This is a genomic window from Runella sp. CRIBMP (assembly GCF_009905605.1).
Classification (GTDB): Bacteria; Bacteroidota; Bacteroidia; order Cytophagales; family Spirosomataceae; genus Runella.
Genome location: NZ_JAAAKZ010000009.1, coordinates 1 through 57,671, shown reverse-complemented (window position 1 = coordinate 57,671; position 57,671 = coordinate 1). Strand labels below are relative to the sequence as shown.

46 protein-coding genes and 2 tRNA genes (1 of these 48 running past the window's edge) are annotated in these 57,671 nt (G+C 45.3%); 24 read left to right on the top strand and 24 right to left on the bottom strand.

The window, feature by feature from the left end; all coding sequences use genetic code 11:
* From GVN20_RS19675 to GVN20_RS19650, 6 genes are all read left to right on the top strand, one after another.
* Window positions 1–557, top strand: the final stretch of a protein-coding gene (locus tag GVN20_RS19675) for an MOP flippase family protein (RefSeq protein ID WP_166559989.1). Its footprint begins 880 nt before the window's first position; 557 of the gene's 1,437 nt are visible here — the last part of the coding sequence; its start codon lies beyond the left edge, outside the window; the stop codon is at window positions 555–557.
* 9 nt (window positions 558–566) lie between these two features.
* The gene (locus GVN20_RS19670; protein WP_166559988.1) at window positions 567–1,667 is read left to right on the top strand and encodes an acyltransferase; all 1,101 of its coding nucleotides are present in this window, start codon (window positions 567–569) and stop codon (window positions 1,665–1,667) included.
* A 46-nt stretch (window positions 1,668–1,713) separates the two neighbouring features.
* Window positions 1,714–2,619, top strand: coding sequence for a glycosyltransferase family A protein (locus GVN20_RS19665; RefSeq protein ID WP_310586834.1), 906 nt, complete (start codon window positions 1,714–1,716; stop codon window positions 2,617–2,619).
* Window positions 2,620–2,634: 15 nt separating this feature from the next.
* Window positions 2,635–3,636 carry a gliding motility-associated C-terminal domain-containing protein gene (locus GVN20_RS19660; protein WP_166559987.1) on the top strand — a complete coding sequence of 334 codons (1,002 nt, stop codon included), beginning with the start codon at window positions 2,635–2,637 and terminating at the stop codon, window positions 3,634–3,636.
* Window positions 3,637–3,670: 34 nt separating this feature from the next.
* Complete coding sequence (locus tag GVN20_RS19655; RefSeq protein WP_166559986.1) at window positions 3,671–4,462, top strand: glycosyltransferase; 792 nt, start codon at window positions 3,671–3,673, stop codon at window positions 4,460–4,462.
* 85 nt (window positions 4,463–4,547) lie between these two features.
* Window positions 4,548–5,333, top strand: a complete 786-nt coding sequence (locus GVN20_RS19650; protein WP_166559985.1) for a glycosyltransferase family 2 protein — start codon at window positions 4,548–4,550, stop codon at window positions 5,331–5,333.
* 114 nt (window positions 5,334–5,447) lie between these two features.
* Here GVN20_RS19650 and GVN20_RS19645 read toward each other — a convergent pair whose 3' ends face one another.
* Window positions 5,448–9,272, bottom strand: coding sequence for a carbohydrate-binding protein (locus GVN20_RS19645; RefSeq protein ID WP_166559984.1), 3,825 nt, complete (start codon window positions 9,270–9,272; stop codon window positions 5,448–5,450).
* Between the two features lie 269 nt (window positions 9,273–9,541).
* On the opposite strand from GVN20_RS19645, the gene GVN20_RS19640 reads away from it, so the two are divergent.
* The 5 genes from GVN20_RS19640 to GVN20_RS19620 all read left to right on the top strand — a co-directional run bounded on the left by GVN20_RS19640 (window position 9,542) and on the right by GVN20_RS19620 (window position 13,627).
* On the top strand, window positions 9,542–10,735 hold the full coding sequence (locus GVN20_RS19640) for a glycosyltransferase family 2 protein (RefSeq protein ID WP_166559983.1): 1,194 nt from the start codon (window positions 9,542–9,544) through the stop codon (window positions 10,733–10,735).
* A gap of 9 nt (window positions 10,736–10,744) precedes the next feature.
* The gene (locus tag GVN20_RS19635) at window positions 10,745–11,752 is read left to right on the top strand and encodes a DMT family transporter (RefSeq protein ID WP_166559982.1); all 1,008 of its coding nucleotides are present in this window, start codon (window positions 10,745–10,747) and stop codon (window positions 11,750–11,752) included.
* 86 nt (window positions 11,753–11,838) lie between these two features.
* Window positions 11,839–12,357, top strand: a complete 519-nt coding sequence (locus tag GVN20_RS19630) for a hypothetical protein (RefSeq protein ID WP_166559981.1) — start codon at window positions 11,839–11,841, stop codon at window positions 12,355–12,357.
* 54 nt (window positions 12,358–12,411) lie between these two features.
* Window positions 12,412–12,771, top strand: coding sequence for a hypothetical protein (locus tag GVN20_RS19625; protein WP_166559980.1), 360 nt, complete (start codon window positions 12,412–12,414; stop codon window positions 12,769–12,771).
* Between the two features lie 79 nt (window positions 12,772–12,850).
* Entirely contained in the window at window positions 12,851–13,627 is a 777-nt protein-coding gene (locus GVN20_RS19620) for a glycosyltransferase family 25 protein (RefSeq protein ID WP_166559979.1), read from the top strand.
* 101 nt (window positions 13,628–13,728) lie between these two features.
* Here GVN20_RS19620 and GVN20_RS19615 read toward each other — a convergent pair whose 3' ends face one another.
* The 4 genes from GVN20_RS19615 to GVN20_RS19600 form a co-directional block, all read right to left on the bottom strand.
* The gene (locus GVN20_RS19615; protein WP_166559978.1) at window positions 13,729–15,369 is read right to left on the bottom strand and encodes a M1 family metallopeptidase; all 1,641 of its coding nucleotides are present in this window, start codon (window positions 15,367–15,369) and stop codon (window positions 13,729–13,731) included.
* A gap of 260 nt (window positions 15,370–15,629) precedes the next feature.
* Window positions 15,630–18,986, bottom strand: coding sequence for a preprotein translocase subunit SecA (gene secA / locus GVN20_RS19610; protein ID WP_166559977.1), 3,357 nt, complete (start codon window positions 18,984–18,986; stop codon window positions 15,630–15,632).
* Window positions 18,987–19,008: 22 nt separating this feature from the next.
* Entirely contained in the window at window positions 19,009–19,128 is a 120-nt protein-coding gene (locus GVN20_RS30150) for a type II toxin-antitoxin system RelE/ParE family toxin (RefSeq protein WP_206023329.1), read from the bottom strand.
* A 128-nt stretch (window positions 19,129–19,256) separates the two neighbouring features.
* Window positions 19,257–19,412: a hypothetical protein gene (locus GVN20_RS19600; protein WP_166559976.1), complete on the bottom strand. Its 156-nt coding sequence runs from the start codon at window positions 19,410–19,412 to the stop codon at window positions 19,257–19,259.
* Between the two features lie 314 nt (window positions 19,413–19,726).
* Between GVN20_RS19600 and GVN20_RS19595 the strand changes: the two genes are divergently transcribed.
* Window positions 19,727–21,100 (top strand): S41 family peptidase, encoded by a 1,374-nt coding sequence (locus GVN20_RS19595; protein WP_166559975.1) that lies wholly within the window; start codon window positions 19,727–19,729, stop codon window positions 21,098–21,100.
* A gap of 77 nt (window positions 21,101–21,177) precedes the next feature.
* Window positions 21,178–21,903: a DUF1080 domain-containing protein gene (locus GVN20_RS19590; protein ID WP_166559974.1), complete on the top strand. Its 726-nt coding sequence runs from the start codon at window positions 21,178–21,180 to the stop codon at window positions 21,901–21,903.
* On the opposite strand, the gene GVN20_RS19585 is transcribed toward GVN20_RS19590, so the two are convergent.
* From GVN20_RS19585 to GVN20_RS19575, 3 genes are all read right to left on the bottom strand, one after another.
* Window positions 21,890–22,441, bottom strand: a complete 552-nt coding sequence (locus GVN20_RS19585; protein ID WP_166559973.1) for a DUF2911 domain-containing protein — start codon at window positions 22,439–22,441, stop codon at window positions 21,890–21,892. The genes GVN20_RS19590 and GVN20_RS19585 overlap by 14 nt on opposite strands.
* A gap of 176 nt (window positions 22,442–22,617) precedes the next feature.
* Window positions 22,618–23,973 (bottom strand): M20/M25/M40 family metallo-hydrolase, encoded by a 1,356-nt coding sequence (locus GVN20_RS19580; protein ID WP_166559972.1) that lies wholly within the window; start codon window positions 23,971–23,973, stop codon window positions 22,618–22,620.
* 33 nt (window positions 23,974–24,006) lie between these two features.
* Window positions 24,007–25,314, bottom strand: a complete 1,308-nt coding sequence (locus GVN20_RS19575) for a DUF3472 domain-containing protein (RefSeq protein ID WP_166559971.1) — start codon at window positions 25,312–25,314, stop codon at window positions 24,007–24,009.
* 232 nt (window positions 25,315–25,546) lie between these two features.
* On the opposite strand from GVN20_RS19575, the gene GVN20_RS19570 reads away from it, so the two are divergent.
* From GVN20_RS19570 to GVN20_RS19560, 3 genes are all read left to right on the top strand, one after another.
* Window positions 25,547–26,551 carry an NAD(P)/FAD-dependent oxidoreductase gene (locus tag GVN20_RS19570; RefSeq protein ID WP_166559970.1) on the top strand — a complete coding sequence of 335 codons (1,005 nt, stop codon included), beginning with the start codon at window positions 25,547–25,549 and terminating at the stop codon, window positions 26,549–26,551.
* Between the two features lie 22 nt (window positions 26,552–26,573).
* Window positions 26,574–26,894, top strand: coding sequence for a 2Fe-2S iron-sulfur cluster-binding protein (locus GVN20_RS19565; RefSeq protein ID WP_166559969.1), 321 nt, complete (start codon window positions 26,574–26,576; stop codon window positions 26,892–26,894).
* Between the two features lie 303 nt (window positions 26,895–27,197).
* A complete protein-coding gene (locus GVN20_RS19560) occupies window positions 27,198–27,509 on the top strand; it encodes a hypothetical protein (protein ID WP_206023324.1) in 312 nt (103 codons plus the stop codon).
* 98 nt (window positions 27,510–27,607) lie between these two features.
* Here the strand turns inward: GVN20_RS19560 and GVN20_RS19555 are convergent, their stop codons facing one another.
* The 5 genes from GVN20_RS19555 to GVN20_RS19535 all read right to left on the bottom strand — a co-directional run bounded on the left by GVN20_RS19555 (window position 27,608) and on the right by GVN20_RS19535 (window position 33,235).
* Window positions 27,608–28,846: a thioredoxin family protein gene (locus GVN20_RS19555; RefSeq protein ID WP_166559968.1), complete on the bottom strand. Its 1,239-nt coding sequence runs from the start codon at window positions 28,844–28,846 to the stop codon at window positions 27,608–27,610.
* Between the two features lie 222 nt (window positions 28,847–29,068).
* Complete coding sequence (locus GVN20_RS19550; protein WP_166559967.1) at window positions 29,069–31,264, bottom strand: penicillin-binding transpeptidase domain-containing protein; 2,196 nt, start codon at window positions 31,262–31,264, stop codon at window positions 29,069–29,071.
* A 35-nt stretch (window positions 31,265–31,299) separates the two neighbouring features.
* The gene (locus tag GVN20_RS19545) at window positions 31,300–31,686 is read right to left on the bottom strand and encodes an FtsL-like putative cell division protein (protein WP_166559966.1); all 387 of its coding nucleotides are present in this window, start codon (window positions 31,684–31,686) and stop codon (window positions 31,300–31,302) included.
* A gap of 46 nt (window positions 31,687–31,732) precedes the next feature.
* The gene (gene rsmH / locus GVN20_RS19540) at window positions 31,733–32,635 is read right to left on the bottom strand and encodes a 16S rRNA (cytosine(1402)-N(4))-methyltransferase RsmH (protein ID WP_166559965.1); all 903 of its coding nucleotides are present in this window, start codon (window positions 32,633–32,635) and stop codon (window positions 31,733–31,735) included.
* 432 nt (window positions 32,636–33,067) lie between these two features.
* The gene (locus tag GVN20_RS19535) at window positions 33,068–33,235 is read right to left on the bottom strand and encodes a hypothetical protein (RefSeq protein ID WP_166559964.1); all 168 of its coding nucleotides are present in this window, start codon (window positions 33,233–33,235) and stop codon (window positions 33,068–33,070) included.
* A 108-nt stretch (window positions 33,236–33,343) separates the two neighbouring features.
* Here GVN20_RS19535 and GVN20_RS19530 point away from each other — a divergent pair, with 108 nt between their 5' ends.
* Together GVN20_RS19530 and GVN20_RS19525 are read left to right on the top strand one after the other, a co-directional pair.
* Window positions 33,344–34,321 carry a YafY family protein gene (locus tag GVN20_RS19530; protein ID WP_166559963.1) on the top strand — a complete coding sequence of 326 codons (978 nt, stop codon included), beginning with the start codon at window positions 33,344–33,346 and terminating at the stop codon, window positions 34,319–34,321.
* Between the two features lie 174 nt (window positions 34,322–34,495).
* Window positions 34,496–35,107, top strand: coding sequence for a hypothetical protein (locus GVN20_RS19525; RefSeq protein WP_166559962.1), 612 nt, complete (start codon window positions 34,496–34,498; stop codon window positions 35,105–35,107).
* A 203-nt stretch (window positions 35,108–35,310) separates the two neighbouring features.
* Here the strand turns inward: GVN20_RS19525 and GVN20_RS19520 are convergent.
* A tRNA-Pro gene (locus GVN20_RS19520) sits at window positions 35,311–35,384 on the bottom strand.
* A 62-nt stretch (window positions 35,385–35,446) separates the two neighbouring features.
* A complete protein-coding gene (locus tag GVN20_RS19515; protein WP_310586833.1) occupies window positions 35,447–35,908 on the bottom strand; it encodes a winged helix-turn-helix domain-containing protein in 462 nt (153 codons plus the stop codon).
* 73 nt (window positions 35,909–35,981) lie between these two features.
* Between GVN20_RS19515 and GVN20_RS19510 the strand changes: the two genes are divergently transcribed.
* Window positions 35,982–36,053: transfer RNA gene (locus GVN20_RS19510), tRNA-Glu, on the top strand.
* Between the two features lie 218 nt (window positions 36,054–36,271).
* Here GVN20_RS19510 and GVN20_RS30145 read toward each other — a convergent pair.
* The 5 genes from GVN20_RS30145 to GVN20_RS19490 all read right to left on the bottom strand — a co-directional run bounded on the left by GVN20_RS30145 (window position 36,272) and on the right by GVN20_RS19490 (window position 41,208).
* The gene (locus GVN20_RS30145) at window positions 36,272–36,391 is read right to left on the bottom strand and encodes a hypothetical protein (protein ID WP_409033844.1); all 120 of its coding nucleotides are present in this window, start codon (window positions 36,389–36,391) and stop codon (window positions 36,272–36,274) included.
* A gap of 467 nt (window positions 36,392–36,858) precedes the next feature.
* Window positions 36,859–37,449: a tRNA-(ms[2]io[6]A)-hydroxylase gene (locus GVN20_RS19505; RefSeq protein WP_166559961.1), complete on the bottom strand. Its 591-nt coding sequence runs from the start codon at window positions 37,447–37,449 to the stop codon at window positions 36,859–36,861.
* A gap of 108 nt (window positions 37,450–37,557) precedes the next feature.
* Window positions 37,558–38,508, bottom strand: a complete 951-nt coding sequence (locus GVN20_RS19500; RefSeq protein ID WP_166559960.1) for a threonine/serine dehydratase — start codon at window positions 38,506–38,508, stop codon at window positions 37,558–37,560.
* A 183-nt stretch (window positions 38,509–38,691) separates the two neighbouring features.
* A complete protein-coding gene (locus GVN20_RS19495; RefSeq protein ID WP_166559959.1) occupies window positions 38,692–39,177 on the bottom strand; it encodes a hypothetical protein in 486 nt (161 codons plus the stop codon).
* A gap of 183 nt (window positions 39,178–39,360) precedes the next feature.
* Window positions 39,361–41,208, bottom strand: coding sequence for an ATP-binding protein (locus tag GVN20_RS19490; protein ID WP_166559958.1), 1,848 nt, complete (start codon window positions 41,206–41,208; stop codon window positions 39,361–39,363).
* A 344-nt stretch (window positions 41,209–41,552) separates the two neighbouring features.
* Between GVN20_RS19490 and GVN20_RS19485 the strand changes: the two genes are divergently transcribed.
* Window positions 41,553–41,966: a transposase family protein gene (locus GVN20_RS19485; RefSeq protein WP_166559957.1), complete on the top strand. Its 414-nt coding sequence runs from the start codon at window positions 41,553–41,555 to the stop codon at window positions 41,964–41,966.
* A 58-nt stretch (window positions 41,967–42,024) separates the two neighbouring features.
* Here the strand turns inward: GVN20_RS19485 and GVN20_RS19480 are convergent, their stop codons facing one another.
* Window positions 42,025–42,741 carry a LytTR family DNA-binding domain-containing protein gene (locus GVN20_RS19480; RefSeq protein WP_166559956.1) on the bottom strand — a complete coding sequence of 239 codons (717 nt, stop codon included), beginning with the start codon at window positions 42,739–42,741 and terminating at the stop codon, window positions 42,025–42,027.
* 439 nt (window positions 42,742–43,180) lie between these two features.
* Between GVN20_RS19480 and GVN20_RS19475 the strand changes: the two genes are divergently transcribed.
* The 3 genes from GVN20_RS19475 (at window position 43,181) to GVN20_RS19465 (ending at window position 46,240) form a co-directional block, all read left to right on the top strand.
* Complete coding sequence (locus GVN20_RS19475) at window positions 43,181–43,708, top strand: ATP-binding protein (RefSeq protein ID WP_166559955.1); 528 nt, start codon at window positions 43,181–43,183, stop codon at window positions 43,706–43,708.
* Between the two features lie 136 nt (window positions 43,709–43,844).
* A complete protein-coding gene (locus tag GVN20_RS19470; RefSeq protein WP_229599130.1) occupies window positions 43,845–44,708 on the top strand; it encodes an SMP-30/gluconolactonase/LRE family protein in 864 nt (287 codons plus the stop codon).
* Window positions 44,709–44,872: 164 nt separating this feature from the next.
* Window positions 44,873–46,240 (top strand): Gfo/Idh/MocA family protein, encoded by a 1,368-nt coding sequence (locus tag GVN20_RS19465; RefSeq protein WP_166559953.1) that lies wholly within the window; start codon window positions 44,873–44,875, stop codon window positions 46,238–46,240.
* 53 nt (window positions 46,241–46,293) lie between these two features.
* Here the strand turns inward: GVN20_RS19465 and GVN20_RS19460 are convergent, their stop codons facing one another.
* The 3 genes from GVN20_RS19460 to tsaD form a co-directional block, all read right to left on the bottom strand.
* The gene (locus GVN20_RS19460; RefSeq protein ID WP_166559952.1) at window positions 46,294–50,670 is read right to left on the bottom strand and encodes a PAS domain S-box protein; all 4,377 of its coding nucleotides are present in this window, start codon (window positions 50,668–50,670) and stop codon (window positions 46,294–46,296) included.
* Window positions 50,671–51,067: 397 nt separating this feature from the next.
* Window positions 51,068–51,331, bottom strand: a complete 264-nt coding sequence (locus tag GVN20_RS19455; RefSeq protein ID WP_166559951.1) for a hypothetical protein — start codon at window positions 51,329–51,331, stop codon at window positions 51,068–51,070.
* Window positions 51,332–52,058: 727 nt separating this feature from the next.
* A complete protein-coding gene (gene tsaD, locus GVN20_RS19450; protein ID WP_166559950.1) occupies window positions 52,059–53,060 on the bottom strand; it encodes a tRNA (adenosine(37)-N6)-threonylcarbamoyltransferase complex transferase subunit TsaD in 1,002 nt (333 codons plus the stop codon).
* Between the two features lie 95 nt (window positions 53,061–53,155).
* On the opposite strand from tsaD, the gene GVN20_RS19445 reads away from it, so the two are divergent.
* Window positions 53,156–57,671, top strand: a 4,516-nt coding sequence (locus GVN20_RS19445) for a translocation/assembly module TamB domain-containing protein (RefSeq protein ID WP_166559949.1), incomplete at its 3' end; no start/stop codon positions are given.

Below are 57,671 nucleotides of genomic sequence, written 5' to 3'. Positions count from 1 at the left end.
GTTACCTCAATTTGCCTTTGTTGGCGGGGTTGTTTATTACGGCCAACAGCGTTATTCCGCTGCTGTACGGCACTGGCTGGGAGCCGACCATTCCGTTGATTAAGATTTTTGTTTTCCAGAGTTTTTTTAGTTCGTTGGCGCACCCGTTGTATACCATTGCCTTTACCAAAGGCAAGCCAAACTTGCTTTTTTATCTTAATTTAGTCACGCTCATCATTAAGATTCCGCTACTTTATTTCTTTGGAAAATACTGGGAAGTCACGGGCATTGCCTTTGCGTTTTTGACGGCTACGTTCATCTATTTAGTACTGAATTTCGTAATTGCCCACTCATTAATCGGGCATTTTTTGAAAGAGTTTTTGACTAATCTCAGCAAACCACTGCTTTTTTGCTTGATGATGGTCGGTGGGGTGTTTTTGTATCAACAGTTTGTTGGCAGTGAGGGGCTGCTCCATACCCTTGTTCAGATTGCCATCGGTGGGGGCATTTTTGCGGTGCTGACGTTGAAGTTTAAACTTTCGTTGTCCGAAATTAAAAATTTCAGGAAGTCGATATAAGAAGATGTTATGAAACACCGATTCAGAATATTGGACATTTTCAGGGGAATTTTTGCCTCAATGGTCGTGTTTTTTCACTTGGCCGATTTTGCCGATACTCCCTTGCTCAACAACGATTTCGTCAGAAACTCGGACATGTTTGTTGATTTTTTCTTCGTGCTCAGCGGGTTTGTGATTGCTTACAATTACCAAACCTTTGCCAAAACCGAAGAAATAGGCACTTTTTTGCAAAAACGACTGTACCGAATCTATCCTTTGCATATACTGATGTTGCTGGCTTTTTTGTTTATCGAATTGGTCAAAGGCTATCTTTCGTCGTACGTGCAGGTCAATCAGCCCGTGGGTGCAAACAACAATGTGTATTCATTTTTTACGTCTTTGTTTTTACTCAATTCGGTTAAAATACTCGGAATTAAGGACGTAAGCTGGAATATTCCGAGCTGGTCCATCAGCGCCGAAATGATTTCGTACGTGGTCTACGGGGCGGTTGTGCTGCTGCTGCACAAATGGGGGATTGTCCGCCAAAAATTCGTCGTATTTTTGTTAATTGCGATTGTGGCTTTTGCCTCAATGGTTTTAATTAATCAAAGCTTCCGGCTCAATTACAGTTTTGACTACGGTTTTTTACGAGGCATCATCGGCTTCTTTATGGGGGCATTTTGTTACGGTGTATTTGACCGCTCTTATGGGTATTTCAAAAAACTGCCCAAGTTATTTTTCGATTTATCGGAAGTACTCGTTATAGGAACAATCATCGGCATGATTTACTACGGAGCCTACTTCAAAGAAATGGGAGGGGTGTATGAAGTGCTGTTTTTTACGTCCATTTTGATTTTTTCTTTCGAACGCGGACTGGTTTCTGATGCGCTAATAAAATCTATTTTTTTGGATAAAGTAGGCTTGTACAGTTACTCGATTTATATGACTCATGCCCTGCTAATCAGTCTGTTCAATGTTCTTTTTATCCGGATTTTAAAATTTCCTCCCTCTGCTTACGTATATTTAGTATTTGTAAATTATTACCTGATTTACAAAGTGTCGGAGTGGACCTATACGCACATAGAGATGAGGTTTAAAGCGAGAAAAAAAACGGTTACATCGACTGTTTAATGGCGTATAATAATGTTTGTCCTGATTATCCCTAACCAACGTTGTCGTGAATAACTCTTTACTTCCCTCTTGGGTTTCCAAACATTTGTTTATGTATCCGCCCAGCGATACTACGGCGGAGCGCATCGCGGATATTCGGGCGAGGCTGAGTAAGTTTCGGGTAGAAAATCCAGAAATATCCATCGTGATTCCCGCTTATAACGAAGAAGCAAATATCCTGAATCTGCTATCGTCATTGGGCGATCAACAAACAACGCGAAGCGTAGAACTGTTGGTCGTCAATAACAATTCGGCTGACCGTACACAAGAGTTGTTGGATAAATGTGGCGTACGTTCAATCTTTGAAAAACAACCGGGCGTGGCTTTTGCTCGCCAGTCGGGATTATTGGCCGCCAAGGGGCAAATCATCGCCAATGCCGACGCCGATTGCCTGTATCCGCCGGGTTGGGTGGAGGCCATTACGGCGCCACTCCAAAACCCCACCATCGCGTGTTCCTACGGATTGTACTCGTTTTTGCCTAGCCCCCAGTCGTCGCGCTTGGCGTTGTCGCTGTATGAAAAAGCGGCACACCTGCTCAATCGGGTGCGCAATCGACACCGGTCGTACATGAATGTGTACGGCTTCAATTTTGCGTTTCGACGGGCAGATGCGTTGGCAGTGGGCGGTTTTGAGACCGACTCGGGGCGGGAAGGCTCCGTGGCTGAACTAATTGCGGCGGGAGAAGCCCCCCCGCCGTCGGGCCGGTGTGAGGATGGATTAATGGCCTTGGCACTGCAAAATCAGGGGAAAGGCACGACTTTCAGGGTCACGGACCCCAACGCTAAAGCATGGACCAGTGACCGACGATTGGTGGCGGATGGAAGTTTGATGAAAGCATTTTCCAAACGTTTTTGGGGTGGGCTTCAAGAAATTGGTCATTTTTTATCCCCCACGCCAAAATCCTCCTCTTGAAACATTAGACCGGGCATGATGATGAATTTCTACAAAACGAATCGCAATGAAAACCGAACTGTGCGCTCATTTCTGTTGCTTTTCGTGGGGTGTTGGATGGCAGGGGTGTTTGGGAGGAATGCATTTGCCCAGAATTGTGCCGATGGAAATACCGTCAGTAATCAAACATTTGGTACGGGTCAGCGGGGAGCTTTGCCAAACGGCTACATCAACTATACTTACGTAACCGATGGCTGTCCCAACGACGGGAGCTATACGGTGGCGGGTACGGTGAGTGGAGCTTGTTTTACAAACAGTTGGCACGGGCTCAGTGAAGACCATACACCAGGAGATGCTGCGGGTAATATGCTGATTATCAATGCACCGTATCCGGGTGAAATATATCGGGAAACCATTGCTGGTTTATGTACCAAAGCGGCCTACGAATACTCGTTTTGGTTGGTCAATTTAAACCTCGAATTTCCGCCCGGAACCTGTGGTTTTGCCATACCCAATGACCCCGATATTACCATCCGTGTCGAAACGACCGACGGCCGATTGATTGATACTTTAAACACGGGGGTAACTTTACGAACTCCTACGCCCGTTTGGCGAAAGTTTGCCTTGACTTTCAACTTTCCTCCCACGTCTGAGGAGACGACGGACGTAGTGATTCGGCTGATTGACAACGGACAAGGAGGGTGTGGAAATGATTTTGCGCTGGACGACTTGATGCTTAAAAGGTGTACCGATTGTGAAAGCCCGAGTGTGTATGTGCCCGATATATTTACGCCTAATAACGACGGTCAAAATGATGTTTTGGATGTTTTTGTGAGCAACTTAGCAGCGTTTGAATTTGTGGTCTATGACCGGTGGGGAAGTGCGATTTTTGTCAGCCGTGACCCGACGGTCAAATGGGATGGGAAATTTAAAAATGCGGCTTGTCAGGAAGGGATATATACGTGGTCAATGACGTATACATTTACGACCTCAACCCAGAAATACACCAAAAACGGTCAGGTGGTGTTGGCTCATTAATTGAAATTAACCTTTTGCCAATCTTTTTAAACTTATGGTAACCTCTGCCAATCATTTTGCGGGTGTCACGTTGCTCATCACTCATTACAATCGGAGCAGTTCGTTGGAGCGTTTGTTAAAATCATTTCAAAACTTGGGTTGCGTGTTTGACGACATCGTGGTATCTGACGATGCCAGTAAACCCGAGCATTTTAAGGCGGTAGAGGCGATGAAAGAAAAATACGGATTTACGTTGGTATCGACACCCCAAAACAAAGGATTAGGTAACAACATCAATAAAGGACAAGCGGCGATAAAATCGCCCTACACCCTATACGTTCAGGAGGATTTTGTGCCAAAACCTGCCTTTGTGACGCATTTCAAAGATGCGTTGGCGTTTATGGAGCTAGATAATGAGCTGGATATTGTTCGTTTTTACGCCTATTTTGCTTATCCGTACCTCAAACCCCAAGGCAAAGGCTATTCGTTGATGGTGTTTAAACCGTGGATTTGGTACACCGACCACCTGAAATTTTACTATTATAGCGACCACCCACATTTGCGTCGAAGCACGTTTTTGGACAAGTTTGGCAAGTATGTCGAAGGCATTAAATCGGACCGAACCGAGTTTTTGATGTGTTTGTCGGTGCTAAAAAAGAAGGGTAAAGGCCTGTTTTTTAATGAATTTACCACGCTTTTTGACCAAAAAAACTCCAGCGATGAACCCAGTACCATTCAACGAAGTAGTTGGCGCGAGAGCAGCAATCCTGGTTTTATGGCCTTGCGGTGGTTTTATCTAAAATTCAGATTGTTAAAAAACACAGTTGAACTTATTACTTTCAAATAAAAAGTACCCTATTGGTCGTCAGAAGCTTACTAATAAAGTAGTCGAAAAGGCGACGAATGTGTATTTTTCTAAAAAGATAGACCCGATGGCTAAAGCGGAGAACCATTTCCCTGGCGTTACATTGCTCATTACGCATTACAATCGAAGCAGTTCGCTGGAACGTTTGCTGAAAGCATTTGATGCTATTTCTTGTTCATTTGAAGACATTGTGGTTTCAGATGATGCCAGCAAGCCAGAGCATCAAGAGGCCATGGCAGAGATGCGTAAACATTTTCCGTTTCGACTCATTACGACGCCTCAAAACAAAGGGTTGGCCAATAACCTCAACAAAGGACAAGAGGCCGTCACAACGCCTTATACGCTCTATGTGCAGGAGGATTTTATTCCTAAACCCGCCTTTGTCCCCAAGCTGAAAGCGGCACTTGGTTTTCTCAATGACGATGCGTCTTTGGACATGGTGCGTTTTTATGCCTATTATGAATATGCCCATTTGGAGCCGTTTAAAGAAGGATTTTCGCGCATGATCTACAAACCTTGGTCGGCTAAATACGATAAAATTTACTACTATAGCGATCACCCGCACCTGCGGCGTAGCACGTTTTTGAACAAATTTGGTCGTTATGTAGAAGGAATTAAGTCGGATAAAGCGGAGTATATGATGTGCCTCGCCTTCATTCAAAATAAAGGTAAAGGCCTGTTTTACGATGATTTCAAGGGGCTATTTGACCAAGTAAATTCCGACAATGAACCCAGCACGGTGCAGCGTAATAATTGGCGTCAACAAAATAATAATCCATTCATACACCTAGCGCGGACGCTGTATCGTCAAATCAAATACAACTACGATTTGCGCTTTACCCGCCCACATTAGGATAGTGCAGCAGGTTTAGAGAAACCTGCTGCACTATCCTATAAATAGCTTTTTTCACTAAAAACCCCCGCGAAGAGTTTCTTAGCGGGGGTTTTTAGTGGGATGTACTGAATATTAAGGCGCTTTTACGATTTTACGGAAGGCGCGTTGGTTGCCTTGCTGAATCTCGATGATGTAAGCACCTGGCAGTAAATTTGATACGTCCAACCTTTCGGAAAACGAAGGTGCTGTCTTAGTGAACGTTGCTTCTCGGTGGAGAATGCCCAGATTGGCGTTGAAAATGCGTACCTGTAATTTTTCGCGACTGGTACTTTCAAACGAAACCTGTACGTAATCGGTAGAGGGGTTAGGGTAGACGGTGACGATGTCGTGCAATTTAACGTTTTCAGCAACCAACTCTTTCGGTGCAAAGGTGGCGTTGGTTTTGTCGCCAATACGGGCTACTGGAGCCGATGTAGAGTCGGTGGTGCTACTGACGACTTGGTCGGAGGCTACGATAAAAATAGGCGTTTCGGTCACGGTGACGGTCAATTGCCCCTGTGTAGTGCTGACCAATTCTACGTTCATGGTATCGCGGCCGATGGTTGGCGTGTAGATTTTGGCCGAGGTGGCGTTTCCTAAATTTAAAGTTGCCGAGCCCGTACGACCTGTTTCGTCGGGAATAACCAGCGCGTAGGCCGATTTGCCGTTGAGTTCATAGCGGTCGATGATGGGGTCGTTTTGGAGGGTTTCTTTGTACGTATACTGCCCGAATTGACGGTTGGTTTGGTACAGAAAATCCGCCGCTGGTTTGCGCGTTTGGTTGTTGTTAAGTAGCCCAGAAGAGCCGAATTGGGTCGGATTATTGATATCGTAGTCGTAAGTTTGGTAAAAATAAACCCGTTCGATACCTTTTCGGGCGTAGAAAAGGGCATTTCTCAATATCCAGTCGGCTTGGGTCTGCAAGACCGACTTATTGCCGATGGCAATGGCTTTTAGTGGACTTCCTTGGTTGACGTCGTAGCCAGTTTCGCTCATCCATACGGGCATATCTTGCGATTCTTTTTGGGCCAATTGGATGAATTTTTCGGTCACTACTCCCGCTGTCGACACTTCTGGTGCCACGCCGCGCGTGCCTGTTCCGTCTTGCGTAGAAGACGCATTATCGGGATAAAAATGGTAGTTAACCACGTCCCAGCACAAATTGACGCTTCCGTCAGGACGGTACCCGCGAAATTCTTTACACCAGTCAATCATTCCTTTGATGTAGTCAACCCCGATAAACGGAGACGCCAATCCCGCAATGACAATTTTGATAGAAGGGTCAGCGTTTTTGACGCCCACGCCAGGACCCATCGTGTTTTTATGTCCATCGTAGAAAGCGGATAAATTGGCGGCGTATTCGCGGCCCGTTTGGTAGGCTTTACGGCCCTTCCACCACTTATCGCGCTCGTTGTCGCACTCGATGTATTTGATGAGGTTCAACCCGATTTTGACTTCGTTGATGCCGTCGCCGTTCCAGCGCTGGCGGGTATCCACACTCAGTAAGGCGGGGTTGACATTGGGGTTGTTTCCGTACCGGGCGGCATACTGAAATGCGACTTTTGCCTGTTCTATGTACGAAAGGGGGTCCGAAAAATTCTTGCCATATCGCAGCGGAACATTTTCGGGGTCTCTTTCTCCTTCGGGGTAGGTAGCGGTCATCCACGGCGGAATAGTTTTGATACAGGCCAATACCTCCATGCCTTCGGCTTTGAGGCGCGTATAAAGGCCGTCATAGTCCCAGCTGCCGCTGTGGGTAGGGTTGAAGGTGTAACCTCCTTCGTTGGGTTCTAGTTTTTCCCAGTCGATGTAGTGGCGTATTCCGCCAAAGGTCTTCATGGCCTTCAGTTTGGTTTCGCTGATACGGTTGTCCCAAGCTTCTTCAAAATCCCACTCAAAGGCATTGACGCCAATCATTTCCTTCAATTTAATGGATTTTTGGCGGTAAGGGCCGTTAGATGTTGTTGTGGGGGGCGTATAAGAACCATACAATTCTATTTCGGTAGGGTAACCCCACCAAGCGTTGATGACCAAATAACGCGCGTTGGTAATGGCCGAGTCTAAGTTGAATTGCGCATCGCCAGTGGTAGAGCGGCCCGAATAGGGACCTACCCAGCTGTTATATGCCTCTCCCGTAAACGTAGCAACAGGAATCCGCCGCCAATCGCTGGTGATAATCGAGAGCGTCATGGGTTTGTCAGGAAAAGAACCTTCTCCGTCAAAGAATTTGATACGGTCAATGGTCATTTGTTCGCCACCTAGAAGCGGATAGTAAGCGTCGTAGTTCTCCAATACTTTGCTGTAACCAGTATGCACGGTCACGTTGGTCACGTTGTCAAATAAGCCTTCCAAACCTTTAGGTGCATTATTGAGCTGATACCAGCGGGCAGCTTGAATCGGAATTTTAACCCCAGTATAGGTCGGCGGCGGTGGAGTGGCGGTAACAACGGTCAGCGTTTGGCCAACATTATTGGCAGGCAGATAGCTAGTATTGCCCACTTGCGAAGCCGTAAGGGTGGTTGTACCCGCCGTCAGAATGGTGGCTTTCCAGACACCATTGGCGTTGGAAACCGCAGCAACTGCTGGGTTGGAAGAAGTAAAAGTAATGGGTGTTTGGTTTTGGTTACTGGAGGCGACCAAATCAAAGGGGGCGTCACCGACCGTTTTTTGGGGGAGCGCTCCGAAACTAATAACCGACTGAATTTGGGTATTAGCCCCTTTTGTTACATTGAACCAATTAAAATTCCAACTGCCATTAACGGCATAAATTCGAATAATTTGCTTTCCTACTGGCAGCGCAACCGTCGTGCTGACGGTATCCCAGGTTTGCCAGCCTCCCGTAATGGGCAAAGTAAGGGCGCTCAAAACGCCGCCTGTTGTGTTTCGGAGTTCGAGTTTACCATCTCCGTAAGGTTTGGCGATGCGGAAAGTAAACTTATAAGTGGCGGCTTCATCGACGCTGAAATGATAGTCGAGCCAATCATTGTCATCAATCCAACCCATATTGAATCCCCCTCCTACGTCTTGGGTATTTTCGGGTTTTACGTCGCTGACAACGTCGTAGTCTTCAGCTTCGGTTTTTCCAAGAATCGGTCGGCTACCCGTAACCTCAAACCAGTTGAAATTCCAGTCGCCATGCTTGGCATAAATACGCAGCGTTTGTTGGCCTGCCGAGAGAGGAATAAAAACCTTAGCCGTGGCCCATCCTTGCCACCCGCCCGTGTAGGGCAACACAACCGAGCCAAGCACCGCGCCAGTGGCAGATTTTACTTCAATGGTACCGTCTCCGTATCCTTTGGCCACCCTAAAACCGAAGGTATAAATTCCTGAAGCGGCCACGTTGACTGTATAGTCCATCCAGTCTCCGTCGTTAATCCAGCCTATGTTTAAACCACCGCCCGTATCTTGGGTGTTTTCGGTATTGATGCCGCTCATGACATCATAGTTTTCGGCTTCGATTCTGCCCGGAATGGCGTTATATTTTTCTACTTCAAACCAGTTGAAGTTCCAGGAGCCGTATTTTGCGTAAATACGTAAGGTTTGTTGTCCTGCCGTGAGCGGAATAATGATGCTCGATGTGCCCCATCCTTGCCAGCCGCCCGTAAACGGCAAAACGACCGAACCCAGCACCGCACCGTTGGCGGTTCTTACTTCAAGGGTGCCATCACCAAATCCCTTGGCGGTTCTGAAACTAAATTTATACGTCCCGCTGACTGGAACATTGACATTATAATCCATCCAGTCGTTGTCTTCAATCCAGCCTACATTTAGGCCCCCGCCGGTATCTTGGGTATTTTCAGTTGCAATGCCGCTCATGGCGTCGTAGGCTTCAGCTTCAATTTTTCCAGGAATGACCTTTTGAGCGCAAACACTTACGGATAGTAACAGCAGGATTACATTTAAATAGAGTTTTTTCATAAAGCTTAGCAAACGTTGAAATTGTAATACTTAATATTTGCGTATTAGTTAAAAATAATTAAAGTAATATCAAAAGATTAGCGTCATTGTTGTACTTAAACAATTAGAAATATAACTTTTGGGAATGCTCATCCTGAAAGCGTGTTTTATTTTTACGTCTTTTTATTAGAGCGGTTAGTTTTTTTTGAAATACATTAAGTGTATTTTGCCATTACTATTCAACGATTGAAAAAAAACGCTTTATTTCCACCGAAAATACAATCTACCTAATGCAATTTTTTGGATATTTTCTCCTGATGCCCATAGTTATCTATTTGGCATTCAATGTCTTGTACTTATTACTGTCGGCGGTGGCGGGTCGTTTAGGTAAAGCCGATGATGTTCCTATTTCAACCAAACCCACGCAGATACGAAGAATCGCGGTGCTGATACCAGCCTACAAAGAAGATAAAGTGATTATTGATTCGGTAGAGGCCAACCTTCTACTTGATTATCCCAAAAGTTATTTTGATTTGTTCGTCATTGCCGATTCTTTCTTGCCCGAAACCCTCCAAAAACTGGCGACTTATCCCATCAAAGTTATTACGGTAGAGTTTGAACAATCGACGGTTCAAAAGTCAATTGCGTATGCGCTACACCAACTTCCCCGCAACACGTACGATATAGTGATGGTCTCCGACGCCGACAATCACATGCGCCCCGATTTTTTGCAACGCATCAATTTGGCATTTGACCAAGGCTGGAAGGTGGTACAGGGGCATCGAGTGGCCAAAAATACCAATACAGGTGTGGCGGTTTTTGATGCGATGAACGAAGAGGTCAACAACCATCTTTTTCGCGGTGGTCAGCGCGCATTGGGGATGTCGGCTTCGTTGATTGGGTCAGGGATGGCCTTCTTACCCGATGCAATGATACACGGAATGAGTCGCCTTCAAACCATTGGAGGGTACGATAAAGAACTGGAAATGAATCTGTTGTTAGATGGCTTTCATATCGCCTACCTGAAAGACGCGTACATTTATGACGAAAAAGTACAAAACCTAGCGGTCTTTGAGCGGCAGCGTTCTCGGTGGATTGCGGCCCAGATTCACTTTATTAAGTTTTACTTTACGACGGGATTCGCGCAGCTGTTTAAAGGAAATTTTCATGCCTTCAATGCCTACCTAAAAGGCTTGATTATGCCGCGTACGTTGTTGCTGGCGGTTTTAGGACTGGGCGTATTGATAGGTTTGGTATTCTTAAATATTCCGATTTTAGTCACGATGGGGAGCCTGTTGGGCGTTCTTGCCTTTACCCTTGCAATTTCAATTCCAGGGTATTTATGGAAAAAAATTTCTGCTAAAGATTTTCTTCTCCTTTTTCAATTGATTTTCCGGATGGTGCGCTCTTTGCTCAATATCAAGGCCGCCAGTAAAAGCTTTTTGCCAACTCCCCACGGTGAACCCGAAACAAAAACGCCTTAAAGAAAGGTTTTGATAGTTGAGGATATTAGTTTAAAGAGCCCTTATTTCAACGTTTCATTTGCGGGTAGCATTGAACTTTCGGGCGGTGTTTTTTTGTACTCTAAACAGTACATTTCAGAAAGCCTCTTTTATCGTTTGTTCATGCGTCTTACCTACTTCAAACTCATCGCTACCGTTTTTTTCTGGGGCACTAATTTCGCAGCGGGCAAAATCGCCGTTCAATCCTTAGGACCTTATTCAACGGCTTTTCTACGGTTTGTCATCGGAGCGATGTTATTGATGGCTTATCTGTACAAAACCAACGGTAAAGTTCCTTCTCTTACACCCAAACAATGGGGATTGGTGTTTATCTCGGCATTGATGGGGGTGTTTTTGTATAACTTGTTCTTTTTCAGTGGCATTCAATACATGCCCACGGTACGAGCCTCACTCGTAATTGCCTTTGCACCCATTACGATTACACTGGGGAGTTGGCTTTTTTTAGGGGAGCAGGTGTCTGTTATCAAATGGGCGGGCATTGCGTTGTCTATTTTTGGTGCCGCTGTTGTACTTGCTCGCGGTGATTTTTCATCCCTTCTTTCCAACACGACCTGGGGCCTGGGCGAATTGCTCATCATGGGCTGTGTGTTGAGTTGGACGGTTTATACGCTCATTGGACGAGTAGCGCTAAAAACCATTCCCGCACTGTCGCTCAGTTCTTTCTCGGCGTTGATTGGGGCGATTTTGTTGTTTATCCCTGCACTTCAACATGGGTTAATCGAACGTTTGGAGCAAGCACGTTGGCAGGCGTTGGCGGCGGTAGTATACATGGCAATGACTGCCACGGCATTGGGGTTTATTTGGTATTATGAAGCTGTCCAAAAAATAGGCGCTACCAAAGCCGCCGTTGTGGGAAACCTGACCCCCGTTTTTGCGGCCATTATTGCCGTTACGCTTTTGGGGGAAGAACTGACATTGACAACCATCATCGGAGGGGTGTTGGTATTGGCGGGAGTACTACTGACGACGATGAAGTAAACAGTAGGGATAATACGGGTGTAACAAAAAGAATGCATTTTCGTTTACTTTTTAATCATAATGGTCATTTAAAAAGAAACTGTGGTATGAGCATCAGACCTTTACTGCTAAATATATTGCTTACATGTATCGTTGGGATGACCTTCAATGCCTGTAAGAAAAACGAAGAGCCAATAACGGTGCCCGTCGTAAAAGCCTCGTTTGAGTTGATTCAAGAACGCATTTTTACGCCTACCTGTGCCACTTCGGGCTGCCACGCTTCGGAGCAGGAATCCAGCTTCAGCCAACATGGTTTGGTGCTTGCTACGGGTAAATCCTACGATTATTTATTCAATAAAGACCCTAAAAATCAGAATGCGGTGGAAGATAAGTTGAAGCGTGTATTGCCGTATTTTTCACTGCAAAGTTTACTTTTTCATAAACTTAATTGGGATGGCGGCGCGCACCACGGCGGCAAAAGCTACGGTACGCCCATGCCCCTAAATGGGAAAGCCCTCTATAAAGGCCAAATTGAGTTCATTCGGCGTTGGATTGAGGCGGGTGCACCTCGCACTGGCGCCGTGGCCGATACGGTACTATTGGCCGATAAAACACCAAGTTTTTAGGTTTATTTTGATTGACTCTAAATAAAGAGTATAAAATCGCGTATATTTGCCGTGATGATTAGTGAAGCAACCTACATAAACGAACTTTACACCAATTCAAAAGGAACGACCTATCAATGTGATCGTTCGGCCCGAATTATGGTAGATTTTGCAGGGTATAAAATGGCTTTCAGAATCAACGATTTTCTAAATTTTAAGCAGAAAGTCGACAATGTGGATTTACACGCGATGATTTTTAATCTTTCGGACGAATATGACTTTGAAGTCATTGAGGCTCCCCAAGCAAATCTTTCGCTGAAACTGACCCTTTGTGATTTGGTCCACTTGCGTGAATTGTTGGAAGGGACTAAATTTATGCTTGAATTAAACAGCCTGCTCTACGAGCGTATTTACAACGTGCCCGCCTACGTTTAATCCATCACCATTTCTGACTGTTTGAAAAGTTTGCCGCCCACGGGCGCAGACTCATTATTTCACACATTATTGGTCAGGAATGAAATCAGTCTACGAATTTTTGAACGGTTATTTTGACCGTATCTTTGTGGTTAGCCTAAATCGCGCCACTGACCGACAGGCGGCCATCAAGCAGCACCTTGAAGGGCTAAACTATGAGTTCTTTTGGGCGGTAGATAAAAAGGATTTTACCCTCTTAGACGCCATCAAGTCGGGGGTGTATGATGAAGCCAAAGCGGTGAAATTCAATCGTCATAGGCACAGCAAATTATCGTTGGGGGAAATCGCCTGCGCTTGGTCGCACCGAAATCTTTACGAAAAAATTGTACAAGAGGGCCACGAACGTGTGCTGATTTTTGAAGACGATGTGGTGCCTAAACTTCAGATGCTAGAATTGCTGCTTACTACAATGAATCAACTGCCCGAACATTGGGAGTTGGTGTATCTGGGTTTTTTGAAAAATGAAGAAATAACGCCTAAACATTGGCGTAAAAAGCAGTTTTATAAATTGTTGGCTACCTTCCGAGCTTACAAGTGGCTCACCCGCCACCACGTCAATAATTTATATCCCAAACCTTACTCGGCCAATTTACGCATTGCTGGTTTGCACGATTGTACGCACGCGTATGCCGTATCAAAATCGGCAGCTGAAAAACTGCTGAAAGCACAAACCCCCCTTTATTCAAGAGCCGATGAGCTGATGACGCACGAGGTAATCAGAGGTAATCTTACCGCCTTTATTTGCCGCCCCACCTTTTTTGATCAGGAAGATTTTGCGAGGGGCCACGCTAATGCAGATTCCTACATTTGGTCGTAGAAAAATGTAAATTAGGAAGAATCTGGTCCAGAAAAAAGGGAAATCAAACCCATTCACTATTCGGCGACGTAAGGTACGGCTTCCCCTTTTTTCTCAACGCTTTACGGAGCAGAAGTGAGTTTTTTTACTTCTATGTAGAACCCTCGGTCTACGTCGAGCGCGGATGATTTTTTAACTTTTATAGACTTCCATTCAGTAGTCGGTTTCAAGGTTTTCCATTCGCCGTTTTCAGCTTTATACTTGATTGGCATGTCAAAACCTTCCACTACGTTGTTCCAACGGTAAGAAAGTTTCTTTTTCTCGATGCGGTACTCAAGTACTGGAATCCGAATATCGCGCAGGTATTGGTCAAACACTTTGCTCAGGTTGATACCCGCTTCGTTGCTGATGTAGTCCTCAATTTGTTGAGTTGTAACGGTCTGGTGATAAAACGTTTTGTTCATTCCGCGCAGGATGCCGCGCCATTTCTCGTCGTTGTTGATGATTTGACGAATCGTGTGTAGCATATTGCCGCCTTTGTAGTACATATCGCCTGATCCACTGCGGTTTACGTTGTAGGTGCCGATAATAGGCTTATCGTTGCGAATCAATTTACGGCAGCCAATCACGTAGTCGCTACCTGCCTCTTTGCCGTAGTAATATTCGGTATACAGATTTTCGGAATAGTTGGTAAAACTCTCGTGAATCCACATATCCGCTTGGTCTTTGTAGGTAATGTTGTTGGCGTACCATTCATGTCCAGATTCATGAATGATGATAAAATCCCATTTTAGCCCCCAGCCCGTGGCGGATAAATCTCGGCCCAAATAGCCATTTTTGTATCCGTTGCCGTAAGTGACCGAGCTTTGATGCTCCATGCCCAAGTAAGGGACCTCAACGAGCTTGTAGCTGTCTTCGTAAAAAGGATAGGGACCAAACCAATGTTCAAAAGCGCGCAGCATAGGTTTTGTCTGCTGAAATTGGGTTTTGGCTTTGTCAAGGTTTTCGGCGAGTGCATAAAACGATAAATCCAGCGTACCTTTTTCGCCATTCAGTGTATCCGTCCACGCCACGTAGTTGCCAATGTTGACATTAACGCAGTAGTTATTGATGGGGTTCTGAACGTACCAGTCAAAGGTACGCGTGCCGTCAGGATTTTCGGTAATGCTGCGCAAGCGTCCGTTTGAAACATCCATGAGGGGCTTAGGCACTGTCACGCTGATGCGCATACTGTCAGGTTCATCGTACATGTGGTCTTTGCATGGCCACCAGACGCTGGCGCCCAGCCCTTGGCAAGAAGTAGCCACAAAAGGCAGTCCATCTTTGTCTTTTTTCCACGAAAACCCGCCATCCCACGGCGCACGCTTGGCTACGTGTGGTCGGCCGCTGTATTCAATGACCAAAGATTCTTGTTTTTGGGCCTCCTGTTTTTTGACTAAATCAATGAAAAATGCGTTGCCGTCGCGGCGATAAGAGAGCGTTTGCCCATCTTGCGTTACGCGACTGATGTTCATCGGACGTTGTAAGTCAATTTGGAGGGTTTGGTAAGGTTGGAGTACTTTATAGCGCACCGTTACACTGCCATTGAGTGTACTGTCTTGGGGTTGAACGCGGACGTTGAGGTGATAAAACTGCAAATCCCACCAAGCGCGTTCTTTGGTAATACTGCCACGGAGCGTATCATCATGGGTAAAAATATAGGTTTGAGCGGAGGCGGCAAGCTGAAGTAAAAAAACAAGTGCAAAGGTGTAGAGGACTTTCATAGGAAACGGTAGATTAAAAGCCTTTTTGAGTGTTAGGTGTTGATGATTGTTTTTGGTCGGACAATAATACCGTTTTCAGGGCATAAAAAAAATCCGAACGGGAAGCCCAATCGGATTTTAAATCTTTACTCAACGTTATGAAAAACTCTATTGTTAAGACGTCGAGTGATGTATTTGGTTACATTTTTTTTTATTTTTTTTTGAAAATTTTTGCGTGTGCTATTTCAAAAGAATATCATTAAAATGTAACTGAAAGATTATTAGGCGATTACGACGCAGTCGCCGCGTTCTACCTCATGTTCTATTTTCTTGTATTTCACATCTTTTACCACGCGACCATCACGGTATTGCACCGTTACTTTTTGGTTACGGTCGGCAATTTTGATGGTACGCACAGGTGCTTGCTTTTCTGCCTGACGGGCAGCGTAGGCATTGGGCCCGCCACCAGTGGTTTCTTCTTCGATTTCGTCGTCGTGGCGGTTGGTCTGTAATTGTGGCTCAGCACGGCGCGTTTGGCGAGGAGCCTGCTGCGGTGCTTCTTCTTGCGGTATGTGCGCTTTCATTAAGAAACTGATGGTTTCAAAATTCACTTTGGTCATCAGTCGTTTGAACAACTCTACGGATTCGAATTTATAAATCAATAAGGGGTCTTTCTGCTCGTAGGCGGCATTTTGTACCGATTGCTTCAAATCGTCCATGTCGCGTAGGTGCTCTTTCCACTCTTGGTCAATGAGCGAAAGTACCACAAATTTCTCCATTTCGTGGATAATCTCGCGGCCGTTGGTCTCGATGGCTTTTTGGAGGTTTACGCCGATTTGGGTTCCTTTGATGCCATCCGTAAACGGAATCACAATCTCATTGATGGTGGCGCCACGCTCGGCTGATATTTGCTTCAAAACGGGCAATACTTGCTCAGCAATAGCTTTGTTTTTAGCCAAGTAGTGCTTTTCTGCCGCGTCATAAAGGCGCTGAGTACGTTGCTCTGGCTTGAGTTTAGCGTATTCTTCGCGGGTAAATGGAGGCTCAATTCCAAAATTAGTAATGGCTGCCAGCTCAAGTTCTTCGTAATTGTCTTCAGTATTGGCCAAGGCTTCGCTGGCTACGTCGTACATGGTGTCGGCAATATCGATGGCCAAACGGTCGCCAAATAGGGCATTGCGGCGGCGTTTATAAATATTTTCGCGTTGCATGTTCATGACGTCGTCATATTCCAATAAACGTTTACGCGTTCCGAAGTTGTTTTCTTCGACTTTCTTCTGCGCCCGTTCGATGGATTTTGACACCATAGAGTGCTGAATCACTTCTCCTTCTTCCAGACCCATGCGGTCCATCACGCCCGCAATTCGGTCAGAACCGAACATACGCATGAGGCCGTCTTCCAACGACACAAAGAACTGTGACGACCCTGGGTCACCCTGACGACCGGCACGTCCGCGCAACTGACGGTCAACGCGGCGGCTTTCGTGGCGCTCGGTACCGATGATGGCCAATCCACCCGCTGCTTTCGACTCGGCGGTCAGCTTGATGTCGGTACCCCGACCTGCCATGTTGGTGGCTATGGTCACGGTGCCGGGCTTTCCTGCTTCCGACACAATCTCGGCTTCGCGTTGGTGCTGCTTGGCGTTCAGAACTTGGTGTGGAATTTTGCGGAGGGTAAGCATTCGGCTCAACAACTCCGAGTTTTCTACCGAAGTTGTACCCACCAGTACTGGGCGCCCTTTGCCAACGAGTTCGACGATTTCGTCTACTACGGCGTTGTATTTTTCGCGTACCGAACGGTACACTTTGTCTTCTTCATCTTTCCGAACGGCGGGGATGTTGGTCGGAATACTGACCACGTCCAATTTATAAATGGTCCAGAATTCTCCCGCTTCGGTTTCGGCCGTACCCGTCATACCGCAAAGTTTGTGGTACATACGGAAGTAGTTTTGCAACGTTACGGTGGCGTAGGTTTGGGTAGCGTCTTCTACTTTTACGTTTTCTTTGGCTTCCACGGCTTGGTGCAAACCGTCTGACCAACGGCGGCCCTCCATGATACGGCCCGTTTGCTCATCCACGATTTTGACCTTTCCGTCCATAATCACGTAATCCACATCTTTCTCAAAAAGCGAGTAGGCTTTCAACAACTGCTGAATCGTGTGGACCCTCTGCGTTTTGATTGAATAGTCACGAATGACTTCCTCTTTACGAATCAGTTTCTGCTGATCGTTAAGTTCAGGGTCTTTATCAATGATATTCAACTCAATAGATAAGTCTGGCATCACAAAGAATGCGGGGTCTTCGCTTTCACCAGTAATGTAGTCTAATCCTTTTTCCGTTAACTCAATGCTGTTGTTTCTTTCTTCAATCGTGAAATACAACGGTGCATCGGCCTGTGGCATCAGTTTTTGGTTTTCGGCCAAATAGATTTTTTCGGTTTCCTGCATCAGGGTTTTCATCCCCGTTTCACTCATAAATTTGATGAGTGGTTTATATTTTGGAAAACCACGATGGGCGCGGAACAATGCCAAACCACCTTCTTTCTTGTCGCCAGCCGCAATTTTCTTTTTGGCTTCGTTGAGCAAATCTGTTACGAGGCGTTTTTGGGCTTCCACTATGCGCGCTACGCGGGGTTTGAGTTCGGCAAAATCCTGCTCATCGCCGCGCGGTACTGGGCCACTGATGATGAGTGGCGTACGGGCGTCGTCGACCAACACGGAGTCAACCTCATCGACCATCGCAAAATGGTGCTTGCGCTGTACCAATTCCTCGGGGCTGTGGGCCATGTTGTCGCGGAGATAGTCAAAGCCAAACTCGTTGTTAGTTCCGTAGGTAATATCGGCCAAGTATGCCTGACGACGCGCAAAGGTATTGGGCTGGTGGCGGTCGATGCAATCGACGCGCAACCCGTGAAACTCAAACAAAGGTCCATTCCACTCGCTGTCGCGACGGGCCAGATAGTCGTTGACAGTTACAATATGTACTCCCTGCCCCGCTAGGGCATTCAGGAAGGCAGGCAAGGTAGCAACGAGCGTTTTACCTTCTCCCGTGGCCATCTCAGCGATTTTCCCTTGGTGTAGCACCGTTCCCCCGATGATTTGAACATCATAGTGAACCATGTTCCATTTGATAGGGTGCCCAGCCACATCCCAAGTAGTATTCCAAATGGCTTTATCGCCGTTAATGGTGATGTGGTTTTTCTTAACGGCCAATTCATGGTCAATAAACGACGCCGTCACTTCGATGGATTCGTTCTCGGTAAAGCGGCGGGCCGTTTCTTTCACAATGGCGAAAGCCGTGGGCAGAATGTGCAGCAAAACTTTTTCCAATTCTTTGTCGCGCTCTAAACCCAGTGCGTCGATTTGCTTAAAAATTTCTTCTTTGGCATCCACATCCATATCGACATCGTCGGTGATGCGTTGGCGCAAAGCGGCGATTTGGTCATCTATGGTTTTAAGCTGGCCCGCAATGTATGTTTTGAGTTCTTGGGTCGCATTTCGCAGTTCATCGTGGCTGAGGTTACGCAGTTTGGCAAATTCAGTATTTACTTTTTCTACGTAAGGGGAGAGTTCTTTCAAATCGCGGTCGGCCTTCGTTCCGAACAATCCCGTAAAACTTTTAGTGAGGAATTTTATCATTTCAAAATACTGTGTTTCTTGTTTAATAAATTTCTTTTCGATCACCTACATCCAAAATATCGACAATTCTGACTTTGTCTTTTATATGGTAGATAATGCGATAATTGCCTTGTCTGATTCGATATGCTGCTCTGCCTTCCAATTTCTTAAAGCCGACAGGACGTGGACTAACGGCTAAATCAAGAATACCTTTTTTATTCTCGAATAATCAGGCTCGTTATATCTTTTCAATTTGTTTTGCAACTCGTTTACTGATAAGTACCTGATACATTAAGATTTCTTTTTGCGTTTTGCTTCAATTTGCTCGAAAACAGACTCTGCCGGCAGAAAACTGTCTTCTCCCTTTGCAATGCGTCGCATGGCTTTATCGTAGGCCGAAATATCTTCAATGTCTTCTTCGCTGAAGTTCTCAGTTTTGACTCTCATTTTCTTGAGTAATTGCATTATTAAACGATACTCTTCTTCGTTAGCTGGTTTCACCAATATCGCGCCCATGCCCTTGTTTTTTTCGCAAAGTTAGCTTTTTGTCAATAGTTTAATAACAATATTCGCGCTACAATATTTTATTAGGACAAAATGGCAGTGAAACAAAAATGCGCTGACAGGTTGCCAATGCACAGCCAGAGTATGTTTTTTGATATATAAAGATAGAAAACGTCGCTGTACTGTGCTTTCAGTAGGGATTGGCAATACAGAACTTATTATGTACGCATACACCAAAAAACAGCGAAATTTTCATTATGAAACAAGGCGTAGGGATAAGTATTGTTCTTTTTTTCAGTATTCATTGTCTGGGCTTTGCCCAATCTGACTGTACCTGTCTTTCTTCTTTAGATTCTCTGAGTCATAAAATTAGTCTCAATTATGCAGGGTATGAAGATAAAGTCAACGAGAAAACGAGGAATCATTACGAGCGTATGGTTCAGGAGCTACGTGCATTGGCCTCTAAATCTCCCAGTCGGCGTGCGTGTTTTGAACTGTTGGCGCGTTATGTCAATTTTTTTGAGGATAAACATTTGCAAATCGGTGATTACAACCCAGATGATTTTACGCGTATATATGAACCCTTTACTGAGAAAGACGCCCGGCAACTGCTCAGGAATGCTTCCGCTGAAAGCCCCGAAGGCATTTGGATTGAGCCTTCTGGAGAAAAAAAAGTGGCAATCTTAAAAGACGGAAAACGCTCAGGGGCCTTTAAAGCATTGGTGATTGAAAGCAGTGATCCCAACTTCAAACCCGGGCAGTTGTATTATCGACTACAAAACAGAGGGGGTTTTTATGAGGTCGAATCGTTTGGGAGTGCCCTACTCAGCGCCAAAAGCCGCGGGAAACATTACAAAAACCTATTTTATAACTACGGTCCCTGGATGCGGCAGTATCCTCATCAGCCCAACTTGGCCGAGCAACGGGAATTTGAGGCATGGAAAAATAACGGCAAGGGCCTGATGTGCTACAAAATGACCGACAGTGTGGTTTTTCTCAAAATCCCAACCTTTGGTATGCAGGGGAATCAGCTGGAAAATTTTATAAACAAATATGACTCGCTTATTCGTGCTACCCCTTATTTAATTGTAGATGTACGCCACAACGGAGGCGGGAACATTGGAATGGAACTACTGTTGCCTTACTTGTGTTCGGAGCCGTTTGTAGTCAAAGGGGGCTTGATGAAGTCGTCCGAAGATAACAACCGGGCGTTTGAGTCTGATTATGCAGGTGACACAGTACTGGTCAGAAGACTTCGTCAGAATTTGGGCAAACTCGTTTCTCAACCCGACCTTTCATTACAGTATGAACCGCTGCCCAATCCAAAAAAGGTGGTTATACTTCAAAATGATCAGTGCGGTAGCGCGACCGAATATTCTCTTCAAATTGTCAAAAATTTTAAGAAAGTAACGACAATGGGTGGATTTACGATGGGAATGATGGACTACGGAGATTTACGAGGCCCAGCTGATCTGCCCTGTCGGGACTTTAAATGTGTGATTCCCATGGTAAAATCTCCTTGGACTGACACGGAGCCAATTGATCGAACGGGCATTAAGCCAGAAGTACGAATTCTGTTGCCGGAATACGAATGGCCAGCTCGGGCAGTGGAATATTTGCAGGGGAATTAATCGGTTTACACTGAAAAAGAAAGTAGTTGAAACCCCTAAAATCCTTCTATAAGCCAAACCACAAAACGCCTTCTACCATGTTAAAACAAACCGTTTCTATTCTATTTTTAATACTTTCTGCCGCTTTTGCCAACGCCCAATCTCCCAACACGCTTTCGGCACAGGAGAAAAGAGAAGGCTGGCAACTGCTTTTCAACGGCAAAGACGTCAGCGGGTGGCATTCTTACGGGGCCAAGGGCATTGGCTCGGCATGGATTGTGGAGCAGGGCGCGTTAAAACTGAACGTTCCCCAACGCGCGGGCAACAAAGCACCCAACGGCGGCGATATTGTAAGCGAAGTGCCAATCACGGGAGATTTTGAATTTAAGGCCGATTGGAAAGTAAGTCCGTTGGCCAACAGTGGTATTTTCTTTTTTGTCAAAGAAGCCGCTCAATACAAAAATATGCACGATACGGGGCTGGAATTGCAGGTACTTGACGATAAAATTTACGAAGGAGCAGCGGAGAATAAACACCGAGCAGGCGATTTTTTTGGTGTTGCCAACGCCCGCATCCGAGAAATAAACCCCGTGGGCGAATGGAATTCGGTGGTGTTTAGCGTTCGCAAAAAGAAATTGACCGTAACGCTCAACGGTTTTGTGGTGCAAGAACACGATTTGACAAGCGCCGATTGGAAGCAGCGCGTGGCAGGAAGCGGATTAAAAAACGCCCCGATTGCTCAGGGCGTCTTTACTGGATTGTTGGGCTTGCAGGATTGGGGCAGCACGGTTTGGTACCGCAATCTCAAACTCAGAAAGTTATAGGCACTTCCACGATGGTATTGTCCCAGCCCATGCGCATGATGGCGTCGGTGCCTTTGGGGAATTGGATGGAAAAATGCTCAATCGGAGCCTCTGTAGATTTCTTTGCCGGCACCGTAAAGCGTGCCACATCGTTGGCCTCCTTGTATTTAAACGCCCCCCAGTAATCGAGGTCAGAATTCAGGATGATGGTCCACTCGTTTTCTCCGGGGATAGTGAAGAGCGAATACGTACCCGCTTTTACTTTTTTGCCTTGAATGGTGGCGTCTTGATAAAACTTAATCTCGGTGTTTTCGTTGGCACCCGTCCGCCATACTTTACCGTAAGGGATTAATTTGCCAAATACTTCACGGCCATTTTTGGCGGGGCGACTGTAAGTGACACGCACGAGGGCTTTTTCTCCATCTTTGCGGTCGTGGGCAAAATGGTCAGGGAAATAAGCATAATCCAAAGCACTTTTGTCAACGGCTCTGAAACCCTGTGCGTAGGCTCCCAATGCGAGTAAACTTAACAGGCAATAAATGAGGCTGGTCTTTTTCATTGTATTTGTGAGAATTAAGTGGTTTTAGGTTTGTGTATACGTGTGAGAGTGATGTGTGTGGGGTTACTCATAACCTCGAATAAAAAGGTTCTCAAACCTTTGATTTACTGAATGACAATTTATGATGCCTTGCCAGAAGCGGTCGCCGTTTTGAGAAACGGCAACCGCTTCCAATGCTACCGCATACTTGGGCGGGGCAACACAGGCAGGCTTTCGTGACCTTCTTCGCCCACAGCTTGCACCGCAAAAAAGTAATTGTCTTTGGAATAGGGCAAGGTTAGGCCGTTTTTGTCCGTAAAAAACTTCTTTTGCCAAAACGGCATGTGCGTTTCGCGCATGAGCACGTAGTAGCCTTTCACTTTGCCAGCTTTGGGTGTTTGCCAAAAAAGAGAGGTAGTATTGGTGAGATTGCGGGCTTCGAGCGTCACGTTTTGGGGCATGGCGGGTGCTTTGGATAAGTTGGCCAGCGACGCTAAATTGAGGCAAGTGTTTTTGCGCAAGTACTCAAAATCCATGTTTTTGGCGTAGTCACCGTATTCTACGCCTTTTTCAGTGCGCAAATCCTGGTGTTGGTTGTTGAAATTCTCGTTCATTTCGGTGATGCGTACCGCCGCAAAATCACGATTGACAAACGGCGTATGGTCGCCGCCGCGCAGGTAACGATCGTTGCGGTAGATAAGCCGCACTTCCAGATTGTCGACGTACCGTTCGCCCACTTCTTTTACGTAACGGGCCAATGTACGGGCCTTTCCGTCGTTTTCGGCCCCGTATTGCCGAACGCCCGCCGCGCGTTTGTCGGTCTCAAAGCCCGATAGACCTTCGCTAAAAATTCGGATTTTGGTGTTGTCAATCAAGCGGGTGTCGGGGCTGTGGTTGGAGCCCATAATGTCGTTGTTGAGCAATGCTTCTAGGTTCCATTTTTCGTTTACGGCGCGCTCGGCCAAATGGTTAGCCCCCAATAGACCTTGCTCTTCTCCGCTTACGGCCACAAAAATAATGGTGGCTGGAAATGAGTATTTGCTCATCACACGCGCCAATTCAATCACGGCTGCCGTGCCGCTGCCGTCGTCGTTGGCCCCGGGGGCGTCAGATTCGCGATTGCTGACGTTGCTTACGCGGCTGTCAATGTGCCCGCTGACCATGAAAATACGGTCGTCGTTGGGGTCGGTACCTTTGAGGGTGGCCATTACGTTGCCGATTTCCTGCGGTTGATCCACACGCCGTCCGTCGGGTTGGAGCATCCATGTATCAATGGTGGCCGTCATGCGCCCGCCCGATTGTTTGGCAAATTCATTGAAACGACTCAGTACCCATTTTCGGGCCGCGCCAATCCCGCGTTTGGGGTCGGTGACGGTACTCATGGTGTGGCGAGTGCCAAAGCTAACGAGCTTGTCGATGTGACTGCGCAGGCTGTCGGGCGAGACCTCCGCCAGCATGGCCGAAATTATTGGGTCGCGCTGAATGACCTGTTGAGCAAAACCATTCAATGCAAAAAGGGTGCAGAATAGGATGAAGGTAGTCGTTCTTTTCATACGGTTTGATTAGAAGGTTGATGATAAAGTAACTTACGGCAATGCCGAAAAGTTAATCGTCGGAATTCGATTTGCGGCATCTCTCCTAAATGTGCCGTCGAGCGGGACAAAATCGTTGAAAAAACCGCAGTTGCGCAGGTAAAAGCTGCCATTGGAAAGACCGCCCGCGTAGTCTTTCCGGTAGTTTTTGCGGGCGGTGTTATCGCCAGTAAATTTGGCTTCGGTGAGTTCTTTCCATTGTCCTGCCGTGGTACGGACCCATTGATTGCTGTACAGTCCCATTCGGCTAGTGTTACCCGTTTCAGGTATGAAATTTTCCAGAAATGAGTGCAATGATTTTAAATACGTAGACGTTTTGGGGCGTTTGAAACTTGCAATCAATCGCCATATATTTTCTTCTGGTGCAAAAAAGTAAGCTGTATAAATAGTGTAATTGTCGGCCGTAGGCTTGCCTTGGAGCAAAAATTTGTAGGTGTTTCCCGCCTTCCAGTTGTATTTCAGGTAGCTCTGTCCGCCTGCGCCTTCGTTGCCAAATTCGCCCGTGTAGACATCGGCCCCTTTTTTGAGCATCACTATTTTTTGTTCGTCGGGAATGGCGTTGGGGTTGTCGGTTTCGAAGGGGCTCCACACCGAAAACAAAATCCGCCGCTCGGTGGGAGAATTGACCTGAATGCCAAAATATCCTTCCTTAAAACCATTGGCCATAAAATAAGAACCCATGACGTCCTGGCCTTGGGGAATGGTAAGTTCGTTGTAAAACCATTCAATGTCTTCATTAGCAGGCAGGGGGTAATTCAAGTGGACGGATGGGCCACGGCGTCCCCAATAAAAATATTCGCCCACGTTGTTTTTCACAAAAACGGTTTCGGCATTGACAGCGCTACCGCTCACACTGATGCTTTGTGCCGCACCAAACGTGGCCCCTGTTTTAGAAATTCCTTGTAAATCAATGCTTAAATAGCCTGGTTCTTTGATTGCCCATTCGCCAACAAAATATTCGTGCGTTCCTTCTGAAGCAATCATAACGGGTAGCGTTTTGCCAGCTACCGTAACGGCGGCTCTGCTTTCTCCGTTGGCCGTAATCATGACGGAGACCTTCAACTTTCCTGCCTGATTTACCCTCAAAAATGTTCGACAAACTGTGGAGGGATTATTCCATAGCTCAAACCCATTTTTAGTTATCTTCTCCGATTTAGTGGCGCTGATGAGCCACGCATTTCCACCGATGGGGATAGTTTGTTTATTGGCTTCGTGTCCGTTGGGAATGGTTTGCGAAGTAACCCGGCAACTGATGAAGAAGACTGCAATGATAAAACAAATGATTTTAGAGGAAGAAGTCATCAGGGAAGGAGTTGGTTTTAGTTCTTGCAAAGAAAGGCTGTTTGTCGATAAAACTAATGGGCTTAAATTTCCCATTACGTATCATTATAACCATTGGTTATAAAAGATAGGTTTTTATGATTGGCGCATGAATCAAGTATAATTTACTTTTGGGCACAAATCAAGAAACAAAGCACAAAAAGCGATTAGATAATTTCTTATTGGTTAAACGCACAAATAATTACCAAAGGTTATGATTACAACAGATATATGCATCATTGGCGCGGGTCCCGTTGGCTTGTTCAGTGTGTTTGAAGCAGGTTTATTGAAAATGCGGTGTCATCTGATTGATGCCTTGCCGCAAATAGGCGGACAGCTGTCAGAAATTTATCCCCAAAAGCCCATTTATGACATTCCTGGATATCCCACCATCAAGGCGCAGGAGTTGGTGGATAATCTAATGCTGCAAATTGCCCCCTTCAACCCTAGTTTCACCTTGGGAGAACGGGTAGAAACCATTGATAAACAAGAAGATGGCTCAATGATTGTCAAGACGTCGGATGCAACCGAAGTGCATTGTCAGGTGGTGGTCATTGCGGGCGGATTGGGGTGCTTTGAGCCCCGCAAACCAGAGATTGCTGGTTTGGAGCATTTTGAAGGGAAAGGCGTAGCTTACATGGTGAAAAATCCCGAAAAATTCAGAAACAAAGAAATTGTCATTGCGGGCGGTGGCGACTCAGCGTTGGACTGGACGGCGTATCTGGCCGACATTGCCAAGACCACCACTCTGATTCATCGCAGCGATACGTTCAGAGGAGCGCCCGACTCAGCCGAAAAAGTGTTTGCGTTGGCCGAGCAGGGTAAGATTAACCTCATTTTACAATCAAATGTAGTGAGTTTGAACGGCAATGGGCACCTGAAAGAAGTGGTGGTGACGGGCAAAGACAAAAATAGCTATACGGTACCTTCCGACTATTTTATTCCGCTGTTTGGCTTGAGTCCCAAACTTGGGCCGATTGCCGAGTGGGGTCTGAACATCAATAAATCAGCGATTGAAGTAAACACTTTGGACTATTCCACCAATGTAGAGCGTATCTATGCAATTGGCGACATCAACACTTATCCTGGCAAACTCAAACTCATTTTGACGGGCTTTCATGAAGCGGCTATGATGTGCCAAAGCGCCTTCAAATTTGTGTATCCCAACCAACACCTCAGTTTTAAATATACGACGGTCAACGGAGTGAACGCTTTTTAACTACCTTACAGATACCACAAAAATGATACAATTCACCATAGAAGATAGAAGAGGAGAGCGTCAAACGCTCGAAATTCCCGAAGGCATCGGCTTAAATTTAATGGAAGTCTTAAAGGCCTCTGAGTACAACATCTTGGCTACTTGCGGTGGCATGGCGCTGTGCGCTACCTGTCACGTCGAAATTTTGGACGGTGGCGATAGCCTGACTCCCGTCAGCGACGCCGAACTGGATATTTTGGACACCCTGCCATCGGCCACTTCTTGCAGCCGTTTGGCGTGTCAGTTACGCGTGGATGAAACCATGCTAGGCACTACTTTCAAGATTCGCGGCGAAGAGCATTAATACTTAACAATATCTATCGTCTTATCTCCTTCATAGCCAAGCTGTGAAGGAGTATTTTTTTATGCCTATTTTTTAAAATATATTCTAAAATTAATCAATGTAAGTATTTCATTATCAGCTTGTATTGTGGGTTATGTAAAATACTTTTTAAAATTGTTCATAATGCCTGCTACGTTGGTTGTTTTAATCGTATATACGTCTTAACATGTTTTTAACAAGCAGTGTGTGGTGACGTCAAAACCTGCCTGTGTTAAAGAGCCTGTTTTTGTAAATCTTTCCACTCATTATAAACGCTATCCAACAATGAAGGCATTACTAAAAAACCTCGTACCAGTTCTTTTGATGACGATTGGAATGACAATTAACGGCTACTCGGCCAGCTCTGGCTCAGGAAGAACTTCGACGTCAACAATGACTCCCGCGCAAGCGGAGGCAATGATGAAACGCTTGGAGGAAATTAAAGCAATGGAACCCGACAATTTGACCCGCAGCGAGCGCAAAGCCGTGCGGAAAGAAGTAAAGGAAATCAAAAAAGCAATGGCAAGCTACAACGGTGTTTATCTTTCTGTGGGTGCCATTATTATCATCGTTTTATTACTGATTTTGATTCTTTAATCAAAACCTGCTACGGTGTTATTCACCAGTTTAAGCTTCCAAACAAAAGCGTCGCCATGATTTGATGGCGACGCTTTTGTTTGGAAGAATGGGCAAGTTTAGTTGCACTTTGCCAACTGGTCGGCGTAAGGTTTTGTATCAATCTTGGCGGCCTTCGCAATCGTCAGAGCTTCCTGAGCAGCCTTTTTGCCTTCGGCTTTTTTTCCAGTTTTGAGATAGGCTTTTGACAAATCATTGTACAAGTCGGCCAGCTTATCTTTGGTATGATTGGCGTTGGAGGTTTTAAATAATTTAGCCCCGTCGTTTACCCACAAAATCAAAGAAGGTACGTAAGAGTTTTCGGTGGCTTTTTCGTTGAAAAGACGAACAATGTAGGAGTAATCCAGAAAGTCCATCGTCGCAATTTTACGATACTCGTTGAAACGGGCAGTGGCGGCTGGGGTATTTTTTTCGCGAAAATGCGCTTCCAGTTCCTTCAACAGGGTGCGTGGAGCAACGACTTTGGCGGGGTTGCCGAGTTTAATCATAGCTTCCCGCATGGCCACCACTTCCGCCGCCTTGAGGCTGTTGGTACGCGGCCCATAAAGTGTGTTGTAAATGATGGCTTCGGCGGCGTCTTTGACCGCTTTTGGATTTTCGGCATTATTGTATTTCTGATATTTGGGCAGGTTGGCAAAAAAATGTTTGGCCAGCGGGTTCTGGAAGTCGTTGATTAACCGTGAAATAATGTAAAAACCGTTGGCGCTTTCCATGTCGGCGGGTTTGGTGAGCAACTTGGCAAAATCGTTACCGATTTGACTCTGGCGCGTTATGTCTTTGGTGGCTTTGGCATATTTGCCGTAATTGACCAAAAACTCCAGTCCGCGTTCGCCTTTAGCGTAGCGGGCGGCGTAGTTGCTCGTGCGCAGCGTAGGGGTAAGGGCTTCGTTGCCGTGTTTAATGACTTCGGTAATAAATTCGGCGCGGTTGGGACGCTCAGCAGGGGCCGCTTGGTGAATCAATTGGCCGTTTGCATCAAAAAAGAAAAGCAGCGGAAATTCGGGATAAGTAATGCCTTTTTGCAGTTGTAATTCCTTAGAAATGGGCGAATTGGCTTCTATCTTACTGCTCACAAAGGCAGGGTTGAAAAACTCACCAACTTTTTTTTCTTGTAATACGGGGGCCAATGCCGCGCAGTGAGGGCAACCGTTGAGGTAGACTTCCACCATCAACAGCTTGTTTTGTTGACGGGCCAAGTTGACCAATTGTTGAAAATTACCTTCTTCAAATTTGATACCCTGACTCAAAACTGGAAAAAACAAAAGGGAAAAAACAAAGGAAAACAACGTAGATTTCATGAGAATAGAATAAATAATAAAATGTGTTTTGGCTGACATGCACAGGTATAAAACATCGGGCATTGCCAATGAGCCAGAAAATTAACGGATTTATATCAAATAACGTACCTTCGATACCGATTCACAGACTAAGAATAGCCATCTCACACGTACTTTACTTGTTGCGTTTGCCAATCTTCGGAATGGCTCATGTTTGTTTTACTTGGGAAAAAGAGGCTATAACTATCGCAACGTCAAAATATAAGTACCCCCTTCATATTCGTATTCTGCCACTTTCCCTTTTCCCTTGTATGCCACTTTAAAACCGTGATTTTCGAGCAAATAAAGGGCATCGCGGAGCGACATTCCTTTCAAATTGGGCAATTTATTAGGGTCGGCATCGCGGCTTTCCCATTTTACACCGTCCTTGTCTTTTTTGGCTTCTACCCATCCGTTGACATTCACCGGCGACTCAATGTCCATTTCTTCGGCCACCACCCGCAGGTCATCAGCATGACCCGCCCGCAGCTGACGCGACATTTCGGAATTCTTATTTTGTTGTTTCGGAATCGGTGGGTGCATGTTGATGTCATACCCCACAATCCGGTCTACCACTTCCTTAAATACGGGGGCGGCCACGCTGCCCGCGTAAAGTTGCTCCATGCTGAATCCCCTCGGGCTATCAACCACCACCAACACCGAATAACGAGGAGCATCGGCGGGAAAATAGCCGATAAACGATGTATTGTACAACCCTGGCACGTAGCGGCCATTTACGAGTTTTTGAGCCGTACCCGTTTTTCCCGCAATTTTGTAAAACGGATTTTTGATATTCGTGGCCGTTCCGTGCTCCACCACTCCTTCCAACATTTTTCGAGCATTGCGCAAAGAGTTTTCGGACGCAATGCGCTCTTCACTGCGGAATGGCACCATTTCTTGCACAATTTGATCAGCCTGTTTTATCTGCTTGACTAGCATCGGGCGCACCCAGTAGCCATCATTGGCAACGGCATTGTAAAATGAAAGCATCTGCAAAGGCGTCAACTCTGACTCATAACCGTAGCTCATGTACGTCAGCGAGGTCTTGCTCCAGCGTTTATCGGATGGAATCCTAACGCGGGGGGCTGGCTCTCCTTTCATCTGAATGCCCGTAGGCTCACGCAGGTGAAAGCGCTTCAGATAACCCACATATTTATCAGGTTTTGTGTAAAAATAATCTTTCATCACCAAGTGAACACCCACGTTTGAGGATTTTTCAAACACCTGCTGCGCCGTGATACTGCCGTGTCCTACGCGTTTCGTATCCCGAATGATAGCCGACTTGTAGGTCGCAATTCCATTGCCAGTATGGTACATGCGTTTGGGCGACATCCCTTCTTCCAAAGCCGCCAACATAGAGGCCAATTTAAAGGTAGAACCGGGGTTTCCCAACCCTGCGAGGGCGTGATTATAGGTTTCGCGGTAGCTTGAATCGGTATCTCGAGAGAGGTTGGCAATGGCCCGAATCTCACCCGTTTGGACCTCCATCACAATCACACAACCATAAGCTGCATTATAACTACGGAGCGTATTGCGAAGTGCCGTTTCGGCAATGTCCTGAAAATTAACGTCGATGGTAGTGTGTAAGTCGTAACCGTTGGTTGGTTGCAGTCCATCTTCGTCTTCGTTAGGCATAAATGTCTGATCATCAAGGACTCGGTACAGCCCTACCCCCGGGGTCCCTGCCAATCGCTTTTCAAAACTAGCTTCCAGTCCTACCAATCCACGCCGGGTCTTTTTGTCAAGATAGCCAATGGTACGCTCCGCCAATGAACCGAAAGGATTATAACGCTCGTAGGTAATCATCAATTTTCCACCCCGACTGCGCCCTGTAGAGGAAAAACGGCGGAAAAATGGCCAGCCTCTCCAAGTGGCCTTTTCGGTTGTGCCGTCCTTTTTTTTGACAATTCCTTTAAATTCTTGCCCCAAAATAATGCTGTACTCACGGTAAGTAACTTTACGTTTAAGCAGTCGAATATTACGGTTTCCACGCCGCTCGTTCCGCTCAAATTCGTGTCGGGCAAAGAGTAATTCTTTTACATAACTCTCGGCCGTCCGTTGCCCAAAAGTCTTGGCCAAAAGCGTTCCCAACGAGTCGACCCGGGTGTAGAAATACACGCTGTCGGCCACTGTAGGGTCGATAGAAACCTCAAAATAGGGCAACGATGTCGCCATCAGACTACCATCATTGGAGTAAATATTGCCGCGCATCGCGGGAATGGTATCCACGCGAACGGTTTTGGACATGTATTCAATCCAAGGTTTTCCCTTGTAAAGATCGTAGTGTTGAATATAAAAAATGCGGTAAATAACCAGCGCCCCAAGGATAATAAGCCCAATGGCTACTACCCAAGAACGCTGCAAAATATCGTCACGAATATTTCCAGTTTTGCCTCTCATAGTTAGGGTTAATTAACGATACAAATGCCAATGGCTTACTTTTTCACTTCAATACGCTGGGGCGTTTTTCGGCTTTCCGACAAGCCCATTTTGGCCACTTTAGGAGCCAATTCTGATTGTTTACCCATTTTCATATAATTGGCTTTCAGAATGGTGTAGGCGGCCCGATAGTTATTGACTTCTTCGGTTGCTTTTCGAAGTTGCCGCATTTGTCGTTCGGCATTGATGCGAAAAAAAATCACAATAAGCCCTAACAAAAGTAAATAGAGGGTTCCGTCGAGGTATCTAACGGGAAATTCGCGTCCGCCAATCCACTTTTCAACTTGGAACCATTGCCCAAGCCAACTCAACACTCGGCTCTTGCTGCGAACGGCGCGCGCGGTACGCTTTTGGTTTTGGGCTTTTAAGACATTGATGGCCATAGGTCAAATGTTTTGCTGATGACTGTTATAACTACTACTTGATGACTTACAATTTTTCTGCGATACGCAGTTTTGCGCTGCGTGCGCGGGAGTTTTGGGCAATCTCTTCGGCTGATGCTTCGATAGGTTTACGCGTGACCGACTGCAAGGGTTTGAGGTCGTTGCCAAATAAATCTTTTTCTACTTCTCCGTAAAACTTGCCTTTGCCGATAAAATTTTTCACCAAGCGGTCTTCTAGCGAATGATACGACATCACCACCAACCGTCCTTTGACCTTGAGAACTTCTGCCGATTGCGTCAAAAAATCCTGCAAAGCGCCCATTTCGTCATTTACTTCAATGCGCAACGCCTGAAATACTTGCGCAAAATATTTGTTTTCTTTTCCTCTCGGCACGCAGCGTTGGAGACTTGCTTTCAAATCATTCACGGTTTCGAGCGGTCCGTTGGCACGGGCTGCCACTACCGCCAACGCCGCCGTTTTGGCATTTTGTAACTCACCATACATGCCAAAAATACGGTGTAATTCTTCGGCCGAATAGCCATTAACAATATCCCGGGCCGAGACGCCACCACGTGGGTTCATTCGCATGTCTAAATTGGCTTCAAAGCGCGTCGAAAAGCCGCGCTCCGGCGTGTCAAACTGATGCGACGAAACCCCCAAATCACCCAAAATTCCATCCACTTGCTTAACGCCGTACAAGCGCAGGTATTTTTGAAGAAGACGAAAATTAGCATCCACAAACGTAAGACGCTTATCTTCAATCGCTTCGGCATTGGCCCGGGCGTCGGGATCTTGGTCAAAAGCAAACAGGCGGCCTTTGTCGCCGAGCTGCGCCAAAATGGCCTTAGAATGCCCTCCACCGCCAAACGTAACATCTACATAAACGCCATCGGGGCGAATTGCCAAACCTTCCAGACACTCTGCCAGTAATACAGGATTATGATACATTTTTTAATATTTAGTAGGGGCAAGCCTTACGTTTGCCCACAATAAGACTTGCGTTTGCCCAAAACATAGGCATATCCCCGACGCGAGTCAGTGAACAAACGCAAAATTAACGAACTTGATGAGATACGGGGCAGAGTTCGTCAAATTAACTGACGAACGAATTGGTAAAAAATAGTCACAGGGGGTAATGACAGTAATTTCTCGTATGGCAAAGATAGAAATTTGCCGAAAACAGGCACGAATTCCATACTTTCTTTTTTTGGGAAAAGAATCGGAGGGGTTCCGCCACCATCAGTTTTAATTAAACAGAATGTATGGTATAGAGTGTGTGCCATAACCTGCGTTTTATAGCCCAAAACCTTCTCCGCACATCCAGTAGGAGCAGTAAGACAAAAACCAATCTCCTGTTAATTTAGAAAATCACCCCCCCCTTCACCAATGACGTTTTACCCGTCCCGGCCGCCCCCTCAGAATGAATGCATCAGCAGTGCAATCCGTTGATACAAAGTCGTCTAAATGATACAAAGCTTCGGCTTGTTGACGAGTTGCTTCGAACGGAAATAAATCGAAAATAGTGGCGACGGTAGGTGTTGTTGTCATAATGATGCAAGGCCTTTGGTTGGTTAGGCAGTTACAAAAATGTCAGGTTAATGTAAGGTACAAAACCTCATATATATCTTTGTTTCTTTTGAAAATAATGTTGTTAAAATGGGGCAAAAACAAAGTGCAGATACGAAACTCAAAGCGATTCTCGCAATTCATAAATACCTCCGTACTGGCAACGCTTATAGCGGAGAGGAATTAGCGACCATTTGTAAGACCGACAAAAGAACAATTGTGGATTATGTACCCTTTATGCGAAAACATCTCAAAGCAGAGATTTTGTCGAGTCGCTATTATGGCTACAAATACAACCCCGAAAAGCACTACTCTATTCTGGCAGGCCTAGATGATACTGAATTGGATACACTCAATGAACTTCTGGCCGTAATTCGACAATTACAACATACAAAAGAGTTGAGGGGATTAGAAAGAATTTTATTGGCCTTGGAACGTCAGGTAGGAATAGTGAAAGGGAATCCAAATTCCCTGATTGAGTATGAAGAGGCCGAATTAGCGGGTCGGGAATATTTGGACAAACTTTATCAATTGATTCACCGTAAAGTCTTTATAAAGTTTTTATACAAGGGGTTTGAAATGTCCACCGCAACATGGATAGTAGCCTTTCCATTACAGTTACGAGAATTTAATAATCGCTGGTACTTAGTGGGGTGGGCCCATAGTAAGGATGAAACAAATATTATTCAGGCCTTCCCCATTGACCGTTTTCAATTGCCTCCTGCCGAAACGACTGAATCTTTTACTTGTCCAAAGGAAATGGACTTACGAGAACATTTCAAGAATATAATTGGAATAACTAATACCGGAAAACTTATAACTGTGAAGTTAAAATTTCATAGTCCAATACGTCTACAATATGCCATAACGAAAAAAATACATCCTTCACAGAGGTCTGAAATAGACCCTAATGACGGCAAAACAATTCTAATACTAGAAGTCGCTTGGAATAAAGAACTATTAACAAAAATCCTCGGATTTGGATCTGATGTAGAAGTTTTAGAACCTTTCGATCTGAGACAAAAAATTATTACAAAGTTGGAACAGGCATTGCAAAGGTACAGATAGGCTTGTTGTTGAGGTACACAGTAGTATTTTCACAAATAGAGAGTAGATTGATTACCACCTACTAATAATTTCCACTTCAACGTTCTTTCAAGCATAATTTTCAGCATTTATTATACACCGAAACCCTGCAATAAACGCCCTAAAATACCGTTTAATCCCCCAAAAAAGGGACTCATGAAAAAAACTGTGTTGTGTTTTGGCATTATAACCGCCATTGCTCTTTTGGGAATATGCCTTAGTTTATTTGTCCTTAATGACCCACTCTCCAGGCTATTTCGTACAAACACCGAAAGTGCGTTAAATCAGTACCTGAAAAAGATGAGTGTTCGAGCAGAAAATCGCACCCTTACCCGTGGCGATAAAATCATTATCAAAACCTTGACCCACTGTGGTATTGTGGCCGCTTACCCTATATACCCTGAAGCAGCGCGAATAATTTACCATTTACTACACGGCAAAGGAACACCCTATCAGATTCCTTCTTCCTATTTTGAAGATTCACCTTATTTGCAAAACGAAATTTCGAAACGAGGGATTGGGAATTTTGGACCCATTGGACTGCGACAGCATCAAGATTGGCGGCTTTCGTTGGCCTTCAATCCCTATTATTTACGAATCACCAAAGACAGTGTAGAAGTTTATCATCCCAACATGGCCTGCCTGACTAGCCATAAAATCGTCACTACCGTTCCATTGGGGCGTCTCAACGTAAGAGTGCATGATAACCTTTTAACCCCATTTCAAACCCCTTATTATTGTTTTGCCAAATGGAGACGCAAGGATTAGTTCTGACATCGCATCGAAAATTTAAACGCCTCCCTTTTATTAAATACCACCTTTGGAGACAAAAATTCGTGCTAAGTTGATATAAATACACAATACTTCTATTCGACGCACTCTTGTTTACACCCTCAAATTGTTTAAACCATGTTTAAACCAAAGAAAAAAGCACTTACAACTTTTAGTCGTAAGTGCTTGATTTTCAGATGTCGGGATAGCGGGATTTGAACCCACGACCCCTTGCCCCCCAGACAAGTACACTACCTGGCTGTGCTATATCCCGATTCGTGGGTGCAAAAGTAGAAAATTTTCTTTAAGTGTCAAGACAAACCTTAATAGAAAAATTCAATCAGTATTAAGTTGCTTTGTTTCTTCTTCCAAAAAAAACTGAAACCGCTGTCTCAATCGATGATAAAAAGCAATCAGTTCACGGGCTTCTTTCGTAATAACAGCCCCTCCCCCTTTTTCGCCTCCGGTCTGGGTCAGTACAAGAGGGCGGCTTGATTGAGCATTAAGAGAGTTGACCATCTCCCACGCTTTTTTGTAAGACATTCCCATTTGCTTTGCCGCTCGATTAATTGAACCCATTTCATCAATGTATTCCAAAAGCTCTACTCTACCAGGTCCTAAGAACCGCTCTTCGGCACTTTCTATCCACAAACTTCCCTTTACGCTAAAATTAAGGTCTTTCAATAAATGTTTTATCGACGCTTCCATACATATCAAAACTATTTCAAAAATATTTTCCATCCAAAAGTACTGATTATCAGCACTAGAAAATATTTCTTTGAAAAAATATTCATTCAACTGTTGACACTATCAAAAATAAACGTACCTTTGCACCACGTTTCACCCACGCAGCGAATATATGGAACCAGTCGGCCCATTCGTCTAGCGGTTAGGACACGACCCTTTCACGGTTGAAACAGGGGTTCGATTCCCCTATGGGTCACACAATCGCTCTGCGGAAACGCTAAATGCCTCAAAACCAAGTGTTTTGGGGCATTTTACTTTTAAGCCTCCCCGAAACGTACTGTGATTTTATTGATCAGTGAATAAATATACAAATTTTGTGATTTGAAGCCCCCAACTCTTTTTTACGAATAACTCTTTGAGAATCTGATTGTCCATCGCTAAGTCCGCTAATATTTTTTTCAACCGACTATTCTCTTATTCCAGCTCTTTCAAGTGTTTTACATCAGAAGATTCCATGCCTCCATACCTGCTTTTCAAATTATAGAATATAGCCTCAGAAATCTCATTCTGACGATAAATCTCCTTGGAGGGGATACCGTTCTCCTATTGTTTAAAGCTAGAGACTACCTGTATTTCGGTAAACTTCGTTTTTTTTTCATAGCAGTTCAACATTAATTAAAATTATATAATATCTAATTTTAAACTGTCTGCATTACAGGGATACTTACGAATACGCGGTATCTACAACGGTACTTTAACGCTAGAAATACAACAATTGATTGAGGATAAACCCTCAACGAAGAAAAACCAAACCCCTGCGTGCGCATATTTCGCCGAGTGTCCGCTACCAATCTCCCACTGTCCGTATACGGACAAAAAAAGATTTCCACTTTGCTGACAATCAACAACTTAACGCATTGGCACTAAGTTTGAAGTTATTTATTTATCTCCTATATACAGCCATAGAGAAATGAAATAGTAGTTTAGGTTAAGAAAACAGAAAGCACCCGAGTCCTACTTGGGTGCTTTTTTATGGGGGTACCATTTTCTAAAATCCATGCTCAGTGCATTCGGTCGCCGCGTAGGTCGAGGGTTTTCATGATGTGGGCTTCGGCGGCGAGGAGTTCTTTCCAACGAGCACGTACTTTTTCGGCGGGTAGGTATTCTTCGGCGAGTTCGATAAAATTGCGATAGTGCCCCGCTTCCGAGACCATCAGCTCGTGGTAAAATGTCCGCAAGCTTTCGTCGGCAATGTGCAGAGAAAGAAGTTTAAATCGCTCGCAGCTACGGGCTTCAATCAGCGCACACACCAGCAGGCGGTCGAGAAACACTTCGTCACGGTCACCTTTTTTCTTTACGATTTCTTGCAATCGGTTTACGTATTCGTCTTTGCGGGCGCGTCCGAGTTTATACCCGCGTTTATGAAGTTCTTTGAGCACCATTCGAAAATGCGCCCATTCTTCGGCCACCACGGGCGTCATCACTTCAACAAGTTTTTCTTTTTCTGGAAAATGCACAATCATCGAAATACAGGCCGACGCGGCTTTTTGCTCACAGTATGCATGGTCTACCAGAATTTGTTCCAGCTGCATTTCCGCAATATTGACCCAACGCGGGTCGGTGGGAAGTTCGAGTCCGAGCGTGGTTATCATTTAACAGTTAACAGTTATCATTCAACATTTATCAGTGTATGGTCTCTGTGGCTCTTTGCTTCTCTGTGGTTTATTTATTAACCTCGGAGAGAAGCAGAGACACAGAGGTTAATTGCTACCAAAGGGCAATTTACCTAAGTCGACATTACCACCGGTGAGGATGATGCCTACTTTTTTACCTTCAAAACGTTCTTTGTGGCGGAGCAAGGCCGCAAATGGTACCGCACAAGAAGGTTCAATAATGATTTTCATACGTTCCCAAATCAGGCGCATGGCAGCGATGATTTCGGGGTCACTTACGAGTAGAATATCCCTTACATGCAGCCGGATGATTTCGAGGGTTTTATCGCCCAAATTCGTCAGCAGGCCGTCGGCAATGGTATCAATGTAAGGCGCTTTTTCGATATTTCCAGTCTTAAAAGAAAGTACGGCATCGGCCGCGCCTTCTGGCTCGCCCGCAATAATTTCGGTTTTGGGTGCCAGATAATGCGCTGCCAGCGCGGTTCCGCTCAGCAGTCCTCCACCACCTACGGGTGCCATAATCACATCAAAAGGGCCGTGGTCCTCGATAAGTTCTTTGGTGGCAGTGGCTTGGCCAGCAATAACCCGATAATCATTGAACGGGTGAATCATGGTAGCCCCGTGCTCGGCAATGACCCGCTCTACGGTGCTTTCGCGGGCTTCAAGCGTAGGCTCACACTCAATCACTTCGGCCCCATAGCCGCGTACGGCATCTTTTTTCACCTGAGGCGCCGTGCGAGGCATCACAATGTAGGCTTTGGTTCCGACCAACCCCGCCGCGTAGGCAATGGCCTGGGCATGGTTGCCCGAAGAGTGGGTGGTGACTCCATTCTTAAGTTCTTCGGGCGTCAGCGACAGAACGGCATTGACCCCGCCCCGGGCCTTAAATGCCCCAATTTTTTGAAAATTTTCGCATTTAAAATATAAATCAGCCCCACTGACACGGTTCAAAGTTTGGCAGGTCAGCGTGGGCGTATGGTGAATGTAGGGCCGAATGCGGTCGTGAGCCGCCGTGATAATGGATAGAGTTGGAATCATTTTGCTGAGTTTTGGAAGCGAATATGGTACAAAATGTCGAATTTCGACAAAACAACTCATTTTTTTTCCATCTTTACCCCTGAGCAAATGTACGTAAGCCGCGCCCCCAGAAGCGCCTGAACTGAAATCCAGTTTGGGCACCTCGCAGGGCACGGCTTCCTACACTCCAATTACAAACGGGCGCTAGACCGCTTTCCAGGTCATCACTATTTTTACGGGTTCTCCATCCTCTTCTTCTTCAATCTCCACTTTCAGGAGTTTTGAGGAAGCCTCTACTACTTTCCACTCCGAGATGTCATTTTTATCGTCACCGTCTACGATGCGGAGCATTTTGGTTTGTTCATTGTAAGTCCATGCACTTGGATTTCCTCCTGCAGGGTCATCGTCGTCGCAGCGCTTGGCGCCGTTTTCTCCTCCAAGTCGGCCTCCTTTTTCAAAAATAATGATGTTGTCTTTATCACAATCACGCAATAAAAACATCAAATCAGGGTCGAGTTTACCATCACCGTCAAAGTCCACGGCGGGATCCATGATGAAGGAAGAAAGCATAAGGCGTTTGCCAACAAAAGGCAATCCATTGGCTCCAGGCTCCACTTCGATGTCATTTTTTTTGCACCCAGACACAGTCATGAGTAGGATGGCCATTGCAGCCACCACAAAAGAGTTCATTCGTTTCACAGCGTTTTGTTTTTTTATTTTTAAAATGGTTGTAACTGTATATCAGCAAAGCCTAAACACGCCCCGTTGACGCCGTAAATATTGCCCCTAAGAGGGCGCACAACCAATTTAAAACCGACTGAAGTGTCATTTTGGGCAACTGAACTGGCAAAAGAAGTACCGATAAACGTTAGTTCAGTGTCTCAACTCAAGCGTAAAAATTGTTCCTTGGTTCAACTCGCTTACTACCGATAATGTACCTTGGTTGGCCCCCACGAGCTCTTTCACCAAAACCAGCCCTACGCCAGTACCCTGTTCGCGGGCCGTACCCATTTGGGATGTTGTTTTGTTGAGTTGAAACAAATTTTGAAGCCGCTCTTCCGACATTCCCACGCCCGTGTCTTCTATCACAAACTGGTGCATGTCCTTTTCTTTAGAATAACTGAGCCTGATTTTACCACCCGAATGGGTAAACTTAAGGGCATTCTGCAGCAAATTCCTAAAAATAACGGCGGCGTGGTTTCGGTCAATCATTATTTGAACATTGGCAGAAATATCATTGACGATTTGAATATTTTTGGTTTGGGCCATAGGCAGCAGCAACTCAATTTCATCTTCAATAATGGACGCCATGTCAGTGGTCTCCCGCTTGGGACGAATACCCCGCATTTGAGAGAGAGACCAATTCAATACATTATCGAGCATGGTGTGAACATTATTGAGCTGAACGGTCAGGTTTTTGGTCGAATCCGCAAATTCAGCCTGCGTCAATACCCCCCAATCGGTAAGCATCAGATAATTTTTGAGTCCTGCCACAGGCGACCGTAAATCATGCGATAAAATGGCAAAAAGTTTGTCTTTTGTGGTATTGAGTGCCGTTAGTTCCGTTTTTTGGCGTTCGATACGCTGATTGTTTCTTTGCAAAACCACCACAAAACTGATCAGCAGCACCGCCACCACCGCCGCCGCAATGAGCACAATCTGCTGTTCGCGCTTTTGTTTGGCCAGAAGGGTTATTTCCCTCTCTTTCTTTTCTAAATCATAGGCCGATTTCAGTTGAGTCATTTGGAGCTGACTGTCGCGGGTTTGTCTTTTCTGCGCCAACCACAGCCGAATTTCCGTGAGTTCATTGGCCACGCGAAATGCTTTTTCAAAAGACCTTTGCTCAGCGTACAAATCCTTTAAATTCCGAAAAATGAAATACAGATGAAAGGTATCTACCTTTGGTTTTTGTTTTTCATACGCCAATACTTTCTCAAAAATAGCCTCGGCTTGAGTGTATTTTTCGAGCTTGGTTTCGAGCCTTCCAAGGTCGTTCATGTACACAAAATACCCTTTGGTTTGTTTCAGCTGTTCTTTATAAGCGTAGAGCATTTTAGCAAACGACCGGGCTTCGGCCCGTTTGTTTTGTTTTTCGAGCATATCACAATAATCCAAACCACTCGAAAGCCAGCAGTCGATGTCGTGCTCCTTGCAAACGTCCATGGCTTTTAATATAAACTTGGCAGCCTCCTCGTATTTTTCTCGATTCTGGTATACATTAGAAATCACTTCGTAGGTGTCCATGATAGTCCGCCAATCTTTCGACTTTTGGGCGTAGGTCACTGCTTCTTCAAAAAAATCATGGGGGTTTCCGATACCTTGGTGCATGGCAATGACCCCTAGCAATTGATAGCTTTTGGCCAAATACACGTAATCTTTGTTATTTTGAGCAATAGTCACTGCTTTTTTTAGCCATTGCATGGCCAAATTCTCATTCTGTTGATAATACAAATAACTAAACCCCAACCCGTACATTGCTCGCGCGGTGGCATATAAATCTTTACCCTGTTGGGCCAACGTAAGTGATTGGTTCAAAAAATAAAAAGCAGAGTCGAGATTTTGCTCCCCATAGTGCCGCCCCAATTCGTAAAATAATCGACTACGGCTGCTGTCGGCACGGGCAGTGGCGGCTTGTTTTCGGAGCGCTGGAATCAAACCCTGGGCTTGGACAACTCCGTAAAACAAACTACACACTAAAACAAAAACACAATTGTTTTTCATCAACGTTTTTAAAAATTAAGCACCCTTATAATACCAACCTTGAATTGTCCTAAAAAACATGGGACAATGAGTTGATAATTATTAAACTTAGACCTCCAAACACCTTCCATTTTACGTAAAATTTACACCTCTTTAAATACAAAACAAGCCCATTCGCCAACTTCAATGTTTTTAATTTTAAAATAGGGTTTGGTATACATATTTTTAAACAAAAAATATGGTTTTTTGCCGCTGAGCTAATGCCCGTACTTAACCAATCAAGTAACATGCTTGGTTGTTTTTAGGTCTTTACTTCCAAGACCGTTTTTCTCAACACTTCATTTTAAATTAAAAGATTCAGCCACATGCCCGACTTTTCTCCTTGGCGCTATTGCAACTTACAAAACAATGAGTCGATGCTGCGTCGTCTTACTGGATTAAACCGACGCCAATTTGAATCACTCCATCCATTTTTTGAAAACAGCCTGAATAGCTATTTTAATGAATTTACGCTAGAAGGCACTCCCCGAAATCGTCGCCCGTTTGTTCATGGCAACGCCATCTTTACCGACACCCGCGACTCACTTTTTTTTATTTTGGCGTATGTCAATGGCAATGTGCGGCAGGCTCAATTGGCCGATTTTTTCGGCATCGACCAACCCAAAGTCAGTAAGTACATAAAAATCCTGCGCCCTATCTTATCTCAAGCCATCAAAGCCAACCCAGATTCTCTCTCTAAATACAAAAAAGAGCTTCTGTTTAATAAAATACACAAATAACAAATGTAGCATGTTTCTGGAAGAAAGAACAGCGTTTATCCAACCCCGAAAGCCTGCTCTAACTGCTCCTACTGATCAAATATCCTTCAATGTGCTTGCGGTTGATTTGCGTGCGGTATTGGTCTCCGATGGGTATGAATTCACCCGAGTTAAGCACGATATCATTTTTAGTAATGCTCTTAATGGCACCTCGATAGACCAAATATGAACGATGAACCCTCAAAAATGCGTCACCTTTAAGTTGTTCTTCCATTTTGGTAATCGAAATAATCGGCAGGTAATTTTTTTGTTTGGTCACGATTTGCAGAAAATTGTCTTGCGCTTTCATGTAGAGCACATCATCGTAAGCAATCTGCTCATAGTTTAGGTTTTCCCGCACGAAAAAATAGGGGGAGACAAAGGCAGTTTCGGGCAAAACTGCCAAGCGCTGCCGCACTTTTTCGATGCTTTGCAAAAAACGATCCAAGTCAATGGGCTTCAACAGAAAATCAACAGGTGATACATCGTAGCAATCCAAGGCATAATCGCGGTGGGCAGTCACAAAAATAACACAGGGCGCATAGCGGATACTTTTTATAAAATCAAGCCCCGACATTTCGGGCATTTCTATATCACAAATCAATAAATCCACCTCTTTTTCGGCCATTTTGGCGTAGCCTTCCATCACCGAACCACACACCCCTACCAGTTCGAGAAGGGGATTCATCTGCACAAATTTGCCCAAGATTTTTTGCCAATTGATGTCATCATCAATAATTAACGTGTTTATTTTCATAGCTTACTAGAACGAATAAATACGAGACTGTTTGCTTTTCATTTACCATTATTAAGGATTCACATACCAAAAATAGTCATTCATCCATTTTCTATTTTTGAGCTTTGTCCAAAGTACCTCTAGTTATATCTTTGCATATCCTTTAATAATCCAACTTGATGGTATAAATACCAGATTAGGATGTACAAAACTAGCAAACGTCTGCAAAAAACATACTTTACCTTACTCTTTTTTATAGCATTTTACCCTACTCTTTTTAAACATTTACATTATTTCACTAGTGTCTGGGCATCTTTTCAGGGCACTATTCATTTGATAAAGGTTTTTTGAGAATGTTCCGTTACCCCAATCAAAAAATGTATTTTTGATTAGGGTAATTTTGCTTTTGAAATAATATTGATTTCGTAAGAAGCCCCTTCTGAAAAAAGTGCTCGCTAGTATGTTAAATCGGAAGTACCTTTGGCTCATGCGACACATCATCAACCTCATCGGGCCACCTGCGGCGGGGAAAAGCACCGTCATTCAGGAATTGAAACGACTTCTTCCGTTTTATGAGGTACTGGCGATTGATGATTTTCGCCAACGATTGAAAGTTACCACGCCCGAAGAAGAAAATACCGCGTGGAATCAACTTTGGATGGCCGCCCTAAAAGCCGACTACTGCATCCTCGAAAGCACTGGTACATCGCCCCAACTGAGCATGATGCTCGACCGCCTTTGGCGGGCGCCAGGTACCAATATTTTGACGGTGGCGCTGTTGGCATCTCCCCGCACCTGCCGCCAACGCGACACCCAACGCCTGCGCGAAGGACACCAATCTTTTCCCCTACTTTCCGAACCTAGGGGGCAGCGTTGGAAACCCCTTTCTGAGCTATCAGTTTCGATGAGTTTAGAGGCCGATAAACTGCCGGCGGCCCAACTCGCCGCTCTGCTCCACGACCAACTCCCACCCGATTTCATTGATTAATTTCTTTTTTTGTTATTGAAGAGTGTATTGAGAAAGAAGTAGAAATGGCCATAAAACGCATTTATACTTGCGTTGTATAACTCCCAATGCTATGACTCGTTGTCCCAAAACTTTCTTTCTATTCTCTGTCTTACTGATGCCACTTTCATCCGCCCATAGCCAATCAACCGACTCCCCTAAATTGGTGGCGGAAGGCGCCACAATTCAATTGGTTTCGGAGCAGTTTGCTTTTACCGAAGGGCCAGCGGTCGATAAAAAAGGAAATATCTTTTTTACTGACCAACCCAACGATAAAATCTGGAAATACGACACCGACGGAAAATTATCCCTCTTCATGGATAAAGCAGGGCGCTCCAATGGGCTTTTTGTTGACAAAAAAGGGAACATTATTTCGTGTGCCGACGCAAACAACCAGCTGTGGTCCATTAGTCCGAAAGGAAAAATAACCGTGCTATTGGATGGCCATCAGGGGCTAAAATTCAACGGTCCCAATGATTTATGGCTCGACGCAAAGGGCGGCATATATTTCACCGACCCGTACTATCAGCGCGACTACTGGACCCGTAAAAAGCCCGAAATTGATGGTCAAAAAGTATACTATTTGCCCAAGGGAAAAAAAGAAGCCGTGATTGTGGACGATGCGTTGGTACAACCCAACGGAATCGTCGGAACACCCGACGGCAAGTACCTCTACGTAGCCGACATACGGGCCAGCAAAACCTACAAATACCAAATCAACGATGATGGTACACTCTCCAATCGCCAATTGCACCTTTCGCAAGGCTCCGACGGAATGACCCTCGACAATCGTGGCAACCTCTACATCACCGGAAAAGGGGTGACTGTATATGACCCCACCGGAAAGAAAATAGAAAGCATTGCTGTGCCAGCGGGCTGGACGGCCAATGTTTGTTTTGGCGGCAAAAACCGTGATGTATTGTTTATTACCGCCTCTAAGGCCGTTTTCACCCTCCAAATGCAGGTAAAAGGGGTTGAATAACTTTTCGTCAGGTTTTTCGTCCCAAAAAACCTGACGAAACCACTAAAAAATAGTACCGGTGAAAATCATGGCGGATAAAAAAGTATTTGCCGCATGGAAGCCACTTTTAGAAGAGTAATACTACTAAACCGCGACGGCTGTCGCACGAAAACCTTTAATTTCTAATGGATAATTTTCACATCAACCGTCGACGTTTCTTACTCGGAACCTCTGCTTCTTTGGCCCTTACGGCAGTCAATGCTAAAGGAGTGACGAACCTAAAATTAGCAAAAACTTACCGCGTAGCGTTGATTGGTACGGGCTGGTACGGCAAAAGCGATTTGTTTAGGCTCATTCAGGTTGCTTCCGTCGATGTCGTTGCGCTTTGCGACGTGGATAAAAATATGCTAGAAGCCGCTGGAAAACTCGTGAGCCAACGTCAAAAATCAGGAAAAGTACCCAAGCTGTACGGTGATTATAAAAAAATGCTAGCCGAAAATCAGTTGGATATTGTACTCATCGGTACTCCTGATCACTGGCACGCCCTCCAAACCATCGACGCGCTGAAAGCAGGCGCGCACGTATACGTGCAAAAACCCATCAGCGTTGATGTAATGGAAGGAGAAGCCATGGTGGCAGCGGCCCGCAAATACGGTAAAGTAGTACAAGTAGGAACACAACGCAAAAGCACTCCTCACCTCATCGACGCCAAAAAGAACATCGTTGATGCTGGGTTGTTGGGCAAAATATCGCACGTTGAAATGTGTTGCTATTTTCATATGCGCAACAACGGTAATCCGCCGACCGAACCCGTACCCGCGTTTTTGGATTATGAATCATGGACTGGCCCCGCCCCTATGCGGCCTTACGACGGCCTGCCGCACATCCGTTGGTGGCGTACCTTTACTGAGTACGGCAACGGCATCACGGGCGATATGTGCGTCCATATGTTTGACACCGTTCGCTGGATGCTAAAATTAGGATGGCCTACCAGAATATCATCTCAGGGCGGTATTTATGTACAGAAAGAAGGCAAATCCAATATCTCAGATACACAATCGGCAGTCTTTGAATATCCCGAACTCAACTGTGTGTGGCAACACCGTACTTGGGGCACGCCCAACAACCCAGCCTATCCGTGGTCGTTTACGCTTTATGGTGACAAAGGCACCCTCTGGGGAAGCACTATGGCGTACGATTTTATCCCGCATGGAAAAGGCGAGAAAATCCACAAAGATGTGGTGTATGAAAAAGAAAAATACCCAGAAGATAACACCGAAGAGCGTATTGAACTAAACGCTGCCCCCGCTACACGCCTACACATGCTTGACTTTATAGCGGCCATCGAAAACGGTGGCCGACCAGTAGCCGACATTGAAGAAGGGCATATTTCTACCGCAAGCTGTATTTTGGCCAACATTTCCATGAAGGTAGGACGCCCCTTGGTGTATGACCCCAAGAAACGAGAAATCGTGGGTGATCGCGAAGCCAACAGCCTCCTGAGTCGGCCTTATCGTCAGCCGTACAAACACCCCGACCCAGCCAAAGTCTAACCCGACGAAATAGTCATAGTTTTGGAGTTACGAATGAAGGGTGGGGCCATGCCTCACCCTTCATTCGTAATCATAACGTCAGTAATCAGTTGTTTGACCACCAGAACCTCGTCTTGGGTTTGGAGCAACAACCTCGCCACCACCTCAGGATTAAATTCGGTCAGCAGTTCTATTTCTCTAGCTAGCTCGGCCAATGCCAACGTACCCGCCGTTACCGCAGTTCCGTACAACTTATGTCCAATTTTTTTGAGTCCAACAAGATTTTTCTTATCGGCTTCTTCAAGAAGCGCATTGCATGACTTCTCTAATTCACTGATTGTCAAACCCAAAAACTCTTCCAATATTTCATTGTCATCACCCACGTATGACTTTATGGTTTCAACATTAAAATGAATACGGGCATCCTGAGCAGAACCTTCTCCTACCTTTTCGCCTTTTTTGCGGACTCCGCCCGTCCACTTTTCAAACAAAACAATGATTGCTTCTTCAACAAAAGGTTTGGCTATAAAATCATCCATCCCTGCCTCCAGACACTTCTCTTTCTCGCCTTTCAGATTTCCTGCCGTCACCGCAATAATGGGAATGTGGGCTTCTTGCTGCAACTCTCTGATTTTCTGTGTGGCTTCATAGCCGTTCATTTCGGGCATCTGAACATCCATAAATACAATATCGGGCATGTCTGTCCGACAGAAATTCAAAGCTTCATTTCCATTTATGGCTTCAATAATCACCGCATTGGGCGCGGCTCGTCGAATGATGGTCTTTGCCAGCAGCATATTGACGGGATTATCTTCGGCAATCAAGACGCGAATGACCTCTTTTTCGTGTGCAGGCTCGGCCGCTGGAGCAGTCTCCGACACCACGGGTGCCGTTTCGGTTTTTCGATGTAAACGCGAAAGGGTATCGTACATATCTTGCATCTTGATGGGTTTCACCAACCGCTGATTCACCATCAGTTCTTCACAGCCTTTGATGATGGTACCATCATCGGAAGAGCTATGTAGAAGAATAACGGGCTGCTCCTCAGGAAGTTTATTGAAACTATTTCTTATTTTTCGAATTGTTTCCAGCCCATCCATGTAAGGCATGTGATAATCCATCATGATTACATCAAACCTCTTACCTTGAGCCAGCAGCTGAAGCGCCTCAAAACCGTTTTGGGCTTCTTCAGAATTGATTTGTTTCAACAAAAGCATTTGCCTCAAAATCACCCGGTTATTGTCGTTATCATCCACAATAAGGACATTTTTGACCAAGTCAAGATTTTCCCAGTTGATAGACTCACCAGGCTCCGTTTTTAGGATCAAATCAAAATAGAATGTACAACCTTGGCCGGGTGTGCTTATTAATTGAAGTTGACTGCCCATCAACCCCAACAATTTGTTGGAAATGGCTAATCCCAATCCAGTACCGCCGTATTTTTTGGTGGTGGAGGCATCTTCCTGCGAAAAGGCCTCAAATATTTTCTCTTGCTTTTCGGGCTTAATCCCAATGCCCGTATCGCGCACCTCAAACCGTAGCGTTACCTCTTCTTGGGTTACGTCGGTTAGGGGTTCAATTTTCAGCTCCACTTCCCCTTCTTTGGTAAATTTAACGGCGTTGCTCAGCAGATTCACCAGTACCTGTTTTAGTCGTACTTCGTCAACCCAAATAAAGCGGGGAAGGTCTAACGAAATATTCAACAACATCTCCAATCCTTTACTTTGGGCCTGATAGGTAATGATGTCGGCCGTTTGGCTACCGATTTCGAAGAGGTCGCATTTGTCAATGTCAAGTTCCAGCTTTCCAGCCTCTATTTTTGAGAAATCAAGAATATCATTGATAATCGACAACAACGAGTTGGCTGATTGATTGACAATCGAAAGGTACTGTTGCTGGGTTTCGTTGAGTGTTGTTTTGAGTAATAAATCGGTAAAACCAATGACCCCATTAAGCGGCGTCCGGATTTCATGGCTCATATTGGCCAAAAATTCCGACTTTGCCACGCTTCCCTGCTCTGCTTGCCATTTGGCTTTTTTCAATTCTTCCCGTTGTAGGCATATCTCGGTAATATCTTGGGTAAACATCATGAGTCCGCCCACCGAGCCATCAAACTGATACCACGGCCGCACCTCCCAACGCAAAAACTGGTCGTGGTCCCATCCTTCGGGCCGCCATTGATCTTCATCATTCTTTTCTACCGCTCCCAAAAGACAGCGGCTGTGTATGTCTTTCCACTCTTGCGATATATTTGAAAAAACCTCGTAGTGACTCAATCCCACCACATTCCGACCGTTTAGTTGATACTCTTCCATCCAACGGTTGCTCACGGCAATGTAACGAATATCTCTATCAAACATGGCTACCGCCGCTGGTGCGTGCTCCACAAACGCAAGCAGTCGGGCTTTTTCGATAAATAGGGCTTGCTCGGTTTTTTTACGGTCGGTGATGTCAATAGCGACGCCCAGAAAACCAATGACGATTCCCTCATTGTCGCGGATAGGATGAACGACCAAAGAAACCTGGATTCGTGTACCATCTTTTTTGATATACGTCCACTCTCTTTGCTCAGAGCCCTCCAGTTCGGCTTTATGAACAAACGTCCTGAACCCTTTAATGGTCTGTCCGTACTCAAGGCTCAATTGTTCACCACGCCGCTGAACTTCCTCCAAATCATGGATGATGGAGGGGTCTTGCTTACCAATAAGCTCTTCTGCCTGATAGCCTAGCATTCGTTCGGCACCCGTATTGAAGAGCGTAATCATTCCGTTGACATCCGTTGCAATAATACCCACCTCCAACGCCGACTGGAGTACATCATTGAGGAGCTTTTGGGAACGTTTGGTTTCGATAAGGGCTTTTTTCTGAACATCAACGTCCTGAAACGTTCCGAATATCCGTCGGCATTTCCCATTTTCAAAATCAGCATTCCCCAATGTCCTGACCCAACGCTCGTTGCCCTTGGCAGTAATGATTTGCAATTCGAGGTCGTAGGAAGTTCCCGTTTCAACTGCTTTCGTAAATGCCTCGATGATTTTAGTTCGATTAATCCCCTCCTTATAAAAATTGATTGCCGTGGTTACATCAGGCTCAAAGTCGGGGCTTACTTCATGGATTTCTTTGGTAACATCCGACCAGAATATTTTATTTTTCACCAAATCAAGCTCCCAACCACCCACTCGGGCTATTTGGTTGGTTTGTTCGAGCATTTCTGTGGTTTGTTTTAAATCTACTTCCAATTGATGCCTTTTGGTGATGTCAAGTGCATTGCCAATCACATAATACTCACCATCTGCGCCTTTCTCCCGGATGTTATTAAATATCCATATTCTCAGCGAGCCGTTTTTGTCCAGCGTATGCATCAATCCATTGGATTTTCCGTCCTTTGCAATGGTTTGGAGGTAGCTTGTCAGGGCTTCTTGGGCATTTTTTGGCACAATATCATACAGGCTCATGCTTTGGATTTCGGCTACTGTATAACCCAAAATACCCGCCCCCGCTTCATTGACCGAGATAAAATTACCTTTTAGGTCATGGGTGCACATCAACCCTTGCGAATTCTCAAAAAATGCTCTGAACCGGTCTTCACTAAGTTTGAGTTTTAATTCCTTTTCTTTTTCCGCCGAAACATCCCTCGCGATGGCAAAAATACTTTCGGTAGAAAGTTCGGGCGTAGCAGCCCATTCCAAGTGTTTGTAGTTTCCCTCTTTGGTCCTAAATCGATAGCTAAAACTCCCCGTCATTTCTCCTTGCGCCAATTTAGCTAATTGAGCTTGTGCGGTTTCTATATCGTCGGGGTGAACAAATTCAACAAAAGGAGTTTCTAACAGGTAGCGATCATCCCAGCCAAGTACTTGTTGAAAAGCGGGATTAACCCGTTTGAAATAGCCATCTGTGCCCGCTACGCAAATCAGGTCGTTGGAAGAGTTAAAAAGTTTTTCAAAATGCGCCTGTTCTTCCCTGTTTCGTCGCTCCACAATCAATGAAATCGCAACCTCGGCCAACAATTGCAGAGACCGTTGCTGTTTTTCAGTAAGTTTCCCAGGGTGATCATCAATTACACAAAGCGACCCCAAAGCATAACCATTGGGGTCTGTCAGTGGATATCCAGCATAAAAACGAATGTTGGGATCGGAGGTTACTAGAGAATTATCTTTAAAACGCTCATCCAGTGTTGCATCCTCGACTTCAAAAATCTCAGTACCCATGATAGCATACTGACAAAAAGCTAGACTTCTATCCGTTTCGGTTACGCCAAGACCAGTCCTAGCCTTAAACCACTGTCGGTCTTCGTCAATTAACGAAACAAGCGATATAGAAGTACCGCATATCATAGAGGCCAACTCGGTGAGCCGGTCAAATTCAGCTTCGGGTAGTGTATCTAAGATTCGATAATTCTTAAGTGCTTTTAATCGTTCACTCTCGTTTAAGGGTACTGGTAAGTTCTCCATTTATGGTTTTTGAGTTCTCGCAAGTTAGATTTCATTATCAAGAGCTGGGGCACAGCCAGACTGATTGATATTATTCCAAGAAACAATTTGAATTAAAAAAGAGCCAATCTAAAAATGATGGGAAGGCACATTTTCAAATATACTGATTACACCCCATGATAATGGGTGGCCAGACAAAAGTAATGACAAGAAGATATATTTCTAATAAGTTTCCTGAAAAAATTGTGTCAGGTTACTGACCAACTTTTGTTTAACAAACTATCTTGAAACCTACATTAGCTATCATCAACTCGTTAACGACCATACCACCAATACCCAAAGAATGATTCACCTGACTAGGTAAAAAAATGTAGTTTATAGATGTGATCTTTTAGGCTCCCCCTTAGGTTTTACCTTATTAGTCTAAAAACAAGCAGCCTGCCAGAAAAGCTTTTATTAATAATTTATGACTTTTAGGGCTCGTCAAGGCATCTTTTTCCAGTACACAATATACATCCTGAAAGGGAAGTTTTCCTTCTTCAATGTATTGATGCGCAACGGGGTTTTGTTGATTATCTTTCAACACCCAAACGTCTTTTCCAGACAAATTACCCCGATTTACAGCATGACTCCCGTATTTTAATAAATCGGTAATTGGCAAACAAACAAATTCATTTTTCATAACAAGTTGAGAATTATACGTATAATTTTTCTTTAACCCGAACGCGCCTATAATAGGACATAACTAATGAACTAAAATTAGTATATTAAACGCAATAATTTATCAAGTTATCAAAATTTAAGTTTGAAGTTATGTCAGGAAAATATCCTGACCATCAAAAACTTACCCTAAAATTACACTTCAAACATTCTATTATTCCATCGTACCTACCTATCCAAAATACTGTCAAGCCATTGCTTTAAAACATTGTATTCAAGCAAATTTTAAATATTTACTCAAACCAACAAATAGTCTCTATACCATGCTTCTTACGTCTTTCCCCCTCATAAGCTTTTTATTTGTACTCAATGTATACCACACTGAAACAGTTTTTTTGAAAACAATACCAACCTAACTCTATACTATATACGTTAACCAATTTGTATATTAATATTCAAGCCATCGCGAGCATTTGCCTTATCTAACGCTGCCCCAAACAACATTACAAAAAGCATAATATACCCAAACATCAATCTTTTTCTTTGCCCTTATTTTGTAGCCTTATTTGATTAAAAAAATTGTGCACAAAAAACCCCGCAGTGATTATAAACTGCGGGGTTTTCAACTAATTGTACATAGACAAGAAGTAAACTCAAGTCTTGCCGTACTAACGCTGTACCATTCGATTTCTTGCCTAAGGCCCATTAAAATTGATTTCTCTCCCCGAAAAAAAGTTGCTAAAAATGGGCTAAAATGCCATTCTTGGCATCGGACTGATGGTTTGTTCAGAAAATTCTCCTTTTAAATATTTAAAGTGGGCTGCCATGGCAATCATGGCAGCGTTGTCGGTGCAGTACTCAAAACGAGGGATGTATACATTCCAATGCTCTTTCTGCCCTGTTTCGAGCAATGCATTACGCAGGCCCGAATTGGCCGAAACTCCTCCCGCAATGGCAATTTCCGAAATCCCCGTTTGTTTAGCGGCCTTGCGCAGTTTTTGCAACAGCATTTTGATTAAGGTATGCTGCACACTCGCACAAATGTCGGCCATGTTTTCTTCCACAAATTGCGGGTTATTTTTCACTTTATTTTGCAAAAAATACAAAATGGAGGTCTTGATTCCGCTGAAGGAAAAATTGAGCCCAGGCATTTCAGACAAAGGAAACGGAAACGCGAGTGGGTTTCCCTGTTGGGCATATTTATCCACCAATGGCCCGCCCGGATAGGGAAGATTGAGCAGCTTTGCGGTTTTATCAAAAGCCTCCCCCACGGCGTCGTCTTGCGTTTCGCCGATGATTTCCATGTCGAGTGCGTCACGTACCAACACAATTTGGGTGTGTCCTCCGCTCACGGTCAAACACAAAAACGGAAAGACAGGACAAGGCGCTTCAATGAAATGCGCCAGCACATGCGCCTGCATGTGGTGTACTTCAATCAAGGGCACTTTTAGCCCCAAAGCCAGGGCTTTGGCAAAAGAAGCACCGACCAATAATGCCCCCAAAAGCCCTGGGCCGCGCGTAAAAGCGATGGCATTAAGGTCTTTTTTGCTTACTTTTGCATCTTCAAGTGCTTTTTCGACCACTGGCAGGATGTGCTGCTGGTGCGCGCGGGAGGCGAGTTCGGGCACGACTCCGCCGTATTTTTGATGAATCACCTGCGTGGCTACAATGTTGGAGCGTAGTTGTCCGTTAGAAATTACGGCCGCCGAGGTTTCATCACACGAAGATTCTATGGCTAATATAGTTGTCATTTCGCTTGAATATTTGTTAATTGTTATCTGTTAAGGGTTAAGTGTGAATGGGTTATTCATAAAAAAGCTTTTAACTGACTATCCGCAGCGCGGCCATGAAACGTTTCCTCTGGTACATAGGCAATGCCATTTTTATCCTGCTTGTCGCGGTTATGCTGCTGACAGAAGTAGTGATATTGGGCATCCAGTTTCCAGCAATACAAACCGAAGTGGTCAACCGCGTGGCCAAATGGCTTTCCAAAGAGCTCCAGCACCCCACCTCCGTAGGCCGCGTAAACGTCCAGTGGTTTGATGCCGTTTCGTTGGAAGATGTCACCATTTTGGACCGTAACGGTCGCCCGATGATTGATGTAGCCCGCATTGATATTAATCACGATTTTTGGTCCCTTATTTTCAGCAAAGGTAAGAAGACTTTTGGCACCACCCTCGACGAAGCCACACTTTACAAACCTTCGGTATGGCTCGTAAAGAATCCTAAAACGGGAGAATTAAACCTTGATGCATTCATTGCCCGCATTGAAGAGCTAACGGCCAACCCCAATGCCCCTGGCGTAAAAGATCAAAACGTACCTTTTGTCATCAAACAGGTTCACCTCATCGACGGCTCTTTTCGGTGGGACGACCCACGCGAAAAACCAATGCAGGGCAAAACCTTTGACTATAACCACTTTACCCTCAAAAGTATCAACGGAGAAGCCAAGAATTTTCTAGTTTTGGGGGACACCATCGCCCTGAAAGTTCAGAACTTACGCACCTTCGATAAACGCACCAACCTCACCATCAAAGAGCTGGACAGCAAAGTGTTGTATTGTCGTACCAAGTTGGAATTGGCCCAATTGTACGCACGCATCGGAAATTCGGTGATTGGCAACTATATTTCTTTCAACTACGATTCGCCCGCCGCTTTTGGCGATTTTAACGAAAAAATCCTGATGCGGGCACACTTAGACAGTACCCGCGTGCGCTCCGAAGATTTGGGCTGGTTTGCCGATTATCTTTTTACCCTCGACGAAACCTGGCACGCCAACGGCAATTTTGTGGGCACGGTCAACAATTTCCGTTTGTCCGAAACAAACTTACGGTTTGGAAAAAATAGCGTGTTGCGCGGCGACATTGGCTTTAAGGGCGTGACCGAGTTTGAAACATCGGTGATGGCCTTTGACCTCCAAAATACCCGCGTTGACGCCGCCGATTTACGCCAATATTACCCCGAAAAATCGTTTAATGACTTGGTTCAGAAATTTGGGGTAGTTGATTTTTCGGGAAAATATAACGGCACTATCGACAAGTTTAAGCTCAACGGCGATTTCAAAACGGCCTTAGGACAAGTGACGGTGAAAGAACTGGAAATGAACCTAGCCGCCAAAATCCCGACCTACACGGCCGACATCAACACGCATAATTTTGACCTAGGCAAGCTAGTTGACGACGACGATTTTTCGGAGATAGACCTCAACGGCAAAATCAGCGGCAAAGGCTTCTCGCTCAAAACCGCCTCTCTCAACCTCAACGGACGCTTGCCACGCTTCCGCTACAATAATTATGACTACCGCAACGTGTTTCTCAACGGAACGCTTCAAAATAAGTTTTTCAAGGGTTCGGTCATCGTCAAAGACTCCAACCTCATTGCGGATGTAGACGGAGCATTTGATTTCTCAAAACCCAAATACGTCTACCACGCCGAGGGGTTTATTCAGCGGGCTGACTTTCGGGCGCTCAAATTCATGAACGACTCGCTCATGATTCATACCGAACTAAACGTGGATTTGGAAGGAAACACGATGGATGAAATCGTGGGACGGGCTAAATTTCTGAATAGCTACGCCACTTTCAAAAAGCGTAACATTGTGGTAGATACCCTCCTGGTTGATTCTCGCCTGACCGATGGCCTCCGTCGTCTGTTTATCTCTTCCGAGTTTTTCAATTTTCAGGCGCAGGGTGTTTTCCAACCTACCAAAGCCGTGGCCGATTTGGCGCAGTTGTTTGATGAATACCAAATGTATTTCTTCGGCGACGAAGGCGCGCGGCTCCAATACTACGAGGACAAAAAGCGCAAGCAGCCTTTTTGGCAACGGTACAGCATTGACTACCGCATCCGCGCAAAAAAAATGGATCAATTGCTGGCCTTTCTCTACCCCGACGGCTACGTATCCAACGGCTCTACGGCCGAGGGGGTGTTTACCGTTGACAATACGTCCATTTTTTCAATGACCGGGCAGTTTGATACCCTCAAAATCGGCAATAACTCCTTTTACAATTCAGAGCTTGACCTCAACACGTCTAAATTTACCAATAGCCCCGAGGTGCTGGCGTCGGCCATTATAAATTCGGAGAAACAACAATTGGTGGGCATTGCCCCCACCGAAAAACTGGCCCTTGAGGCCGCGTGGGAAACCGACCACATCAATTTCAGAAGTAGTCTGCGCCAACAAAACATGTCTAACCGCGCTACACTCAACGGCGAACTTCGGTTTGTGGGCGATTATCTTTATTTACAATTCAGAAAATCGAAACTCCGTTTGCTGGAAGAAGACTGGAACGTAGACCCCAACAATCTCATCACCATCATGGGGCCAAATGTTACGTTGAGCAACGTTAATCTAAAACCCAACGGAAAGGACCAACTCCTAGCGCTGAACGGTGAGATCTCGACCGACTCAACCAAAACACTTTCGTTTGAAACCCGTAACTTTGAACTCACTAACCTAACGCCCCTTATCAACGTCAATCTGGCAGGTACCGTCAACGGAACTGTTACGATGCGGGATTTGTACCGGACGCTAATTTTTGACACCAAGGCCGACGTACAGAAGCTGACCTACAATAATTTTTTGATGGGCAACCTCACCGGCGACGGCGAATGGGACCCCATCGACAAGCACCTCCACGTGGATATTCATCTGGATTCAAAAGCCAAACGTGAACTTTCTATTACTGGCACTTACACCCCCAACCAAGCCAACAACGAATTAGAATTAAGGGCCAATTTCAGCGAAACCAACCTACAACTGCTTGAACCTTTTGCGCGCGGTTTGGTTTCGGATTTGAGCGGACGCGCCGTGGGGGCCGTTTCTATCACAGGCCCTGTCACTGCGCCGGTACTGGATGGAACGGTTGATGTAAAGCAGGGTCGCCTTACATTTGATTACCTCAAAGCGGTGTTTTCCTTTGAAGACAAAGTGTACTTCGGCGAAAGTGACATTCGCGTCCGGAATTTACGCCTGACCGACCCCGAAGGCAATACCGCTACGTTGCGAGGCGGTGTCTACCACGATAGTTTCAACAAGTTCTCGCTGGGTTTTGATGCTGATATGCGTAATTTCAAAATCCTAAATACCACCATTCGAGACAATGAACTGTTTTATGGGAGTGCCTACGCCACGGGGAAAATGGAAATTTTTGGCCCTATAAACAACTTCAAAATCAGCGCGGATTTGACCAGCAATCGGGGCACAAAAATCTACATTCCACTCGACGGTGCCGCCGAAGTAGCATCGGAGGATTTTGTGCAATTTGTCTCTTCGCTGCCCGATACATCCAACAAACAGGCCGCAAATAAAGACAAGATTGTACCAGCCGAAGAAAGCATTATTAAAATGGATTTTCGGTTAAACATGACGCCCGATGCCTATTGCGAAATCCAGTTTGACCGCCAAACGGGCGATGCCATCAAGGCCTACGGACGCGGGTTGATTAACCTTAAAATAGATACGCGCGGCGATTTCAACATGAGCGGTGCCTATGAAATTCAAAACGGGGACTACCTCTTTACCCTCCAAAACGTTATCAATAAGAAATTTCAGATTCAGAAAGGAAGTCGTATTTCGTGGACAGGCGACCCCTACGGTGCCACCCTCGACGTAAAAGCAAACTATACCTCTAGTGCTTTACTTTCACCGCTGTTTCAGACAAGCGGCACCTCCACCAACAACGAACTCAATACCCGGCGCTATCCCGTAGAAGTGATGATTTCGTTAAATGAAAAAATGCTTTCTCCGCAGATTTCGTATGGCTTGAAGTTCAAAGAATACCCTTCTACTTTGTCGTACCAAATCACGGCCGTAGAAGAGCGCCTCAAGCGCGATGAGCAGTATCTGTCGCAGCAGGTAAGTAGTATGCTGCTCTTCGGGCAATTGATTTCCGACCAAAACAACATTTTGTTACAATCGGCCTCGGGACTGACCAACAGCCTCAGCGAGATGGTCACGAGCCAATTGAGCAAATGGGGCTCATCCATCAATGAAAACTTAGAACTCGGCGTTTCGGGACTGAACCTTAACTTTAACGAAGCAAACCCCAACGCCATCAATAACCTTCAATTACGGTTTTCGTACCGATTCCTGAACGACCGTTTCCGCATCACCCGCGATGGGCGACTGTCGTACGGCCAAAACCAATACGATGCCACCAGTTTACTATTAGACTGGACCCTCGAATATTGGCTCACCGACGACGGCAGCCAACGCCTCCGAATGTATAACCGCAACATCCAGAACCAAATCACTGCCAGCGGGCCTAATGCCATTTCGTACGGAGCGAGTTATTTGTTTACCCGCAGTTTCAACAATTTCAGATTCTTCGGCCCAAAAGCATCCCGCCCCGAATCTACCC

Bases quoted from the DNA above. Each gene is read 5' to 3' on its own strand.
- GVN20_RS19465 (WP_166559953.1), top strand. From the start codon at position 44,873: ATGGATAATTTTCACATCAACCGTCGACGTTTCTTACTCGGAACCTCT.
- GVN20_RS19650 (WP_166559985.1), top strand. From the start codon at position 4,548: ATGGCTAAAGCGGAGAACCATTTCCCTGGCGTTACATTGCTCATTACG.
- rsmH (WP_166559965.1), bottom strand. From the start codon at position 32,635: ATGTATCATAATCCTGTATTACTGGCAGAGTGTCTGGAAGGTTTGGCA.
- GVN20_RS19460 (WP_166559952.1), bottom strand. From the start codon at position 50,670: ATGGAGAACTTACCAGTACCCTTAAACGAGAGTGAACGATTAAAAGCA.
- GVN20_RS19660 (WP_166559987.1), top strand. From the start codon at position 2,635: ATGATGATGAATTTCTACAAAACGAATCGCAATGAAAACCGAACTGTG.
- GVN20_RS19630 (WP_166559981.1), top strand. From the start codon at position 11,839: ATGAGCATCAGACCTTTACTGCTAAATATATTGCTTACATGTATCGTT.
- GVN20_RS19580 (WP_166559972.1), bottom strand. From the start codon at position 23,973: ATGAAAAGAACGACTACCTTCATCCTATTCTGCACCCTTTTTGCATTG.
- GVN20_RS19600 (WP_166559976.1), bottom strand. From the start codon at position 19,412: ATGAGAGTCAAAACTGAGAACTTCAGCGAAGAAGACATTGAAGATATT.
- GVN20_RS19590 (WP_166559974.1), top strand. From the start codon at position 21,178: ATGTTAAAACAAACCGTTTCTATTCTATTTTTAATACTTTCTGCCGCT.
- secA (WP_166559977.1), bottom strand. From the start codon at position 18,986: ATGATAAAATTCCTCACTAAAAGTTTTACGGGATTGTTCGGAACGAAG.
- GVN20_RS19615 (WP_166559978.1), bottom strand. From the start codon at position 15,369: ATGAAAGTCCTCTACACCTTTGCACTTGTTTTTTTACTTCAGCTTGCC.
- GVN20_RS19490 (WP_166559958.1), bottom strand. From the start codon at position 41,208: ATGAAAAACAATTGTGTTTTTGTTTTAGTGTGTAGTTTGTTTTACGGA.
- GVN20_RS19505 (WP_166559961.1), bottom strand. From the start codon at position 37,449: ATGATAACCACGCTCGGACTCGAACTTCCCACCGACCCGCGTTGGGTC.
- GVN20_RS19585 (WP_166559973.1), bottom strand. From the start codon at position 22,441: ATGAAAAAGACCAGCCTCATTTATTGCCTGTTAAGTTTACTCGCATTG.
- GVN20_RS19645 (WP_166559984.1), bottom strand. From the start codon at position 9,272: ATGAAAAAACTCTATTTAAATGTAATCCTGCTGTTACTATCCGTAAGT.
- GVN20_RS19595 (WP_166559975.1), top strand. From the start codon at position 19,727: ATGAAACAAGGCGTAGGGATAAGTATTGTTCTTTTTTTCAGTATTCAT.
- GVN20_RS19470 (WP_229599130.1), top strand. From the start codon at position 43,845: ATGCCACTTTCATCCGCCCATAGCCAATCAACCGACTCCCCTAAATTG.
- GVN20_RS19570 (WP_166559970.1), top strand. From the start codon at position 25,547: ATGATTACAACAGATATATGCATCATTGGCGCGGGTCCCGTTGGCTTG.
- GVN20_RS19535 (WP_166559964.1), bottom strand. From the start codon at position 33,235: ATGACAACAACACCTACCGTCGCCACTATTTTCGATTTATTTCCGTTC.
- GVN20_RS19640 (WP_166559983.1), top strand. From the start codon at position 9,542: ATGCAATTTTTTGGATATTTTCTCCTGATGCCCATAGTTATCTATTTG.
- GVN20_RS19530 (WP_166559963.1), top strand. From the start codon at position 33,344: ATGGGGCAAAAACAAAGTGCAGATACGAAACTCAAAGCGATTCTCGCA.
- tsaD (WP_166559950.1), bottom strand. From the start codon at position 53,060: ATGACAACTATATTAGCCATAGAATCTTCGTGTGATGAAACCTCGGCG.
- GVN20_RS19575 (WP_166559971.1), bottom strand. From the start codon at position 25,314: ATGACTTCTTCCTCTAAAATCATTTGTTTTATCATTGCAGTCTTCTTC.
- GVN20_RS19655 (WP_166559986.1), top strand. From the start codon at position 3,671: ATGGTAACCTCTGCCAATCATTTTGCGGGTGTCACGTTGCTCATCACT.
- GVN20_RS19495 (WP_166559959.1), bottom strand. From the start codon at position 39,177: ATGAACTCTTTTGTGGTGGCTGCAATGGCCATCCTACTCATGACTGTG.
- GVN20_RS19555 (WP_166559968.1), bottom strand. From the start codon at position 28,846: ATGAAATCTACGTTGTTTTCCTTTGTTTTTTCCCTTTTGTTTTTTCCA.
- GVN20_RS19545 (WP_166559966.1), bottom strand. From the start codon at position 31,686: ATGGCCATCAATGTCTTAAAAGCCCAAAACCAAAAGCGTACCGCGCGC.
- GVN20_RS19525 (WP_166559962.1), top strand. From the start codon at position 34,496: ATGAAAAAAACTGTGTTGTGTTTTGGCATTATAACCGCCATTGCTCTT.
- GVN20_RS19565 (WP_166559969.1), top strand. From the start codon at position 26,574: ATGATACAATTCACCATAGAAGATAGAAGAGGAGAGCGTCAAACGCTC.
- GVN20_RS19625 (WP_166559980.1), top strand. From the start codon at position 12,412: ATGATTAGTGAAGCAACCTACATAAACGAACTTTACACCAATTCAAAA.
- GVN20_RS19475 (WP_166559955.1), top strand. From the start codon at position 43,181: ATGTTAAATCGGAAGTACCTTTGGCTCATGCGACACATCATCAACCTC.
- GVN20_RS19670 (WP_166559988.1), top strand. From the start codon at position 567: ATGAAACACCGATTCAGAATATTGGACATTTTCAGGGGAATTTTTGCC.
- GVN20_RS19485 (WP_166559957.1), top strand. From the start codon at position 41,553: ATGCCCGACTTTTCTCCTTGGCGCTATTGCAACTTACAAAACAATGAG.
- GVN20_RS19560 (WP_206023324.1), top strand. From the start codon at position 27,198: ATGAAGGCATTACTAAAAAACCTCGTACCAGTTCTTTTGATGACGATT.
- GVN20_RS19550 (WP_166559967.1), bottom strand. From the start codon at position 31,264: ATGAGAGGCAAAACTGGAAATATTCGTGACGATATTTTGCAGCGTTCT.
- GVN20_RS19480 (WP_166559956.1), bottom strand. From the start codon at position 42,741: ATGAAAATAAACACGTTAATTATTGATGATGACATCAATTGGCAAAAA.
- GVN20_RS19620 (WP_166559979.1), top strand. From the start codon at position 12,851: ATGAAATCAGTCTACGAATTTTTGAACGGTTATTTTGACCGTATCTTT.
- GVN20_RS19500 (WP_166559960.1), bottom strand. From the start codon at position 38,508: ATGATTCCAACTCTATCCATTATCACGGCGGCTCACGACCGCATTCGG.
- GVN20_RS19455 (WP_166559951.1), bottom strand. From the start codon at position 51,331: ATGAAAAATGAATTTGTTTGTTTGCCAATTACCGATTTATTAAAATAC.